Below are 56,919 nucleotides of genomic sequence, written 5' to 3'. Positions count from 1 at the left end.
GCACGCACCGAGGCGAGGCGGTGGTGCTGGTGGCGACGGCCGGCGCGATCGTGGCCACCAATCTCTTCGAGGGTGTGCTGCTCGGGCTGGCGCTGGCGGTCGGCAAGGCGGCCTGGGAGACCTCCCACGTGCACATCGACCAGGAGTGGGAGGACGGCACGCTGGCGGTGCGGGTGGCGGGCAACGCCAGCTTCCTGCGGCTGCCCAAGCTGCTGGACGCCCTCGACGCCCTGCCGGGGGACCGGCCCGTCCGGCTGGACCTCAGTGGCCTGCGGCATCTCGACCATGCCTGCCTGACCGCGCTCGACGGCTGGGAGCGGCAGCGGGCCGGCCTGGTGCCCGGTCGGGAGGGCGCCACCGAGCCCGGCTAGTCTCCCCGCCATGGAGCGGGAATTGCGACGCACGCTGGGGGTGTCCGACGCGGTCGTCGTCGGGCTGGGCGCCATGGTCGGCGCCGGGATCTTCGCCGCGCTCGCCCCGGCGGCGGGGGCGGCGGGGGCGGCGGGCAGCATGCTGCTGGGTGCCCTGGCGCTGGCGGCGGTCGTGGCCTACTGCAACGCGCATTCTTCGGCGCGGCTGGCGGCCCGGTACCCGGCTTCGGGCGGCACCTACGTCTATGGGCGCGAGCGGCTCGGGCCCTTCTGGGGATATCTGGCGGGCTGGGGCTTCGTCATCGGCAAAACGGCCTCCTGCGCGGCGATGGCCCTGACGGTCGGGGCGTACCTCTGGCCCGGCCAGGAGCATGTCGTGGCGGTCGCGGCGGTGGTGGCGCTGACCGCGGCGAACTACGGCGGCATGCAGAAGTCCGCCCGGATCGCCCGGGTGATCGTGGCGGCGGTGCTGGCGGTGCTGGCCGCCGTGGTGGTGGTGTGCCTGTCCTCGGACACGGCGGACGCCGACCGGCTGACGTCCGGTGCCGCCGACGGCGTGGGCGGGCTGCTCCAGGCGGCCGGTCTGCTGTTCTTCGCCTTCGCGGGCTACGCCCGGATCACCACCCTGGGTGAGGAGGTGCGTGATCCGCAGCGCACGATCCCGCGGGCGGTGCCGATCGCTCTGGGGATCACCCTGCTGGTGTACGCCGCGGTGGCGGTGGCGGCGCTGTCGGTGCTGGGTGCGCAGGGGCTGGCCGCGTCGACGGCTCCGCTGGACGACGCGGTACGGGCGGCGGGGGCGCCCGGGCTCTCCCCCGCGGTACGGGTGGGCGCCGCGCTGGCGGCGCTGGGCGCGCTGCTGTCGCTGGTGCTCGGGGTGTCCCGGACGGTGCTCGCGATGGCCCGGGACGGCCATCTGCCGCGCGCGCTGGCCGCCGTGCACCCCCGCTTCCAGGTGCCGCACCACGCGGAACTCGCGGTGGGTGCGGTGGTGGCGGTGCTGGCCGCCACGGTCGACGTGCGGGGCGCGATCGGTTTCTCCTCCTTCGGAGTGCTGGCCTACTACGCGATCGCGAACGCCTCCGCGTGGACGCTCGATTCAGGTGTCAAGGGCCGGGCCGTGGCAGCGGTCGGGCTGTCCGGCTGTGTCCTGCTGGCCTGCACGCTGCCGGCCGCGTCGGCGGTTACGGGCGCGGCGGTGCTGGCGGTGGGCGCGTGTGTCTACGGCGTGCGGCGGCGGTTCAGGGCCGGGATCTGAGGCCGTCCCAGGGCGTCAGCTCCAGGTCTTCCTCCTCCTCGTCGAAGTCCTCGCAGTGCCAGGCGGTGCCGTCGAGCCAGCCGCGCAGCCAGTCGGCGAGGCCGCGTGCGTCGATGAACCAGGCGAGGTCGGGATCGCCCAGGTTCGGTTCGAACAGCAGGACTTGGGCGGTCTCGGAGTGGCAGTCCACGCACGCGTACATCCCGCAGCCGTAGTGGGCTATCGGCAGCACGCCGGCCGGCCAGCGCCAGCCCGACGCGCGCATCTCCTCGTACTCCTTCAGGGCTTCGCGCAGGGGCAGCAGCCCGTATCCCGGTCCGAAGCCGCCGTCCGCGACGCGGGTGTGGAGGCCGGTGAGCAGCGGCGGCAGGGCGGCGCCGAGTATGGCTTCGGCGCGGGGCAGTTCCGCGCTGTCCAGGACGGGCGGCAGGGGATGTCCCTGCTCCGGAGGGGAGTTGCGCACGTGCCCGGCGACTTGCTCCAGCAACTGCTCGGTCTCGTTCATGGCTTCATGGTGGACCACCCCACCGACAGCCCGCCCGGCTTGTGGACAACTCGGTCGAGGACGACCTCAGAACCGCGCTCCGCCTGTCGGCAGAGCGCCCACAGCCGTCACCGGGAGGCGAACGGTGCGTCCGTCGGGACGATCTCGCGGCCCAGCGGGAGCAGGGAGATGGGGATCATCTTGAAGTTGGCGATGCCGAACGGGATGCCGATGATCGTCACGCACAGGGCGAGGCCGGTGACGACGTGGCCGATGGCGAGCCACCAGCCCGCCAGGATCAGCCACAGGACGTTGCCCACGCAGGACGGGGCACCGGCGTCGTGACGTTCGACGGTGGTGTAGCCGAAGGGCCACAGCGCGTAGAGGGCGATGCGGAAGGCGGCTACACCGAACGGGATTCCGATGATCGTGATGCAGAGGATCAGGCCCGCCAGGCAGTAGCCCAGGAACAGCCAGAACCCGCTGAGCACGAGCCAAATGACATTGAGGATGGTCTTCACTGACTACGTCCTGCCATCTGTTCGAGCCGGGCGATCCGCTCGGCCATCGGTGGGTGGGTCGAGAACATCTTGGTCAGCCCCGCACCGGGACGGAAGGGGTTCGCGATCATCATGTGGCTCGCGGTCTCCAGTCGCGGTTCGGGCGGCAGCGGCAGTTGCTTGGTGCCGGCGTCCAGCTTGCGCAGGGCGCTGGCCAGGGCGAGCGGGTCGCCGGTGAGCTGGGCCCCGGAGGCGTCCGCCTCGTACTCGCGGGAGCGGCTGATGGCCAGCTGGATCACCGAGGCGGCCAGCGGGCCCAGGATCATGATGAGCAGCATCCCGAGCAGGCCGGGGCCCTCGTCGTCGTCGGACCGGCCGATCGGGATCAGCCAGGCGAAATTCACCAGGAACATGATCACGGAGGCCAGCGCTCCGGCAACCGACGAGATGAGGATGTCGCGGTTGTAGACGTGGCTGAGCTCGTGCCCGATGACGCCGCGCAGCTCGCGTTCTTCGAGGATGCGCAGGATGCCTTCGGTGCAGCACACGGCCGCGTTGCGCGGGTTGCGGCCGGTCGCGAAGGCGTTCGGCGCCTCGGTCGGCGAGATGTAGAGGCGGGGCATCGGCTGGCGTGCGGACGTGGAGAGCTCGCGCACCATCCGGTACAGCTCGGGTGCCTCGAACTCGCTGACCGGGCGGGCGCGCATCGCGCGTAGAGCCAGCTTGTCGCTGTTCCAGTACGCGTACGCGTTGGTGCCGAGAGCGACCAGGACGGCGATGATCAGACCGCCACGTCCGAAGAAGCTCCCGATGACGATGATGAGTGCGGACATCCCGCCGAGGAGTACGGCGGTCTTCAGCCCGTTGTGCCGGCGGTGCACGGTACGCCCTCCAAGTGGTGCGGCAGGGGCCCCGCCGTGGGTCCGCGGGGCCTACGGTCCAGTGGACCCTCCCTTCCTGGTCAACGCCAGGCGAGGGTGCCGGGTTCCCGGGCGCGGCCGGGAGGGGCGGGCGCGGGGAGCCGGGAGAGCGTTACGCCGTACGGGTAAGGGTCACTGCGGGAACAGGCTGGTCGCGGCGAAGCGCAGCACCGTCTGCGGAGCCCCGGACACGACGACGGCGATGACGGCCGTCAGCGCGATGGCGACCGTGACCGGGAACGGCACCTTCACGGCCGGACCCGGCGAACCGACGCCCTTGCCCTCACCCGCACCGTCTCCCGCAACCGCAGCCGCAGGCGCAGCCGCGGGCACCGGCGCGCGGAAGAGGAGCGCCGTCCACTGGAGGTAGTAGTACAGGGCCACGACGACGTTGACGGCCATGAGCACGGCCAGCCAGCCCAGCCCCGCGTCGACCGCCGACTGGAAGACGACGACCTTGGCGAAGAGGCCGATGATGCCCGGCGGCAGGCCGGCCAGGCAGAGCAGGAAGAAGGCCAGGGACAGCGCGGTCAGCGGGCGCTCGGCGTACAGGCCGCGGTAGTCGCTGATGCGGTGCAGCGGCTTGGTACGGGCGACCAGGGCGGCGACGGAGAAGGCACCGAGGTTCACGACGGCGTACATGAGCGCGTACGCGACGGTCGCGCCGATCTCGTCCCGCTCGGAGTACGCGGCCGCGGCGATCGGGACCAGCAGGTAGCCGGCCTGCCCGACCGAGGACCAGGCGAGCAGCCGTACGGCGCTGTGGGGGCGGTCCGGGGACTGGCGCAGCGCGGCGGCGTTGCCGAGGGTCATGGTCAGCGCGGCGAGGACGGCCAGGGCCGGGCCCCAGATGTCGGAGTACGCCGGGAAGGCGATCACCGTGACGAGGATCAGGCCGGTGAAGCCGACGGCCTTGCCGATGACGGACAGGTAGCCGGCGATGGGCAGCGGCGCGCCGACGTAGGTGTCCGGGACCCAGAAGTGGAAGGGGACGGCCGCGGTCTTGAAGGCGAAGCCGACGAGGGTGAGCGCGACGCCCGCCATGGCGAGGGTGTCGAGCTGCGCCGGGACGCTCTCCAGGCGGTCGGCGACCTCGGTGAGGTGCAGGGTGCCGGTGGCGGCGTAGACGAAGCTGACGCCGAGCAGGGAGACGGCGGTCGCGGTGACCGAGGAGAGGAAGAACTTGAGGGCGGCCTCGGAGGAGAGCCGGTCGCCGCGGCGCAGGCCGACGAGGGCGAAGGCGGGCAGCGAGGCGACTTCGAGGGCGACGATCAGGGTCGCGAGGTCGCGGGAGGCGGGCAGCAGGGCGGCGCCGGCGGCGGAGGAGAGCAGCAGGAACCAGTACTCGCCGGCGGGCAGCCGGCCCTCGCGCACGGCGGTGAGCGACAGCAGGGCGGTGACCAGGGCGCCGCCCAGGACCAGGAACTGGACGACGAGCGTGAAGTGGTCGGCGGTGTAGCTGCAGACCGTGGGCGCGTCGGTGAGGCAGAAGGTGCTGCGGTCGCCGGCGCGCAGGGGCAGCAGGAGCGCGGTCGAGACGGCCAGGCCCGCGACCGAGATCCAGCCCAGGACCGGCTTCCTGCCCTCGGGTACGAACAGGTCGGCGACCAGGACGAGGAGGGCGACGGCGGCGGGCAGGGCCGCGGGCGCGATGGCGAGCCAGTCGACGGTCTGGACCAGGGCGGCGCCCGTGTCGGCGGCGGCGGTCATGAGCTGCGCCGTCATGCGTTGCCTCCTGCGAGGAGCTTCTGGACGGCCGGGTCGGTGAGGCCGAGGAGGACCGCGGGCCACAGGCCCGCGAGGACGGTGAGGGCGACGAGCGGGGTCCAGGCGGCGAACTCGTAGCCGCGTACGTCCGCGAGGACGGCGGGCGCGGCCTCGGGCCGGGCCTGCGGATCGCCCATGCACACCCTGCGTACGACGATCAGAAGATATGCGGCCGTCAGCAGGGTGCCGAAGGCGCCGATCGCCATGAAGGTGAGGAAGGCGGGCCGGGACAGGCCCTCGGCCGGGTCGAACGCGCCGAACAGGGCCAGCATCTCGCCCCAGAATCCGGCGAGGCCCGGCAGGCCGAGGGAGGCGACGGCGGCGAACGCGAGGAGGGCGCCGAAGCGGGGGGCGCGGCCGTAGAGGGCGGCGCCGGTGGCCCCGGCGAGGGTGTCGAGGTCGCTGCTGCCGTAGCGGTCCTTGAGCGCGCCGACCAGGAAGAAGAGCAGGCCGGTGATCAGGCCGTGGCCGATGTTGGCGAACAGCGCGCCGTTGACGCCGGTGGGGGTCATGGTCGCGATGCCCAGCAGGACGAAGCCCATGTGGCCGACGGAGGAGTACGCGATGAGCCGCTTGAGGTCGCCCTTGGCGCCCTTCCTGGCCAGTGCCAGGCAGGCCAGCGATCCGTAGATGATGCCGACGACGGCGAAGGCGGCCAGGTAGGGCGCGACGGTGAGCATGCCGTCGGGGGTGATCGGCAGCAGGATGCGGACGAACCCGTAGGTGCCCATCTTCAGCAGGACGCCCGCCAGCAGCACCGATCCCACGGTGGGCGCGGCGGTGTGGGCGTCCGGGAGCCAGCTGTGCAGCGGCCACATCGGGGTCTTCACCGCGAGGCCGAGGCCGATGGCGAGGACCGCCAGGAGCTGGGTGGTGCGGGTGAGTTCGCGGCCGTTGTCAGTGGCGAGTGCCACCATGTCGAATGTGCCGGCGCTGATGCCGATCAGCAGCAGGCCGAGCAGCATGACCACGGATCCGAGCAGCGTGAAGAGGATGAACTTCCAGGCGGCCGACTGCCGCTGGTCACCGCCCCAGCGGGCGATGAGGAAGTACATGGGGATGAGCACCATCTCGAACGCGAGGAAGAACAGCAGCAGGTCGAGGACCGCGAAGGTCGCGAGGGTGCCGGATTCCAGGACGAGGAGCAGCGCGACGAAGGCCTTCGGGGAGGGGCCCGCGGGGAGCTTGAAGTAGCTGTACAGCGCGCACAGGAAGAACAGCAGCGCCGTCATCAGGAGGAGGGGGAGCGAGATGCCGTCGATGCCGAGGTGGATCCGGACGTCCAGCGCCGGGATCCAGCTGATGTCCGTCGTCGCCTGGAAGCGGGACGGGGTGTCGTGGTCGAAGCCCAGGGTGAGGGCGATCGCCGCGGCGAGGATGACACCGGTCATGGTCACGCCGTGGCGCAGCACGGCCTGTTCGGGGCCACGGCCCTTGAGTCCGGGCGGGGCCGGCAGGAGGGCCGCGAGCGCACCGAGGAGCGGTGCGGCCACGATGAACGCCAGAAGGAACTGCATCACGGACGGGCTGATATCAATCACGGCTGAATCACGGCTCACGATCCGGCGTTGACGTTGGCGAGGACGGCGGTGGCGATCGCCAGGACCACGGCACCGGCGAGCAGGGCGCTCAGGTAGCTCTGCACGTTGCCCGTCTGGGCGCGGCGGACGAGGGCGCCGAGCAGCCGGGGTGCGCCGCCCGCACCGCGGACGTACGTGTCGACGACCTCGCGGTCCAGGAAGCGGACCAGGCTCGCGGCGGCCCGGACGGGGCGTACGAACAGCGCGGTGTAGACGGCGTCCAGGTGGAACCCGACGGCGGCGTGCCGGTACAGCGGGCCGAGCAGTGCGCGACCGGGGTCGGCGGCGGGGGCGGCCGGGACGGCGGGGTGGTCGTGGGTGACCTCGGCGACCTCGGGGGTCTCGGCGGCGGATTCGGCCGCGGCGACCGAGGCGGGCACGCCGGTGGCTGCGCCGGCCCGGGCCGTGACGGCGCCGGCGCGCTGCCAGAGGGCGTAGGTGAGGACGACACCGATGACCGCGGCGCCCGTGCCGAGGACGGAGGTGACAACGGTCGGGGTCAGCCCGCGGCCGTCGAACCAGTCGGGGAGCACGCCGGCGGCGAGGCCGAAGGCGACCGAGGGGATGGCCAGCAGCCACAGCACGCCGGTCATGGCGAGCGGCTCCCTGCCGTGGTCGGGGGCGGCGGCGCCCCGGCCGCGGAAGGCCATCAGCCACAGCCGGGTGGCGTAGGCGGCGGTGAGCAGTGCGGTCAGCAGGCCGGAGACCAGCACGAGCCAGCCGGCGGCGCTGGGCGCGAAGTCGGACTCGCCGACGGCGGTGTGCTCGGCGGCGACGAGGACGGCTTCCTTGGAGAAGAAGCCGGCGAAGGGCGGGATCGCGGCGAGCGCGAGGAGCGCGATCGTCATCGTCCAGAAGGCGTCGGGGATGCGCTTGGCCAGGCCGTCCATACGGGACATGGCGGCCAGGGAGTTCGTCCCGGCGGCGTGGATGATCACGCCCGCGCCGAGGAAGAGCAGCGCCTTGAAGGCACCGTGCGACAGGAGGTGGAAGACGGCGGCCCCGCGGTCGCCGACGGCGAGGGCGCCGGTCATGTAGCCGAGCTGGCCGATGGTGGAGTAGGCGAGGACGCGCTTGATGTCGTCCTGGGCGAGGGCGGCCAGCGCGGAGCCGGTCATCGTCACCGCGGCCATGGCGGCCATCACGATGAGCGCGGCCTGCGAGGCCGCGAAGACCGGGAGGAGGCGGGCGATGAAGTAGACACCGGCGGCGACCATCGTCGCGGCGTGGATCAGCGCGGAGACCGGGGTGGGGCCCGCCATGGCGTCGGGGAGCCAGGTGTGCAGCGGGAACTGCGCGGACTTGCCCGCGACGCCCGCCAGCAGGAGCAGCGCGATCAGCGTCGGGTGGTCGAGCCCGCCCGCGGCGACGGTGCCGAGGATCTTGGTGATCTGGAAGGACCCGGCGTCGGTGGCGAGCGCGAACAGGCCGATGAGGAAGGGGACGTCGCCGAGCTTGGTGACGAGGAAGGCCTTGAGGGAGGCGGACCGGGCGGCCTCGGTCTCCCAGTAGTGGCCGACCAGGAAGTACGAGCAGATGCCCATGATCTCCCAGCCGACCAGCAGCACCATCAGGTCGCCGGAGTAGACGACGAGCAGCATGGCGGAGGTGAACAGTGAGACCAGAGCGGCGTACGACGGGTAGCGCGGGTCCTCGCGCAGGTAGGCCGTCGAGTAGATCTGGACGCAGGTGGCGACCACACCGACGAGGCCGGCTACCAGGGCGGCGAAGCCGTCCACGTACAGGGCCAGCTCGATGGGGACCGAGCCGGTCGGGGTCAGTTCGGTGGCGGCGTCGATCGCCGGGCCGCCGCCCTGCCGTACGGCGACCAGGACGGCCAGGACCGCGGCGGCCAGGGTGGGCAGCAGGGCCAGCGGCCGGACGAATCCGGGGGCCGTGCGGCCGAGCAGCAGTCCGCCGACCGCGCCGAGGAACGGCAGCAGCGGGACGAGGACGGCGAGGGTCGTGGTGCTCACGCGGCGACCTCCGGCCGGGTGGTGCGCTGGTCGTCGGGCCGGGGCGCGGGCTCGTGGCCCTCGGCGGTGTCGCGCAGCTTGTCGACGTCCGAGGTGCCCCGGTTGCGGTACACCATCAGCACGATGGCCAGGCCGATGCCGATCTCGGCGGCGGCGATGGCGATGGTGAAGAGGGTGAGGGCCTGGCCGGCGTGCAGGGTGTCGCGCAGCCAGACGTCGAAGGCCACCAGGTTGAGGTTGACGGCGTTGAGCATCAGCTCGACGGACATCAGGACCAGGATGGCGTTGCGTCGGGCGAGCACCCCGTACAGGCCGATGCAGAAGAGCAGCGCCGCGAGGACGGCGGGGTAGGCGAGGTGCATCAGCGCTTGCCCTTCCCGGGGGTGTTGCCGGTGCGACCGTTGTTCGTGTCGCCGTTCTTGCGGGACAGCACGATGGCTCCGATCAGGGCGGCCAGCAGCAGCACGGAGAGCGCTTCGAAGGGCAGTACCCAGTGCCGGAAGAGGAACTCCCCGGACACCCGTGTGGAGCCCTGGACCGGCCCGTCGAGGTCGATCCACGTGGTCCGGAAGGCGTCGACGACGACCCAGACGAGGGTGGCGGCGGCCACCACGGCGACGGCGAGGGCGACCCAGCGGTTGCCGGAGTCGGCGTCCGGGGAGCGGCCGATGGGCGCCTTGGTCAGCATCAGTCCGAAGAGGAGGAGGACGACCACGGAACCGAGGTAGATCAGGACCTGCACCCACGCCAGGAACTCGGCGGTGAGCAGGAGGTACTCGATGGCGATGCCGCCGAGCGTCATGACCAGCCAGAGGGCGGCGTGCACCAGCTGCTTGGTCGTGACGGTCACGACGGCCGCGCCGAGGGTGACGAGGCCGACGAGGAGGAACGCGATCTCGACACCGGTGGGCGAGAGGAAGCCGGGGCCTTGGGCGGCGGCGGCCAGGGGGGTGCTGAGCATCAGGCGGTTCCTCCCGCCGGCGTCTCCGGGGTGCCGGGGCCGGGTCCGGGGTCAGGTCCGGGGTCGGCGGGCGTCGTGTCGGCCGCTGCCGCGGCGGCGGCCGCGGCAGCGGCGGCCTCCGCCTTCTCGACGGCCTTGCGGGCGGCGGCGATCTCCTTGGGTTCCTCGGCGGCCGGGTCGAGGGCGGGCGGAGCGGGCACGGTCCACATCCACTCGCGCAGCTTGTCGCGCTCGTGGGTGAGTTCGAGGATGTCCGTCTCCGCGTACTCGAACTCCGGCGACCAGAAGAGGGCGTCGAAGGGGCACACCTCGATGCAGATACCGCAGTACATGCAGAGGGAGAAGTCGATGGCGAACCGGTCGAGGACGTTGCGGCTGCGCTCACGGCCGCCGGGAGCGGCGGCGGGGATCGTCTCCTTGTGGGAGTCGATGTAGATGCACCAGTCGGGGCACTCGCGCGCGCAGAGCATGCAGACCGTGCAGTTCTCCTCGAACAGGCCGATGACCCCGCGGGTGCGGGGCGGGAGCTCGGGCTGGACGTCGGGGTACTGGGCGGTGTGCGAACGCTTCGTCATCGTGCGCAGCGTGACGGCGAGGCCCTTGGCCAGGCCGGAACCGGGGATGGGCATTACTGGATCGCCACCTTCACGATGCCGGTGAGCGCGATCTGGGCGAGCGCGAGCGGGATGAGCGTGGTCCAGGCGAGCTTCTGGAGCTGGTCCTCGCGCAGGCGCGGGTAGCTCACGCGCAGCCAGATGACCACGAAGGCGAGGAGCGCGGTCTTGAGGAGGGTCCAGGCCCAGCCGTCCTCGAAGGGGCCGTGCCAGCCGCCGAGGAAGAGGACGGTGGTGAGGGCGCACAGGACGACGATGCCGGCGTACTCGGCGAGGAGGAACAAGGCGAAGCGCAGGCCGGTGTACTCGGTGTAGGCGCCGAAGATGATCTCGGAGTCGGCGACGGGCATGTCGAAGGGGGGCCGCTGGAGTTCGGCGAGGCCGGCGATGAAGAAGACGAGGGCGCCGACGATCTGCCAGGGCAGCCACCACCACTCGAAGGCGTCGAGGATGCCGGGCAGGGACACGGTCCCGGCGGCCATCGCGACGGAGGCGGCGGCGAGCAGCATGGGCAGCTCGTAGGCGAGCAGCTGGGCGGCGGTACGCAGGCCGCCGAGCAGGGAGAACTTGTTGGCGGAGGCCCAGCCGGCCATCAGGCTGCCGAGGACTCCGACGCCCATGACGGCGAGCACGAAGAACACGCCGGCGTCGATGACCTCGCCGACCGCGCCCGCACCGGGGCCGATGGGGATGGCGACGAGGACGAGGAGGTACGGCAGCAGGGCGACGGCGGGCGCGAGCTGGAAGATGCGGCGGTCGGCGTTGGCCGGGACGACGTCTTCCTTCTGGGCGAACTTGACGCCGTCGGCGACGAGCTGGGCCCAGCCGTGGAAGCCGCCGGCGTACATGGGGCCGAGCCGGCCCTGCATGTGCGCCATCACCTTGTGCTCCGTCTGGCCGACGACGAGCGGCAGCACGAGGAAGACGGCGAAGACGACGATCAGTCGCAGGGCGACGTCGAGGACGTCGTTCACGCGTCGCCTCCGGGGTCGGGATCGGGGTGGGTGTCGGGGTGAGTCTCAGGGGTGGTCTCGGAACCGGCCTCGGAACCGGTCTCGGAACCGGCTTCGCCGCCGGTCTCCGGTTTCGCCGCCGTGGGCCCGGCCTCCCGGGGCGCCTCGGCGCCCGGCGCCGGCCGCGCGGGCTCGCCGGGGACGGGCTCGGGGGCCGGGGGCGCCGTGGCCGGGGTGGGCTCGGCGAAGGCGGGCTTCGGGTTGTGCCATGGCGCGTCCGCGCTGCGGGGCGCCGGGCGGCCGGCCGGCTGCTCCGGCGGGGTGGCCTGGCTCGCCGAGCCCTCCGCGGCCGAGCGGGAACGGCGCGGCGGACGGGACGCCGGAGCGGCGGACGACGCGGCGTCCGCCGTCCCCGCGGAGTCGGCCGCGGCCAGCGCGGTGTCCGCGTTCGGCGCGGCCGGAGGGGTGGCCTGGCTCGCCGAGCCCTCCGCGGCCGAGCGGGTACGGCGCGGCGGACGGGACGCCGGAGCGGCGGACGACGCGGCGTCCGCCGTCCCCGCGGAGTCGGCCGCGGCCGGCGCGGTGTCCGCGTTCGGCGCGGCCGGAGGGGTGGCCTGGCTCGCGGAGCCTTCCGTCACCGAACGGGTGCGGCGCACCGGGGCGCCCTCGCGCGGGGCGCGGGCCGGGGCGCCCTCGCGGGGGGTACGGGCGCCCGCGGCGCCGGCGGCGCGCGGGGTGCGCGCCGGGCGGGCCGGAGCGGGCGGGAGCTGGCCCTTGAGGGGACCCCAGTCGTTGGGGTCCGGGACGCCCGGAGGCAGCATGGTGCGGCGCTTCGGGCCGCCGGCCTCGGCGCCCTCACCCGGCTCCTTGGCGCCCGGCCACGCCTTGGCGACCCGCGCGGCCAGCACGAAGTCCTTGCGCAGCGGGTGGCCCTCGAAGTTCTCGGGCAACAGCAGCGGGACGAGGTTCGGGTGGTCGGTGAAGGTCACGCCGAACATCTCGTACGTCTCGCGCTCGTGCCACGCCGCGCCCGCGTACACCGCGATGGCGGACGGCAGGGACGGCGCGCTGTGCGGAACCGTCGTACGCAGCAGCAGGCGGCGGACCCGGTGGCCCTCCAGGGCCACCACGTGCGCGCTCACCCGGAAGCCGGTGCCCGGCTCGTCGACGGCGCTCAGCCAGTCGAAGTAGGTGCAGCCCAGCTTGTCGCGGGCGATCTCCAGCGACGGGATCCACGAGCCGACGGGAACGTCGACGGTGAGGACGTCGTAGGAGAGTTCGGCGACGGCCTCCACGCCGAAGATCTGCGCGGCGCCGTCCGGCAGGGTGTCGTACAGGTTGCCGCTCATGCCGTACCGCCCGTGTGCCGAGGGCTTTCAGGGGCCTGCACCAGGCCGCTCGTCAGCTGGGAAACGGTGGGCGAGGCGGGTGCGGCGTGCCCGTAGCGTTCCGCCAGCGACTCGCGAGCGATCTTCTCCTGGAGCTTGAGGATGCCCTGCAGCAGCGCCTCCGGGCGCGGCGGGCAGCCCGGCACGTACACGTCGACCGGAATGATCTGGTCCACACCCTTGGTCACCGAGTACGAGTCCCAGTACGGACCGCCGCAGTTGGAGCAGGCGCCGAAGGAGATGACGTACTTCGGCTCCGGCATCTGCTCGTAGAGGCGCTTGACGGCCGGGGCCATCTTGTCCGTCACGGTGCCGGAGACGATCATCAGGTCGGCCTGGCGCGGGCCCGGCGCGAAGGGAATCACGCCGAGCCGGATGAAGTCGTGCCGGGCCATCGACGCCGCGATGAACTCGATCGCGCAGCAGGCGAGGCCGAAGTTGAACACCCACAGGCTGTAGCGGCGGCCCCAGTTCAGGACCACCTTCATCGGCTCCGGGGCCAGCCGGGAGAGCACGCCCAGCCGCTTGGGCTCCGGGAGCAGCTGCGGGTCCGGCAGGGGCTGCGGTTCCGGGCCCGGGCCCGGTGTCGTCACGTCCATTCGAGGACGCCCTTCTTGTACGCGTAGAGCAGGCCGACGGCCAGGAAGCCCAGGAAGATGAACATCTCGACCAGGGTCGTGGCGCCGTAGCCGGCTGCGGCGAAGACCGTCGCCCACGGGAAGAGGAAGATCGAGTCGACGGCGAAGATGACGTAGAGGAACGCGTAGACGTAGTAGCGGACCTGGGTGTGCGCCCAGCCCTCGCCCACCGGGTCGACGCCGCATTCGTACGTCAGGAGCTTCTCGGGGGTCGGCACGACGGGGCGGAGCAGGCGGCCCGCGCCGAACGCCACGGCCACGAAGAGCACACCGAGGACCGCGAGCAGACCGACGACCGAATAGCTCCGGAAGTAGTCCGCCGCCAGCACGGTTGCGGTCGATACCGTCGGGTCGGGCACGTCCGTTCCTCGCTCCTTGGCAGCTGTCGGCGATCTGTTACGGACGGGAGTCTAGGCCCTGCGTTACGCAGGGTGGGGTTATCCCCCGTTCACTGAGACAAGGGCACCCCATGGCATGACGGGGCCGGGGTTGGCAGGCTGTCGCCCATGACCGCGATCAAGCCAGCCCCCGACGACGACCGGCTTCCGCCGGTGCGCGCGCCCTTCGGCGCGGCGACGTGGAAGGAGATCACGCATCTCCTGACCAACCTTCCCGAATCGATCATCGGATTTGTTTACACAGTTGTCATGGTCTCGCTCGGCGCCGGTCTGTCCGTGACCGTCGTCGGACTGCCGCTGCTCGCGTGCGGGCTGTGGGGGGCGCGGCAGCTGGGGCGGTGGGAGCGGTGGCGGGCGCGCGTGCTGCTGGGGGTACGGATCGAGGAGCCGACTCCGATACCCGGGCCGAAGCGCTCGGGCGGTTTCTTCCCGTGGCTGTGGACGTCGCTCAAGGACCCGGTGGCGTGGCGTACCGCGCTGTACGGCCTGGTGCGGTTGCCGTGGGGCGTACTGACTTTCACCGTAACGCTGACGGGGCTGATCGTGCTGTGGCCGGTGCTGCCGTGGGTGGTGCGTGCGCTGGCGAACGTGGACCGGGCGATGGTGCGCGGGCTGCTCGTCCCCTCGGACGAGCTGGAGCGGCGGATCGCGGAGCTGGAGTCGGACCGCGGGGTCGTGGTCGACACGGCGGCGGCGGATCTGCGGCGGATCGAGCGGGACCTGCACGACGGTGCGCAGGCGCGGCTGGTCGCGCTGGCGATGGGGCTGGGCCTGGCGAAGGAGAAGCTGCTGGAGGACCCGGACGCGGCGGCGCTGATGGTCGACGAGGCGCACGGCGAGGTCAAGCTGGCCCTGCAGGAACTGCGGGACCTGGCGCGCGGCATCCATCCGGCCGTCCTGACGGACCGGGGGCTGGACGCGGCGCTGTCGTCGGTGGCGTCGCGGTGCGTGGTGCCGGTGCGGGTGGAGGTGGACCTGCCGGCGCGGCCGGCGGAGGCGATCGAGGGGATCGCGTACTTCACGGTCTCGGAGCTGCTGCAGAACATCAGCAAGCACGCGGCGGCGCGGAGCGCGGCGGTCGAGGTGTGGCGGTCGGGGGAGCGGCTGCTGATCCGGGTGTCGGACGACGGGCGGGGCGGGGCGCGGATGGACCGCGGGACGGGGATGGCGGGGCTGGCGGAACGGCTGGGGGCGGTGGACGGGGTGTTCGTCGTGGATTCACCGGACGGCGCCGGCACGACGGTGACGGCGGAACTCCCCTGGCGCGACCGCCCGCTCCCCCGCTGACGGTCCCCCCGGCTCGCGGCCGCCGCCGCGCGGACCTTCAGCCTCTGCGTCGACGGTACGCCGACCGGTAATCGATCCGCGCCGCCCGGCCCACCGACGGCGGCGCACCCGCCCAGCACACCCGGGGCCGGCAGGCCGGCCGACGCCGGTGGGCAGTACGCCGCCCAGCCCGCCCGGGGCCGCTACGTCGGCCGACGCCGGTGGGCAAGCCAGCCGACGTGCCCGTGGCCGTACGCCCGCCGAGCCCGCCCGGGCCGGTACGCCGCCCGGACCCGGTGGGCAGTACACCCGCCCGGCACGTCGGTGGCCGTACGGCCGGCCGCTCGCCCGGACCCGATACGCCGGCCGACGCCGGTGGGCAGTACGCCGCCCAACGCGCCCGTGGCCGTACGCCCGCCCGGCACGCCCGTGGCCGTACGCCCGCCGAGCCCGCCCGGGGCTACTACGTCAGCCGGCGCGTCGGCGACCGCAAACTGCGGGCTGGGCGCCCGCCGAGCACCAAGTGCCACCGGGGCGGCCGTGTGGGGCCGGGTGCGCGGGACGTGGCCGACACGCCCCGCCCGGGGCCCATACCGGCCGGCGCCGGTGGGCAGTACGCCGCCCAACGCGCCCGTGGCCGTACGTCCGCCGAGCCCGCCTGGGGCCACTACGTCGGCCGGTCCGTCGCCGACCGCAGCCTGCGGGCCTGTGCGCCTGCGGCGCGCCGAGCAGCGAGTGCCGCCAGGGCGGCCGTGTGGGGCCGGGTGCGCGGGACGTGGCCGACACCGGTCACCGGATCCGGCCGTTCCGGGACCCGGGGCCGAGGGCCGGCCCTGTCGTCCAGGTAGCGCCGGTAGGGCCCGCGGCGCCTGGCGCTGGTATCGCAAGGCGGAGGACGTACATGGGTGCTCCGACAGCGCGGCGAGGTGCGGTGCCTGGGGGTACCTCCCAGTGGTAGCTGGGGGAGCGTCGCGGGCCAGGCGGGACTTTGACGGCAGGGCCTGGTGACCCGGGCGCTCGGAGGCCGTGGCTACCGGTGCCCGGATGCGCCGCGGGCGTCGGCCGGGACTCGGGGGTGGCCCGCACCGGGCCATGGGTGCAGTGATCGACCGTGGCTGACCTGCGGAGCCGGGGCCGGATCCCTGGGCGACCAGGGCGGCGGGCCCCCTACCTCCCGCGATCAGGGGCGTGAGGCACACCGCCGGGTACGGATGGGCCGGTCGGGACCATCGCCGCATCGCCGGGCCCGGCCGCGCACGAGCCGGCCCCGCCCGCCCGGAGCCGGAGGCCACCTCGGCCTGGGGCGCCACCCGACCCGCCCCCAGGAGCCCCGCGCGGTGCTCAGCCACACGCACCGGTTGGGCCCGCCCGCCGAAGGGCCCGCCCCCTCGGACCGCAGGGCCCAGAGGCACCGGCACCCCCGCAGACCCCGGGCGCCCGGGCAAGCCCGCGCCCGTACCCCGGGCCCCGCCCCCCGGGTGACGCCGGGCCCCGTCCCGGGTCACGCCCGGCCCCGCCCCCTGTGACGCAGGGCCCCGCCCCCGCGCCGCCCCGGGCAACCGGGCCAGCCCGCGCCCATACCCGGACACCCGCCCCCGCGTGGCCCCGAGCGACCGGGCAAGCCCGCGCCCATGCCCCGGGCCCTGGCCCCCCGGTTACGCCGGACCCCCGCCCCCTGGTTACGCCGGACCCCCGTCCCTCGGTGACGCCGGGCCCCACTCCCCCGGTTCTGCCGGGCCCCCGTCCCTCGCTTACCCCGGGCACCCGCCCTGGCGCGGCCCCGGGCGACCGGGCGAGCCCACGCCCGCAAGCCGGGCCCCGCCCCCGCGCGACCCCGGACCTGCCCGGTTACCCCGGGCCCCCGCCCCCCGTAGACCCCGGGCAACCGGGCCAGCCCGTGCCCGTACGCCGGCCCCGCCCCCGCGCCGCCTCCGGGCAACCGGGCCAGCCCGCACCCGTACCCCGGACACCCGCCCCCGCGCCACCCCGAGCGACACGGCTAGCCCGTGCCCGTACGCCAGGCCCCCCGCGCGACCCAGCCAGCCCGCGCCCGTACCCGGGCGTCGCCCCGGCGCAGCCGGGCGACCGGGCGAGCCCGCACCCGTACGCCGGACCCTCGCCCCCGGTGACGCCGGCCCCCGTCCCCGCGCGACCACAGACACCCGCCCCGCGCCGCCCCGAGCAACCCGGCCAGCCCCCGCGCGTACCCGGGCACCCGCCCCCGCGCAACTCCGGGCAACCGAACCAGCCCGTGCCCGTACGCCAGGCCCCACCCCGCGCGACCTCGGACAACCGGCCTACCTCACGCCCGCACCCCAGGCCCCGCCCCGCGCGACCCCGGGCAACCGGGCCAGCCCCCGCCCGTACGCCGGACCACCGCCCCCCGGTGACGCCGGGCCCCGCCCCCGCGCGACCCCGGACGACCGGCCCAGCCCGCACCCCGGGCACCCCCCGTTTACGCCCGGCCCCGCCCCCCGGTAGGGATAACCCCCCGTCGCGGACGCCGACCCGCTGCATGGTGGGTGGGGGGTGGGGGCGGGGAGGGTGGGGGCATGGTTGGTCGTGGAGAGGATGGGGTGGGGAACATGGTGCGCGTGTTGCAGGGGCCCGTGTCGCGGCGGACGTGGCGGGCGTTCGGGTATCTGTTGCTCGGGCTGCCGTTGAGCACCGTCTTCTTCGCGCTCACGATCACCGGCCTGAGCCTCGGCGCCGGTCTGCTGGTGACCTTCCTCGGGGTGCCGCTGCTCGCCGGGGTGCTCGCCATGTGCCGGGGTTTCGGCCACGTGGAGCGGGCGCGGGCCCGGGCGCTGCTGGGCCTGGAGATCGCCGACCCCGCGCCCGTCCGCCCGTCCAAGCCCGGAGCCATGGGCCTGATCGGGGCCACGCTCAAGAACGGCAGCGCCTGGCGGCACGTGCTGTACGGCGTGATCCACTTCCCGTGGTCCGTGTTCGCGTTCGTCGTCTCGCTCTCCCTGTGGGCGTACGGCTGGGGCTTCCTGCTGTACCCCGCCTGGTTCTGGGTCTTCCCGGCCTTCACCGACCAGCCCGGCCTGCAGCTCTTCCAGAACGACGACTACGCCCTCTACCTCGACTCGCCCGCCGACATCGCCCTGACCTCCCTCATCGGGCTGGCCCTGACCCTGGTCACCCCGGCCGTCATCCGCGGGCTCACCGCCGTCGACAAGGCGCTGGTGACCGGGCTGCTCGGGCCCTCGCGGCTGGCCAGCCGCGTCACCGAGCTGGAGTCCGACCGCGGGGTGGTCGTGGACACGGCGGCCGCCGATCTGCGGCGCATCGAGCGGGACCTGCACGACGGGGCGCAGGCCCGGCTCGTCGCGCTCGCCATGGATCTGGGGCTGGCCAAGGAGAAGCTCGCCCATGACCCGCAGGCCGCCGCCCGCATGGTCGACGAGGCGCACGGCGAGGTGAAGGTCGCCCTGCAGGAGCTGCGTGACCTGGCCCGCGGGATCCACCCGGCGGTCCTGACCGACCGCGGCCTGGACGCCGCGCTGTCGTCGGTGGCCTCGCGGTGCGCGGTACCCGTACGGGTGCGGGTCGACCTCCCCGCGCGGCCCGCCGCAGCGATCGAGGGCATCGCCTACTTCACCGTCTCCGAGCTGCTGCAGAACGTCAGCAAGCACGCGCGGGCCCGCTCCGCCTCCGTCGACGTGTGGAAGTCGGGCGACCGGTTGCTCATCGAGGTCGTCGACGACGGGCTCGGGGGCGCGAGCAGCGGCACGGGCCACGGCCCCGGTACCGGGATCGCCGGGCTCGCCGAGCGGATCGGGGCCGTCGACGGGGTGCTCGTGGTGGAGTCGCCGGCCGGCGGCGGCACCACGGTCACCGCCGAGCTGCCCTGGCGGGAGTAGGCGGGAGCAGGCGGGAGTAGGTGGGAGCAGGCCCGGCTGCCGCTCCCGGAGCCACCGGACACGTCATGCCCCCGGATCCACGACGAAATCCGGGCGATCCCTGGGATGCTTGCGGCATCACAGTGATCGTCACCGTGATGGCGAGTGGATACGGGGGCTTGTGAGTCGTGGACGACAGGGTGCGGGTGGTCATCGCCGAGGATTCAGTGCTGCTCCGTGAGGGCCTGACCCGGCTCCTGACCGACCGGGGGCATGACGTCGTGGCCGGCGTCGGGGACGCGGAAGCCCTGCTGAAGACGGTGTCGGACCTGGCGGGCGAGGGTGCGCTGCCGGACGTGGTGGTGGCCGACGTACGGATGCCGCCGACCCACACGGACGAGGGGGTCCGGGCGGCGGTGCGGCTGCGCAAGGACTATCCGGGCATAGGCGTGCTGGTCCTGTCGCAGTACGTGGAGGAGCGGTACGCCACCGAACTGCTGGCCGGTTCCAGCACCGGCGTGGGCTACCTGCTCAAGGACCGGGTGGCCGAGGTGCGCGAGTTCCTCGACGCCGTCGTACGGGTGGCCCGGGGCGGTACGGCCCTGGATCCCGAGGTCGTGGCGCAGTTGCTGGGCCGCAGCCGCAAGCAGGACGTGCTGGCGGGGCTGACGCCGCGCGAGCGCGAGGTGATGGGCCTGATGGCGGAGGGCCGGACGAATTCGGCGATCGCGAAGCAGCTGGTGGTCAGTGACGGGGCGGTCGAGAAGCACGTCAGCAATATCTTCATGAAGCTGGGGCTGTCCCCCAGTGATGGGGATCACCGGCGCGTCCTGGCGGTGCTCACCTATCTGAATTCATGAATAGCTGACACTCTGTCAGACAGCCGGTTTTGACCAGGCCGTCTCAAAAGACAGTCCACTATGTGAGCGGTCCGGGGAAGGCCACCCCTACCGACGTAGGGTTGGTTTTGGGAACGTGACGCCTCGAAGGAGGTCCAGTTCAGTGACCAGCCAGGTCAGTACCCCAGCCGAGCAGGCCGACGGGGCGGGAGGGGCTGTTGTCGGTGAACAACGCTCGCCCGAGGGCTCGGGGGGCAAGGAAATCCGCCGTCTCGACCGTGTGATCATCCGGTTCGCGGGTGACTCCGGTGACGGTATGCAGCTCACCGGTGACCGGTTCACATCGGAGACGGCTTCCTTCGGGAACGACCTCTCCACGCTGCCGAACTTCCCGGCCGAGATCCGGGCGCCCGCCGGCACCCTGCCGGGCGTGTCCTCGTTCCAGCTGCACTTCGCCGACCACGACATCCTCACTCCGGGTGACGCCCCGAACGTCCTGGTGGCCATGAACCCGGCCGCGCTGAAGGCGAACATCGCCGACGTACCGCGCGGCGCGGAGATCATCGTCAACACGGACGAGTTCACCAAGCGGCCGATGGCCAAGGTCGGCTACACGACGTCCCCGCTGGAGGACGGTTCGCTGGAGGCGTACAGCGTCCACCCGGTGCCGCTGACCACGCTCACCGTGGAGGCGCTGAAGGATTTCGGGTTGTCGCGGAAGGAGGCCGAGCGGAGCAAGAACATGTTCGCGCTGGGCCTGCTGTCGTGGATGTACCACCGGCCGACGGAGGGCACGGAGAGTTTCCTGCGGCGGAAGTTCGCGAAGAAGCCCGACATCGCGGAGGCGAACGTGGCCGCGTTCCGGGCGGGCTGGAACTTCGGCGAGACCACCGAGGACTTCGCGGTCTCCTACGAGGTCGCCCCCGCCACGCAGGCCTTCCCCACCGGCACCTACCGCAACATCTCCGGCAACCTGGCCCTGTCCTACGGCCTGATCGCCGCGAGCCGCCAGGCCGACCTGCCCCTCTACCTGGGCTCCTACCCCATCACCCCGGCCTCCGACATCCTGCACGAGCTGAGCCGGCACAAGAACTTCGGCGTACGCACCTTCCAGGCCGAGGACGAGATCGCCGGGATCGGTGCCGCGCTCGGCGCGGCCTTCGGCGGGTCCCTTGCCGTGACCACCACCTCCGGGCCGGGCGTGGCGCTGAAGTCGGAGACGATCGGGCTGGCGGTCTCGCTGGAGCTGCCACTGCTGGTCGTGGACATCCAGCGCGGCGGCCCCTCGACGGGGCTGCCGACCAAGACCGAGCAGGCCGACCTGCTCCAGGCGATGTACGGGCGCAACGGTGAGGCGCCGGTGCCGGTGGTGGCCCCGCGCACCCCGGCGGACTGTTTCGAGGCGGCGCTGGAGGCGGCGCGGATCGCGCTGGTCTACCGCACGCCGGTGTTCCTGCTCTCCGACGGCTACCTCGCCAACGGTTCCGAGCCCTGGCGGATCCCCGATCCCGAGGAGCTGCCCGACCTGCGGGTGCCCTTCGCCGACGGCCCCAACCACACCCTCGCGGACGGCACGGAGGTGTTCTGGCCGTACAAGCGTGATCCGCGGACCCTGGCACGGCCGTGGGCGGTACCGGGGACGGCGGGTCTGGAACACCGGATCGGCGGGATCGAGAAGCAGGACGGCACGGGCAACATCTCCTACGACCCGGCCAACCACGACTTCATGGTCCGCACCCGGCAGGCCAAGATCGACGGGATCGAGGTCCCCGACCTCGACGTCGACGACCCCGACCACGCCACCACCCTCGTCCTGGGCTGGGGCTCCACCTACGGCCCCATCACCGCCGCGGTACGGCGGCTGCGGGCCGCCGGGCTCCCGATCGCGCAGGCCCACCTGCGCCACCTCAACCCCTTCCCGCGGAACCTGGGCGACGTGCTCGGCCACTACGGGAAGGTCGTGGTGCCGGAGATGAACCTCGGGCAGCTGGCCACCCTGATCCGGGCGAAGTACCTGGTCGACGCCCAGTCGTACAACCAGGTCAACGGAATGCCGTTCAAGGCGGAGCAGCTCGCGACGGTCCTCAAGGAGGCCATCAATGACTGACACGACGGCAACCGAGAAGACGGCAACCGAGCAGGCGGCGGGCGGAAAGGCTGCGGCCGGAAAGGCGGCGGCCGGCACGACGGCGCACCTGGGCGGCTCGCGCTCGCTGCTCTCGCTGGTGCCGAAGACGGCGGCCAGGCAGTCGATGAAGGACTTCAAGTCGGACCAGGAGGTCCGCTGGTGCCCCGGCTGCGGCGACTACGCCGTCCTGGCCGCCGTCCAGGGCTTCATGCCCGAACTCGGCCTCGCCCGCGAGAACATCGTCTTCGTCTCCGGCATCGGCTGCTCCTCCCGCTTCCCGTACTACATGAACACCTACGGGATGCACTCCATCCACGGCCGCGCCCCCGCCATCGCCACCGGCCTCGCCACCTCCCGCCGCGACCTCTCCGTCTGGGTCATCACAGGCGACGGCGACGCCCTCTCCATCGGCGGCAACCACCTCATCCACGCCCTCCGCCGCAACGTCAACCTCAAGATCCTCCTCTTCAACAACCGGATCTACGGCCTCACCAAGGGCCAGTACTCCCCCACCTCCGAAATCGGCAAGATCACCAAATCCACCCCCATGGGCTCCCTCGACGCCCCCTTCAACCCCGTCTCCCTCGCCCTGGGCGCCGAAGCCTCCTTCGTCGCCCGCACCATCGACTCCGACCGCAAACACCTCACCGAGGTCCTGCGCGCCGCCGCAGACCACAACGGCACCGCCCTCGTCGAGATCTACCAGAACTGCAACATCTTCAACGACGGCGCCTTCGAGGCCCTCAAGGACCAGAACCAGGCCCAGGAAGCCGTCATCCGCCTCGAACACGGCCAACCGATCCGCTTCGGCGCCGACGGACACCAGGGCGTCGTCCGCGACCACACCACCGGAGACCTCCAGGTCGTCGACGTCACCCCCGACAACGAAGACCGGATCCTGGTCCACGACGCCCACGCCACCTCCCCGACCACCGCCTTCGCCCTCTCCCGCCTCGCCGACCCCGACACCCTCCACCGCACCCCCATCGGCGTCTTCCGCAGCACCGAGCGGCCCGTCTACGACACGCAGATGGCCGAACAGCTGGAGACGGCGGTCGAGCAGAAGGGCAAGGGCGACCTGGCGGCGCTGCTCGCCGGCAACGACACCTGGACCGTCGTCGGCTGATCCGCCGGCCCTCCCGTGCCGGAACAGGCCAAGGCCCGCGGCTCCTCAGAGCCGCGGGCCTTGTGCCGTTCCTCGGCCGTCTTCCCGCAGGTCACAGCACTGTCATGACTGTCACCTGTAAACGGACATGACATCCGTCCCGTACGGCGCTACCTTCGTGAGGTTGGCTTGAAGTAATCCAGGAGGGCCCGTGAAGGCAGAGTCGGAGCAGCGCGCGGGTCTGCTCTACGGAATCGGCGCGTACGCGATGTGGGGGCTGGTGCCCCTGTTCTGGCCGCTCCTGAAGCCCTCCGGAGCCATCGAGATCCTCGCCCACCGCATGGTGTGGTCGCTGGCCGTCGTCGGTGTCGCCCTGCTCGCGCTGCGCCGCTGGGGCTGGATACGCGACCTGCTGCGCGCACCGCGCAAGCTCGGCCTGACCGCGCTCGCCGCCTCCGTGATCACGGTGAACTGGGGCGTGTACATCTGGGCCGTCAACAACGACGCGGTGGTCGAGGCGAGCCTGGGCTACTTCATCAACCCGCTGGTCACGATCGCCATCGGGGTGCTCGTCCTCGGCGAGCGGCTGCGCCGCGCGCAGTGGGCGGCGGTCGGTATCGGCGCCCTCGCCGTGCTGGTTCTGGCCATCGGGTACGGCCGGCCGCCGTGGATCTCCCTGGTACTGGCCTTCTCCTTCGCCGCGTACGGACTGATCAAGAAGAAGATCAACATGGGCGGCCTGGAATCGCTGGCGGCCGAGACCGCCGTCCAGTTCCTGCCGGCCCTGGCCTACCTGCTCCTGCTGGGTGCGCGCGGCGAGTCCACGTTCGCCGCCGAGGGCGCCGGGCACGCGGCCCTGCTGGCCGCGACCGGCCTGGTCACCGCGATCCCGCTGGTCTGTTTCGGGGCGGCCGCGATCCGCGTCCCGCTCTCCACGCTCGGCCTGCTGCAGTACCTGGCGCCGGTGTTCCAGTTCATGCTCGGCGTCGTCTACTTCCACGAGGCCATGCCGCCGGAGCGCTGGGCGGGCTTCTCGCTGGTCTGGGCCGCGCTGGCGCTGCTCACGTGGGACGCGCTGCGGGCCGCCCGCCGCTCCCGCGTTCCGCTTCCGGTTGCGGCGCCGGACGCCGGCGCGGCGGCCCCGGCGCGCGAACCCGCGTAGGCGCGGACCCCGGCGCGCGAACCCGCGCAGGCGCGGGCGCGGCCTTCTCCCCTACCCCTCGGCCCCCGGTACGGAACATCCGTACCGGGGGTCGTCCGTTATACGAACTCCCCTGACCGAATTGTGGTCTTGACGCACAGTCATATCATCACTGACCATCGGGCTCGCACTGACGCTCCAACCTCGCACGTTCCGTTCCCATCCCCGTTCGGAATCACGGAGCCCCCACATGAGCCTCTCCGTTCCCCGGCGTCTTGCTGCCGTCACCGCGCTCGCGGTCGCCGGCCTCTTCGCCTCCGCCGCCCCGGGTGCGTCCGCCGCGCCGGCCGCGGTCGCCGCGGCGCCCACGCCGCCGGACATCCCGGTCGCCAACGTCAAGGCGCACCTGTCCCAGCTCCAGACGATCGCCACGAACAACGGCGGCAACCGCGCCCACGGCCGGGCCGGCTACAAGGCCTCGATCGACTACGTGAAGGCCAAGCTGGACGCCGCAGGGTTCACCACCACGGTGCAGACCTTCACCTCCGGCGGTGCCACCGGCTACAACCTGATCGCCGACTGGCCGGGCGGCGACCCCAACTCGGTCCTGATGGCCGGCTCGCACCTGGACTCGGTGAGCTCCGGTCCCGGCATGAACGACAACGGCTCCGGCTCGGCGGCGGTCCTGGAGACCGCGCTCGCCGTCTCCCGGGCCGGCCTGCAGCCCACCAAGCACCTGCGGTTCGGCTGGTGGGGCGCGGAGGAGCTGGGCCTGATCGGCTCGAAGTACTACGTCAACCAGCTGCCGGCCGCCGAGCGCTCGAAGATCTCCGGCTACCTGAACTTCGACATGATCGGCTCGCCGAACCCGGGCTACTTCGTCTACGACGACGACCCCACGATCGAGCAGACCTTCAAGACGTACTTCGCGGGCATCGGCGTCCCGACGGAGATCGAGACCGAGGGCGACGGCCGCTCCGACCACGCCTCCTTCAAGAACGTGGGCATCCCGGTCGGCGGCCTGTTCACGGGCGCCAGCAACACCAAGTCCTCGGCCCAGGCGCAGAAGTGGGGCGGCACCGCGGGCCAGTCCTTCGACCGCTGCTACCACTCCTCGTGCGACACCACGGCGAACATCAACGACACGGCCCTGGACCGCAACAGCGACGCCATCGCCTACGCGGTCTGGAACCTGGGCGCGTCCACCCCGGTCCCGCCGGGCCCGTCCTTCGAGAACACCGCGGACGTGAACATCCCCGACTCCCCCGGTGCCGCGGTGAACTCGCCGATCACCGTCTCGGGTGTCGCGGGCAACGCCCCGGCCACCACCAAGGTGGACGTGAACATCGTCCACACCTACCGCGGTGACCTGGTGGTCGACCTGGTCGCCCCCGACGGGAGCGTCTACAACCTGCACAACCGCTCGGGCGGCAGTGCGGACAACCTGGTCCAGTCCTACACGGTCAACGCCTCCAGCGAGGTCGCGAACGGCGTCTGGAAGCTCCAGGTGCGGGACACGGCCGCACAGGACATCGGCTACATCAACTCCTGGAAGATCACCTTCTAGGAGGCCGCTCCACCGGCAGGACCCGCGCTAGGAGGGCCTTCGCTGAAGGTCCTCCTCCAGCGGATCCGGTTCCCTTATCTGCGCCCGCAGTTCCTCGGCGACCGCCGCGACATCCGCGCGGCCCAGCTTCGCGGCCTCCACCAGGTCGCCGAGGACCTCGGGCGACGGCAGCTGCTTGGCCCCCGCCACCCGCAGGTACGAGCGGGTGGCGGCGGCCGCGTAGAACTCGTTCATCGGCGATTCCAGCGCCGGGCACACCGCGAGCGTGTGCAGGAACGCCGCCGCCCGCCACGCGGTGTCCGGGGCGGGCTGTTCGGGCACCATCACCAGGTCGTTCTGGTGCCGGGCCACGGCGGCGACCACTCCGGAGGGGTCCCACACGGCGGGATCGGACGGGAGATGGTGGGCCAGAGCGGTCCAGGCCCACTCCATGGTGATCTTCAATTGCCGAACCGCTCCTGGAAGTAGCCCCAGTGGTCGGCGAACTCCTCGATGCCGGAGAGGAACGTCTTGCGGTCCTCGTCCAGTTCGCGTTCGGTGACCTCGGTGATCAGCGCGGTGACCGTCGTGCCCAGCGCCGCCGCGCGCGCCTTGAGGCGTTCATGGAACTCTTCGTCCAGGCGGATGGTGACGTGTCTCGACATGCCCTTCACGGTACGGCACGCGAGGCGGGCCGGGACATGGTCCCGGCCCGCCTCGGCGTTCGTGAGACAGCCGGCCCGGCCGGGCCGGCCGCCGGCTACTTGTTGGCGTCGGCCGTCTTCACCAGCGCGTCCTTGGTGACGGCGCCGACGTAGACCTTGCCGTCGTCGGTGATCAGGGCGTTGACCAGCCGGGTCGAGAAGACGCGGCCCTCGCCGAACTTCCCGGAGACCTTGTCCCCGAGGGAGTTCAGGAACTGCTTGGCCTCCTTCGGCGCGTTCTTGTCGTTCTCGATGTCCTTCAGGCCCTTGCCGGTGCCCGAGTCGATCCGCGCGACCGTGGCCCAGCCCTCGCCGAGGACCTTCACCTCGCCCTTGCCGTCCATGCCGGCGCCGCCGGTCAGGCCGCCCAGGCCCGGCAGCGACTCCAGGCCCTTGAGAGCGCCCTTGCCGTCCATGCCGTCCTTGCCGTGGAAGCCCTTGCCGTCCTTGCCGAGGTGCTCCGGGCCGCCGCCCTCGTTCACCTTGGCGCCCTTGGGCGGGGTGAAGTCGAAGGTCTTCGCGGCCGGGGCGGCGAACTCCACCTTGGTGAAGCCCGCGTCCACGATCGGCTTGCCGCCCTGGCTGGAGAGCAGCTGGAAGCGCAGCGGCACGCCGTTCTTGGCGTCGACCGCGATCTGGATCGAGCCGACCGTCGAACCGGCCTGCTTGGGCTTGAGGACCAGCTGGTACGCGTCCCGGCCGGCCACCTGCGCGGTGTCGCCGACGCTGACGTCGGTGGTGGTGCCCGCAGCCTTCAGGGCCTCCTCGGCGAGCTCCTTGGGCGTGGCGGGCAGCCGGTCGGCCGTCTTGCGCTCCTTGCCCTTGCCCTCGCCCTGCGGCGCGCCGTGGCCCTTCTCGTGGAAGACCTCGTTGGACTTGCTGTCGTAGCCCCACAGGTCGTCGCCGTTGTGGATGAGGCTGTACTCGTCCTTGCCGTCGAGGAAGGTCAGCTTCTGCTTGTCCGGGCCGTCGGCGGCGACCTGGAAGGTGTGCGTGCCGCTGGCGAGCTGGGTGATCTTCTCCTCCGGGCTGGCGGAGCCGCCGGTGACCCCGCCGCCGCCCAGCAGCCCGGAGGCCAGCGACGGCAGGCCCAGGTCGGTGCTGATCTTCGCGGTGCCGGACAGCTGCTGCACCTCCGAGCCGGCGATCTTCTCGATGAGCTGCTGCGCCGTGACCTTCGGCAGGTCCGGGCCGCCGGCGTTGGCGAAGGCCGGGACCATCGCCACCGTCGCCGCGGCCACGCCGGCCACCGCGACCGGCACGGCGTACCGAGCGGCCTTGCGAGACGTCTTCGTGTTCCCTGCCATGTCAGTGACCTGCCCTCTGTGTCTACGGCGGCGATCCCCGTGTCGCCACGCTCACCCGATCCGGTGGGTGGCGTACATCCATATGACCAAAGGGAGGGCCTTCGCGGCGTCAGCCCCCGGAGCCAACTGCGCGTACGACCGTGGGATGACACGGAACGGGCCGCCCGCCCCCATCCCGTAGGGGTCGGACGGCCCGTGCCGAACCGGAAGGGGGCCCCGGCGAGGGGTCCCGGGAAGGCGTCAGCCCGCGCGGTGGACCACCGCGTCGCACAGCTCCTCCAGTGCCGCCTTGGCGAAGCACTCGGGCAGCGGCGCCAGCGTGGCGCGCGCGTCCTGCGCGTAGCGGATGGTGTCGCGGCGGGCCTGCTCCAGCGCCGGGTGGACCCGCAGCCTGGCCAGGACCTCGGCGTGCCGGCCGTCGTCGGTGAGGTCGCCGTCCAGGAGGCGGACGAGGTCCAGGTCCTCCGCCAGGCCCTCGCGGGCGGCCTTCTCGCGCAGCAGCAGCACCGGCAGCGTGGGGATGCCCTCGCGCAGGTCGGTGCCGGGGGTCTTGCCGGACTCGTGGCTGTCGGAGGCGATGTCCAGGACGTCGTCCGCCAGCTGGAAGGCGGTGCCCAGGCGCTCGCCGTACTGCGTGAGGATGTCGACGGTCGCCTCGTCCGCGCCGGACATCAGCGCGCCGAAGCGGCCGGAGACGGCGATCAGCGAGCCGGTCTTGCCGGCGATGACGTCGAGGTAGTGGGCGACGGGGTCGCGGCCGTCGCGCGGGCCGGCCGTCTCCAGGATCTGGCCGGTGACCAGCCGTTCGAAGGCCTCGGCCTGGATGCGTACGGCCTCCGGGCCGAGGTCGGCCAGGATGTGCGAGGCGCGGGCGAAGAGGAAGTCACCCGTCAGGACGGCGACGGAGTTGCCCCAGCGGGTGTTGGCGCTGGCCACCCCGCGCCGGACGTTCGCCTCGTCCATGACGTCGTCGTGGTAGAGGGTGGCGAGGTGGGTCAGCTCCACGACCACGGCGGAGGGGACGATCCCGGGCGCGTACGGGTCCCCGAACCGCGAGGCGAGCATGACCAGCAGCGGCCGGAACCGCTTGCCGCCCGCCCGCACCAGGTGCTGCGCGGCCTCGGTGATGAAGGGGACTTCGCTCTTGGTGGCCTCCAGCAGACCCGCCTCGACGGCGGCAAGTCCCGCCTGGACATCGGTCTCGAGAGCCTGGTCCCGCACGCTCAGTCCGAACGGCCCGACGACGGTCACGAGGGGTACTCCTGTCTGCTGACGATCACGCTGACGATCACCTGGATTGTCGATGTGTCGCTGCCATCACTCAAGCCAGCGTATCCCGTCCGTTTTCGATCACCGAGAGCGCCTGTCCGGTCTCCGCACGCGCACCGCCCGAAGGGCCCCGGTATGTTCGAGTGGAGCCGATAACGACCGGAGATTGTGTTTTGTCCAAAACTGTTCCTGACCGAGACGAGCCGGTGGACCCGGAGTTCGACACTCCGCCGGCCCGCGACGACCATGCCTTCCTCGGCCACCCCCGGGGGCTGGCCACCCTGTCCGGGCTGGAGGTCTGGGAGCGTTTCTCGTTCCTGGGCATGCAGGCGATCCTCGTCCTCTACTTCGCGGACTCCGTGGCCGACGGCGGCCTGGGGATGAGCCCGGCGACCGCCGCCTCCGTCTCGGCGGCGTACGCAACCATGGTCTACCTCGTCTCCGTCGCCGGCGGATGGCTCGCCGACCGGATCCTCGGTTCCTACCGGGCCGTTCTGTGGGGCGGCGTCCTCATCGCCTGCGGCCACTACCTGATGGCCGTCCCGGCCACCGCGGCGACCTGGGGCGGCCTCGGCCTGATCAGCGCGGGCACCGGCCTGCTCAAGCCCAACGTCGCCAGCATGGTCGGCAAGCTCTACCGCACGGACGACGACCGCCGCGACGCCGGCTTCGCCCTCTACTACATGGGCATCAACATCGGCGCGTTCGCCGGCCCGCTGGTCACCGGCTGGCTGGGCGAGCACCGGGGCTGGCACTGGGGGTTCTCGGCCGCCGCGATCGGCATGACCGCCGGCCTCGTCCAGTACGTGCTCGGCCGCCGCCACCTGGCCGGGCGCAAGCACTCCGCCGAGTTCCCCCTCGCACCGGACGCCATGCGGCGCGCCGTACGGCTGATCGTGACCGGACTGGTCGCCCTGGCCGCGCTCTGCGTGCTGCTGGCCGCCGCCGGATGGCTGACCATGGCCCGGTTCGTCGACGTCCTCACCCTCGTCTCGGTGATCGCCCCGGTCGTCTACTTCACGGTGATGTTCCGCAGCCCACGGGTGACACCCGCCGAGCGCGGCCGGCTGCGCCCGTACGGGGTGCTCTTCCTGGCCTCGGTCGCCTTCAACTTCATCCTCTTCCAGGCGTACTCGACGATGATGCTGCTCGCGTCGACCAACGCCCGCACCACCCTCCTCGGCTTCGACTTCCCGGCCGGCTGGTACGCCTCGGCGCTCGGCGCGTTCGAGGTGGCGCTGGCGCCGGTGGTGGCGGCCCTGTGGGCCCGGATGGGGCACCGGCAGCCGCACGCCTCCAACAAGATCGCGATCGGCGTGATCCTGGGCGGCCTGTCGTTCCTGCTGATGGTCGTGCCCACCTCCGGCCACGCCGACGACACGTACACGATCGCCGCCTGGTGGATCGTCGGCTCGTACCTGCTGCTCGGCCTCGGCGACGTCCTGCTGGAGACCTCCGGGATGTCCGCGACCAGCAAGCTCGCGCCCAAGGCGTTCGGCAGCCAGACGATGGCCCTGTGGTTCCTGTCGCTGGCGCTCGCCAACGGCATCCAGGCCCAGGTCGTCAAGATCTACGGGACGGTCCCCGACCCCGTGTACTTCGGCCTGAACGGCGCCGTCGCGGTGGCCGCCGGCCTGGCCGTGATCGCGCTCGCGCCGTGGCTGCGGCGCACGATGCACCCCGTCCACTGAGGCCGATCGGACTGCCGATGAACATCGTCAAGGAGTTCCCCCACGCGACGGCCCACGAGGACGTCCGCATCCCGCTGCGCGACGGGACCCGGCTCTACGCCCGGATCTGGCGGCCGGTCACGGACGAGCCGGTTCCGGCGCTGCTGGAGTACCTGCCCTACCGGCTCACCGACTGGACCGCGCCGCGCGACGCCCAGCGCCACCCCTGGTACGCCGGCCACGGCTACGCCTCGGTCCGGGTGGACGTGCGCGGGCACGGCAACAGCGGCGGCCGGGTGGGCGACGAGTACGACGCCCGTGAACTCGCCGACGGGGTCGAGGTCGTGGAGTGGCTGGCCGCGCAGCCGTGGTGCACCGGGTCGGTCGGCATGTTCGGGATCTCGTGGGGCGGCTTCAACTCCCTCCAGATCGCCGCGCTCGCGCCCGGACCGCTGAAGGCGGTCGTCACGGTGTGCTCCTCGGACGACCGCTACGACAACGACGTGCACTACATGGGCGGCTCGGTGCTGGCCGTGGACATGCACGCGTGGGCGGCGACCATGCTGGCCTTCGCCTCCCGCCCGCCCGACCCGGAGTTCGTGGGCGAGGGCTGGCGGGACGCGTGGCTGGCGCGGCTGGAGTCGGTGGAGCCGCCGGTCCACACCTGGCTCGCGCACCAGACCCGCGACGACTACTGGCGCCACGGCAGCGTCTGCGAGGACTACGGGGCGGTGCGCGCGGCCGTCCTGGCGGTCGGCGGCTGGCACGACCCGTACCGGGACACGGTGCTGCGGCTGGTCGAGCACCTGCCCGAGGGGCGGGTGCGCGGGCTGATCGGGCCGTGGTCGCACCAGTACCCGGACCGCGGGCTGCCGCCGGGCCCGGCGATCGGCTTCCTCCAGGAGACGCTGCGGTGGTGGGACCACTGGCTCAAGGGGGTGGACAACGGCGTCATGGACGAGCCGCTGCTGCGGTCGTGGATCTCGCGGTCGCACCGCCCGGCGACGACGTACGCCGAGCTGCCGGGGCGCTGGGTCGCGGACCCCGCCTGGCCCTCCCCCGCGGTGACTCCCGTGACGTACGCCCTCCAGGGCGCCCCCGTGCAGGTCGCCTCCCCGCAGCACACGGGCCTGGACGCGGGGCGGTTCTTCCCCTTCGGCAACGACGCCGACCTGCCGCCGGACCAGCGCGAGGAGGACGCGAAGTCGGCGTGCTTCGAGTTCCCCGTCCCGGCCGCGGGGCCGGTGGAGATCCTGGGCCGCCCGCGCGTGGCCCTGCGGCTGCGCCTGGACGTGCCCTACGGGCAGGTGATCGCCCGGCTGTGCGACGTGGCCCCGGACGGCTCCTCCACCCTGGTCACGCGGGGCGCCCTCAACCTCTCCGCCCGGCACGGCCGGGACCGGGCCGAGCCGTGGCCGGCGGGCGCGTACGAGGACGTGGCCCTGGAGCTGAACGGCATCGGGCACGCCTTCCCGCCGGGCCACCGGATCCGGCTGGCGCTGTCCTCGGCGTACTGGCCGTGGATCTGGCCGCGGGCCGGCTCGGAGGCGGGCTGGACGCTGGACCCGGCCTCCAGCGCGCTGACCCTGCCGGTGCGCGAGCCGCGGGAGGCGGACGCCGCGGTCGCCTTCGAGGCCCCCGAGCAGGCCGAACCGCTGGGCGTGGTGGTCCCGGAGACCCTGGACGAGCCGCGCCCGGAACGGCTGGTGGTGCGGGACGTGGCGCGCGGCACCTGGCGGCTGGAGGTGGACCCGCGCTACGGCGGCACGCGGGTCTACCCGGACGGGCTGGAGTTCACCGAGGACGCGCTGGAGGTGTACGAGATCCAGGAGGACGACGCGCTGTCGGCCCGGACCCGCTCGGACTGGCGGATCCGGCTGCACCGGCCGGAGCGGGGCTGGGACGCGCGGATCGAGACCCGCTCGGAGATCACGTGCGATGCGGGGGGCTTCCTGACGTCGAACGAGGTGGTGTGCCGGGACGGGGACGAGGTGGTCTTCCACCGCACGTGGGAACGCCGGCTGCCGCGGGCCGCGGGCTGACGCTCGCCCCGGCGGCGCCGAACGGTGCCCGGTGGGCCACGTTTCGGGGGCTCCGCCCCCGTGCCCCCGCGCCTCAAACGCCGGCGGGGCTGGGTTGGTGCCCGGCGGCGCTGGAAGGCTGCCCCACGTCGGCTGGATGGGGCCCGGCGTCAGCCGTAGAGGCGTTCCAGGACCACCGCGATGCCGTCCTCCTCGTTGGACAGGGTCACCTCGTCCGCCACCGCCCGCAGTTCGCGGTGCGCGTTCGCCATCGCCACCCCGTGCGCCGACCACGCGAACATCGGGATGTCGTTGGGCATGTCGCCGAACGCGATCGTCCCCGACGCCGAGACGCCGAGGACCTCCGCCGCCCGCGCCAGACCGCTCGCCTTGTCGATGCCGGGCGGCTGGAGCTCGACCGTGTGCTCCCCGGCCATCGTCACGTTCACCAGGTGCCCGACCACCGACCGCGCCACCCGCGTCAACTCGTCGTCGTCCAGCTCGGGATGCTGGAGCAGCACCTTGTTGATCGGCGCCGCCCACAGGTCCGTGCGCTGCCGCACCCGCACCGTCGCCAGGTGCGGACGCGGCATCCGGTACCCCGGTCCCATGAGCATCTCCACGTCCACCCCCTCCCGGTTCACGGCCACGTACACCTCGCCGATCTCGGCCTCGATCTTGCCGAGCGCCACCTCCGCCAGCTCCCGGTCCAGGGGGACGGAGTGCAGCACACGGCCGCGCGCCGCGTCGTACACCTGCGCGCCCTGCCCGCACACCACGAGCCCCCGGTACCCCAGCCCGTAGAGCACGTGCCGCACCTGCGGAACGGGGCGTCCGGTCACGATGATGTGCTGGGCGCCGGCGGCGCGCGCCGTCGCGAGAGCCGCGTACGAGCGGGGCGAGACCGTGTCACCGGCGCGCAGCAGAGTCCCGTCCAGGTCGGTGGCGATCAAGGTGTAGGGGAGGGCGGAAGTCACCCGGCCAAGGATACGGACCCCGTTGGACAAGTCCTACAAATAGCGCCCCAATCCGGCCTCCCGCACGCCCCACCCGCCACGTAACGTGTCGTCCCACACTGTGACACCGTTGACCAAGCCGCCGGGCCATCCCCGGACCACGTCGGAAGCGAGGCAGTACCCCATGCCCCAGCAGAGCCCCCTCGATGTCCCCGAGGGCGACCCGTTCGGGCCGCACAACCTCCCCTACGGCGTCTTCAGCACCGCGGACGAGCCGCGGCGCCGCATCGGCGTGCGCATCGGCGGGCACGTGCTCGACGCCGGGGCCGTCGCCGTCTCGCTCGGCTCCCCCTACGCCGGCGTGCTGCTGCACCCCAGCCTCAACCCGCTCCTGGCCGCCGGCCGCACCACCTGGCACGACGTACGCCGCGCGCTGACCGCGTGGGTCACCGACCCCGGTCACCGCGAGACGGTCGAGGCGCACCTGCTGCCGCTGGACGAGGTCACCCTGCACCTGCCGTACGAGGTCGCCGACTACGTCGACTTCTACGCCAGCGAGCACCACGCCACCAACGTGGGCCGGATGTTCCGGCCCGACGGCGACCCGCTGACCCCCAACTGGAAGCACCTGCCCATCGGTTACCACGGCCGCTCGGGCACGATCGTGGTCTCCGGGACCGATGTCGTACGGCCCTCCGGCCAGCGCAAGGCCCCCGCCGACGCCGCCCCCGTCTTCGGGCCGTCCGTCAAGCTCGACATCGAGGCCGAGGTCGGCTTCGTCGTCGGCGCCCCCTCCGAGCAGGGCCGGCCCGTCTCCCTGGGCGAGTACCGCGACCACGTCTTCGGGCTGTTCCTGCTCAACGACTGGTCGGCGCGCGACATCCAGGCCTGGGAGTACGTGCCGCTCGGCCCGTTCCTCGGCAAGTCCTTCGCCACCTCCGTCTCGGCCTGGGTGACGCCGCTGGAGGCCCTCGACGCGGCCCGCGTCGCGACCCCGGCCCGCGACTTCCCGCTGCTGCCCTACCTCGACGACTCCGGCGCCGAGGAGCCCGGCGGCTACGACCTGCACATCACGGTGTCGATCAACGGGCAGGAGGTGGCCCGGCCGCCGTTCTCCACCATGTACTGGAGCGCCGCCCAGCAGCTGGCCCACATGACCGTCAACGGCGCCTCGCTGCGCACCGGCGACGTCTTCGGCTCCGGCACGGTCAGCGGCCCGGAGGTCGGCCAGCGCGGCTCGCTGCTGGAGCTGACCTGGAACGGCCGCGACGCCATCGAACTCGCCGACGGCAAGCGCACCTTCCTGGAGGACGGCGACGAGGTCACCCTCACCGCCTGGGCCCCCGGCCCCGACGGCGTCCGCGTGGGCCTCGGCGAGGTCACCGGCCGCATCGTGGGCGCCCCGTAGGACACCCGGCGGGCGGCGGGGCGGCGGACGACACCGCCGCCCCGCCCCCGTTCGGCGGCGTACCGCGTGCGCCCCGCCGGGCCGGGCCGGGATGGTGGACGGACGAATGGACAGCGGGAACCCGTACCCCGTACCCCCATCGCGAGGAGCCGCCACCATGCCCGTACGCCGTCCGAAGACCGTCAGGACCGCCCTGGCCTGCGCGGCCGCCGTCTCACTCGGCCTGCCCACCGTGGCCCCGGCCGCCGCGGTCGAGGGGCCCGCGCCCGACCCGCGCAACGCCAAGGCCATGCGGGACATGGCGACGGCGATCCGGGCCACGGCCAAGTACGCGGACGAACGGCTGGCGATCAAGGACGGGTACGTTCCGCACGGCCAGGCCTGCATGAACAACCCGTTCGGGGCGGGCGCCATGGGCTACCACTACGTCAAGCAGGCCAACTGGGGCTCCACGGACCCCAGCAGGCCCACCGCGCTCCTCTACAGCTACGAAAAGGACAGCCGGGGCCGCCGCAAGCTCCAGACCGTGGAGTGGATGGCCACCGACCGGGACCAGGACCTGAAGACCGCCGACGACCGCCCGAGCATGTTCGGGCTCCCCTTCGACGGGCCCATGCCGGGCCACTGGAAGGGCATGCCCAGGCACTACGACCTGCACATGTGGGCGTACAAGGAGAACCCGGCGGGCCGCTTCCACAACTGGAACACGGGGATGACCTGCCCCCTGAAGGCCCCCACCCCACCGGCCCCGGGGCACGCCCATTAGTCCGGGCCCGCCGGTGCAGTCAAGTGTCATGCGCATATGACTCACCCATAAGGACGGTGTTCCGCGGATCCCCGGCGCTACGCTGGACACACTCGTGAGAATCCGCCGTATGGGAGCACTACCGATGAGCGTCGATCCCGAGATCCCCGAGCAGGAGCTCGAGCTCCGCTGGCCGATTCCCCCCGAGGGCGGCTGGACCGCTGACGACCTGGACCGGCTTCCGAACCTGCCTCCGCACACGGAGCTGATCGACGGGAGCCTGGTCTTCGTGAGTCCGCAGAGCATCTTTCACGAGCGCACGATCGACTTCCTGAAATGGCAGTTGTTGTCGCTGGCGCCGGCCGACCTGGAGGTGTTCCGCGAGTTCACCATCGACATCGATGACGGCAACCGGCCAGAACCGGACATCGTCGTCGTCTCGGTGGAGGCGGTGGAAACCGGCGACCAGACACGGTTTCCTGCGGCCTCGGTGCGGCTTGCGATCGAGGTCGTATCACCCGATTCGGTCGGCCGCGACCGAGAGACCAAGCCCCTCAAGTACGCCCGCGCCGGGATTCCCCACTTCTGGCGTGTGGAGAACAAGGGCGAGTGCGATCCCGTCGTCTATGTCTACGAAGTCGACCCTGCTACGGAGCAGTACGTCGCCACCGGGATCTTCCACGACCGCCTGAAGGTGTCCGTGCCCTTCCCCATCGATCTCGACCTCACCAAGGTCACCCCGCGCCGCCGCACCGCCGAGTAGACCCGCACACGGCCAAGGGCCCGGCTCCCCCGAGGGAGCCGGGCCCTTGGCCGTACCGGGACCGAGTCAGCGGACGAAGACGCTCGCCTGGCCCGCCAGGTCCAGGAAGTACTGCGGGAACAGGCCCAGCACCACCGTCACCGCCACGCCCACCGCGATCGTCGTCATCGTCAGCGGGGAGGGGACCGCCACCGTCGGGCCGTCGGCCTTCGGCTCGCTGAAGAACATCAGCACGATCACGCGGATGTAGAAGAACGCCGCGATCGCCGACGAGATGACACCGACCACGACCAGCACGCCCGCCCCGCCCGCGGCCGCCGCCGAGAACACCGCGAACTTGCCGGAGAAGCCCGACGTCAGCGGGATGCCGGCGAAGGCCAGCAGGAACACCGCGAACACCGCCGCCGTCAGCGGCGAGCGCCGGCCCAGGCCCGCCCACTTGGACAGGTGCGTGGCCTCGCCGCCCGCGTCGCGCACCAGCGTGACCACGGCGAACGCTCCGATCGTCACGAACGAGTACGCCACCAGGTAGAACAGCACCGAGGAGACGCCCTCCTCCGACGTCGCGATCACACCGGCCAGGATGAAGCCCGCGTGCGCGATCGAGGAGTACGCCAGCAGCCGCTTCACATCGGTCTGGGTGACCGCGATGACCGCGCCCGCCAGCATCGTGACGATCGCGACGCCCCACATCACCGGCCGCCAGTCCCAGCGCAGGCCCGGCAGGACCACGTACAGCAGCCGCAGCAGCGCGCCGAACGCGGCCACCTTCGTCGCCGCCGCCATGAAGCCGGTGACGGGCGTGGGGGCGCCCTGGTAGACGTCCGGGGTCCACATGTGGAAGGGGACCGCGCCCACCTTGAACAGCAGGCCCGTCAGGATCAGCGCGCCGCCGATCAGCAGCAGCGCGTCGTTGCCCATGGTCGCGGCCAGCGCCGGGTCGATCTGGGTGACGGTGCCGTCCACCACGTCGGCGATCGCGGCGTACGAGACGGAGCCCGCGTAGCCGTAGACGAGCGCGATGCCGAAGAGCAGGAACGCCGACGAGAACGCGCCGAGCAGGAAGTACTTCACCGCGGCCTCCTGCGACATCAGCCGCTGGCGGCGGGCGACGGCGCAGAGCAGGTACAGCGGCAGCGAGAAGACCTCCAGGGCCACGAACAGCGTCAGCAGGTCGTTGGCCGCCGGGAAGATCAGCATGCCGGCGACCGCGAACAGCGCCAGCGGGAAGACCTCGGTGGTGGTGAAGCCCGCCCGGACGGCGGCCTTCTCGCTGTCGCTGCCCGGTACGGACGCCGCCTGCGCGGCGAACGAGTCGACCCGGTTGCCGTGCGCCTTCGGGTCCAGGCGCCGTTCGGCGAAGGTGAAGACCGCGACGACCGAGGCCAGCAGGATCGTGCCCTGGAGGAACAGCGCCGGCCCGTCCACCGCGATCGCGCCCATCGCCGCGACGTGCGCCTTGCCCGAGCCGTAGCCGGCCCCGGCGAGGGCCACCACCGCCGCGAAGGCCGAGGCCAGTGCGGCGAAGGCCAGGAAGACCTGGACGTAGTAGCGGGACCTGCGCGGGACGAACGCCTCGACGAGGATGCCGACGATCGCCGCGCCCACCACGATCAGCGTGGGCGCGAGCTGGGCGTACTCGATGTGCGGGGCAGGGATCTTGTCGATCGGGTCGGCGGCGGCCAGGCTCCACAGCCCTGCCGCGCCCTGGACTGCTGTCGTGCTCACTTGGCCGCCTCCACCTCAGGAGCAGGGTCCTTCTGCTTCACGTCCGACAGGGTGTACTGCACCGCCGGGTTCACGATGTCCGTCAGCGGCTTGGGGTACACGCCCAGCCCGATCAGCAGCACGATCAGCGGTGTGACCACGAGCATCTCCCGCAGGCGCAGGTCCTTCATGGGGCGGACCTCCTCCGTCACGGGGCCGGTCATCGTGCGCTGGTAGAGCACCAGCGTGTACAGCGCGGCCAGCACGATGCCGAAGGTGGCGATGATGCCGACGACCGGGTACCGGGCGAACGTGCCGACCAGGACCAGGAATTCGCTGACGAAGGGCGCCAGGCCCGGCAGCGACAGGGTGGCCAGGCCACCGATCAGGAAGGTGCCGGCCAGCACCGGGGCCACCTTCTGCACACCGCCGTAGTCGGCGATGAGCCGCGAGCCGCGCCGCGAGATCAGGAAGCCGGCGACCAGCATCAGGGCCGCCGTCGACAGACCGTGGTTGACCATGTAGAGCGTCGCGCCGGACTGCCCCTGGGAGGTCATCGCGAAGATGCCGAGGATGATGAAGCCGAAGTGCGAGATCGAGGCGTACGCGACCAGCCGCTTGATGTCCCGCTGCCCGACCGCGACCAGCGCGCCGTAGACGATGCTGATCAGGGCCAGGACGAGGATGACCGGCGTCGCCCACTGGCTGGCGTCGGGGAACAGCCCGAGGCAGAAGCGGAGCATCGCGAAGGTGCCGACCTTGTCGACCACCGCGGTGATCAGGACGGCGACCGGGGCGGTGGCCTCCCCCATCGCGTTGGGCAGCCAGGTGTGCAGCGGCCACAGCGGGGCCTTGACGGCGAAGGCGAAGAAGAACCCGAGGAAGAGCAGCCGCTCGGTGTTGGTGGCCATGTCGAGCTTGCCGGCCGCGCGCGCGTCGGTGATCTCGACGAGCGAGAAGTTCCCGGCGACCACGTACAGGCCGATGACCGCGGCCAGCATGATCAGGCCGCCGACCAGGTTGTAGAGGAGGAACTTCACGGCCGCGTAGCTGCGCTGCGCGGCGGCGTTCTCGTCGGACCCCTGGTGGGCGCGGTCCCCGAAGCCACCGATGAGGAAGTACATCGGGATGAGCATGGCTTCGAAGAAGATGTAGAAGAGGAAGACGTCGGTCGCGGCGAAGGACATGACGACCATCGCCTCGACCATCAGGATCAGGGCGAAGAAGCCCTGCGTCGGCCGCCACCGCTTGGACGAGGTTTCCAGAGGATCGGCGTCGTGCCAGCCGGCCCCGATCACGAACGGGATCAGCAGCGCGGTCAGCGCGATCAGCGCCACCCCGATGCCGTCGACGCCCAGTTCGTAGCGGACCCCGAAGGCCGGGATCCACGCGTGCGACTCGGTGAGCTGGTAGCGGGCACCGCCCGGTTCGAAGCGGACCGCGACGAGCACGGCCAGGGCCAGCGTCGCCAGCGAGAAGAGCAGCGCGAGCCACTTGGCGGCGGTCCGGCGGGCGGCCGGGACGGCCGCCGTGAGGATCGCGCCGACCGCGGGCAGCGCGGCCGTGGCCGTCAGAAGCGGGAAGTTCATGTCACACCGCCCTCATCAGCAGGGTCGCGGCGATGAGGATCGCCGTGCCCCCGAACATCGAGACCGCGTACGAGCGGGCGTAGCCGTTCTGCAGCTTGCGCAGCCGGCCCGAGAGTCCGCCGACGCCGGCGGCCGTCCCGTTGACCGCGCCGTCGACGAGGCTGTGGTCGACGTAGACCAGGGAGCGGGTCAGGTGCTCGCCGCCGCGCACCAGCACGACGTGGTTGAAGTCGTCCTGGAGCAGGTCGCGCCGGGCGGCGCGGGTCAGCAGCGAGCCGCGCGGGGCGAGGACGGGGACGGGCCTGCGGCCGTACATCGCCCAGGCGATGGCGACGCCGATCACCAGGGTCACCATGGTGGCGCCGGTGACGACGGCCGCGCTGACCGGCGGGTGGCCGTGCTCGTAGCCGGTGACGGGCTCCAGCCAGTTCAGGAACCGGTCGCCGATCGCGAAGAACCCGCCGGCGAAGACCGACCCGAAGGCCAGCACGATCATCGGGAGGGTCATGGACTTCGGGGACTCGTGCGGGTGCGGGTCGTGGCCGTTCTCGTCCGGCTGCCAGCGCTTCTCGCCGAAGAACGTCATCAGCATCACGCGGGTCATGTAGAACGCGGTGATCGCCGCGCCCAGCAGGGCCACACCGCCCAGGATCCAGCCCTCGGTGCCGCCCTTCGCGAAGGCCGCCTCGATGATCTTGTCCTTGGAGAAGAAGCCCGACAGGCCCGGGAAGCCGATGATCGCCAGGTAGCCGAGGCCGAACGTGACGAAGGTGATCGGCATGTACCTGCGCAGGCCGCCGTACCTGCGCATGTCCACCTCGTCGTTCATCCCGTGCATCACGGAACCCGCGCCGAGGAAGAGGCCGGCCTTGAAGAAGCCGTGCGTGACCAGGTGCATGATCGCGAAGACGTAGCCGATCGGACCCAGGCCCGCGGCCAGGATCATGTAGCCGATCTGCGACATCGTCGAGCCGGCGAGCGCCTTCTTGATGTCGTCCTTCGCACAACCGACGATCGCACCGAAGAGCAGCGTCACCGCGCCCACGATGGTCACCACCAGCTGCGCGTCCGGAGCGGCGTTGAAGATCGCGCCCGAGCGCACGATCAGGTACACGCCCGCGGTCACCATGGTGGCCGCGTGGATCAGGGCCGAGACCGGGGTCGGGCCCTCCATCGCGTCACCGAGCCAGGACTGCAGCGGCACCTGGGCGGACTTTCCGCAAGCCGCCAGCAGCAGCATCAGGCCGATCGCGGTCAGCGTGCCCTCGCCCGTCTCACCGACCGAGGAGAGCACGGGGCCGAAGGCGAAGGTCCCGAACGTCGTGAACATCACCATGATCGCGATCGACAGGCCCATGTCGCCGACCCGGTTGACCAGGAAGGCCTTCTTCGCGGCGGTCGCCGCGCTGGGCTTGTGCTGCCAGAAGCCGATGAGCAGGTACGAGGCGAGGCCCACGCCCTCCCAGCCGACGTACAGCAGCAGGTAGTTGTCGGCGAGGACCAGCAGCAGCATCGCCGCGAGGAAGAGGTTCAGATAACCGAAGAAGCGGCGCCGGCGCTCGTCGTGCTCCATGTACCCGATCGAGTACACGTGGATCAGCGAGCCCACGCCCGAGATCAGCAGGACGAAGGTCATCGACAGCTGGTCGAGCTGGAAGGCGACGTCCGCCTGGAAGCCCTCGACGGGGATCCAGGTGTACAGGCTCTGCGTCAGGGTCCGGTCGTCGGCACTGCGGCCCAGCATGTCCGCGAAGAGCACCGCACCGATCACGAAGGAGACGGCGGCCAGCACGGTGCCGATCCAGTGGCCGGTGCGGTCCAGGCGGCGGCCGCCGCACAGCAGCACCACCGCTCCCAGCAGGGGCGCCGCCACCAGCAGCGCAATCAAGTTCTCCACTGTGTACGCCCCTTACAGCTTCATCAGGCTGGCGTCGTCGACCGAGGCCGAGTGGCGGGTACGGAACAGCGACACGATGATCGCCAGGCCCACCACGACCTCCGCGGCGGCGACGACCATCGTGAAGAAGGCGATGATCTGCCCGTCGAGGTTGCCGTGCATCCGGGAGAAGGTGACGAACGCGAGGTTGCAGGCATTGAGCATCAGCTCGATGCACATGAACAGCACGATCGCGTTCCGCCGGATCAGCACGCCGGCCGCGCCGATGGTGAACAGCAGGGCCGACAGGTACAGGTAGTTGACCGGATTCACTGCGAGGCCTCCTCACGCGCGTCCCGGCCCAGGCGCTCGGCCGAGGCCTGCTCCAGGGCCTTCAGGTCGTCCAGCGCCTTGCCGGAGACGTCGCGGATCTGGCCGCGGTCGCGCAGGGTCTTGTTGACGGTCAGCTCGGACGGGGTGCCGTCGGGGAGCAGACCGGGCACGTCCACCGCGTTGTGCCGGGCGTACACGCCGGGCGCGGGCAGCGGCGGGAGCTGGACGCCCTCGCGCACGCGCCGCTCGGCCAGCTCGCGCTGGGTGGCGGCCCGCTCGGTGCGCTCGCGGTGGGTGAGCACCATCGCGCCGACGGCGGCCGTGATCAGCAGCGCGCCGGTGATCTCGAAGGCGAAGACGTACTTGGTGAAGATCAGTGCGGCCAGGCCCTCCACGTGCCCGGCGGAGTTGATCCGGCCGAGTCCGTTGAACTGGGTGAGCCCGGCCTGGGCGAGACCGGCGATCAGCAGGACGCCGAAGCCGAGCGCGCACAGCAGGGCGAGCCAGCGCTGCCCCTTGAGGGTCTCCTTGAGGGAGTCGGCGGCCGTGACACCGACGAGCATGACCACGAAGAGGAAGAGCATCATGATCGCGCCGGTGTAGACGATGATCTGGACGACGCCCAGGAAGTAGGCGCCGTTGGCGAGGTAGAACACCGCCAGGATGATCATCGTTCCGGCCAGGCACAGGGCGCTGTGGACGGCCTTCTTCATCAGGATCGTGCACAGCGCGCCGATGACGGCGATCGTGCCGAGCACCCAGAACTGCACGGCCTCGCCGGTCGAGGCGGCAGCGGCGAGCACGCCGTTCACGCGCCCACCTCCCCGTTGCCCGACCCGGCCCGTACGGCGTCGTTCTGCGCGGCATCGCTCTGCGCGGCGTCGCTCTGCGCGGCGTCGCTCTGCGCGGCGTCGCTCTGCGCGGCGTCGCTCTGCGCGGCGTCGGCCTGCTCGCCCTTGGAGACGGCCACCTGCCGGGTCGTCCCCGGCGCCGCGCCCGTGACCAGACCCCGGTAGTAGTCCTGGTCGTCCGTCCCCGGGTACATCGCGTGCGGGGCCTCGACCATGCCCTCCGTCAGCCCGGCGAGCAGCTGCTCCTTGGTGTAGATGAGCGACTCGCGGCTGGCGTCGGCCAGTTCGAACTGGTTCGTCATGGTCAGCGCCCGGGTGGGGCACGCCTCGACGCACAGCCCGCACAGGATGCAGCGGGCGTAGTTGATCTGGTAGACGCGGCCGTAGCGCTCGCCCGGGGAGTAGCGCTCCTCCTCGGTGTTGTCCGCGCCCTCCACGTAGATCGCGTCGGCGGGACAGGCCCAGGCGCACAGCTCGCACCCGATGCACTTCTCCAGACCGTCCGGATGACGGTTGAGCTGGTGCCGTCCGTGGAAGCGCGGAGCGGTGGTCTTGTGCTCCTCCGGGTACTGCTCGGTGAGCCGCTTCTTGAACATGGCCTTGAAGGTCACGCCGAAGCCGGCCACCGGGTTCTGCCACTTCTCGTCAGCGTCAGACATGTCCAGCACCCTCCTCTCGGTCACTGTCGGAATTCGTCCCGCCGGCGACCAGCTCCCGCTCGGAGCGGGGCCGTCGGCGCGGTACGGGAGCCAGGTGCTGGCCGGGCTTGGGCGGGACCGGGAAGCCGCCCGCCATCGGGTCGAAGGGCTCGGCCTCGGCGGCCTTGCCGGCCCGGTCCGCGGCCGCCTTCTCCTTGCGGTCGCGGAAGAGGTCCACGACCAGGGAGAGCAGGAGGACGGCGACCACACCGCCGCCGACGTACAGGACGATCTCGCTGAAGTCGTAGCTCTCGTTGCGCAGCGCCCGGACGGTCGCCACCAGCATCAGCCAGACCACCGAGACCGGGATCAGCACCTTCCAGCCGAGCTTCATCAGCTGGTCGTAGCGGACGCGCGGCAGCGTGCCGCGCAGCCAGATGAAGAAGAACAGCAGCAGCTGGACCTTGATGACGAACCAGAGCAGCGGCCACCAGCCGTGGTTGGCGCCCTCCCAGAAGGCACTGATCGGGTACGGGGCCCGCCAGCCGCCGAGGAAGAGGGTGACCGAGACCGCCGAGACGGTGACCATGTTGACGTACTCGGCCAGCATGAACATCGCGAACTTGATCGAGGAGTACTCGGTGTTGAAGCCGCCGACGAGGTCGCCCTCGGACTCCGGCATGTCGAAGGGGGCGCGGTTGGTCTCACCGACCATCGTGACGACGTAGATGATGAAGGAGACCGGCAGCAGCACGATGAACCAGCGGTCGGCCTGTGCCTCGACGATCGCGGAGGTGGACATCGAGCCGGAGTAGAGGAACACCGACGCGAAGGCCGCGCCCATCGCGATCTCGTAGCTGATCATCTGCGCGCAGGAGCGGAGCCCGCCGAGCAGCGGGTACGTCGATCCGGACGACCAGCCGGCGAGCACGATGCCGTAGACGCCGACCGAGGCCACCGCGAGGATGTAGAGCATCGCGATCGGCAGGTCGGTCAGCTGCATGGTGGTGCGCTGCCCGAAGATCGACACCTCGTCGCCGGGCGGCCCGAAGGGGATCACGGCGATCGCCATGAAGGCCGGGATCGCGGCGACGATCGGGGCCAGGACGTAGACCACCTTGTCGGCCCGCTTGACGACGATGTCTTCCTTCAGCATCAGCTTGACGCCGTCGGCGAGGGACTGCAGGAAGCCCCAGGGGCCGTGCCGGTTGGGCCCGATGCGCAGCTGCATCCAGGCGACCACCTTGCGCTCCCACACGATGGAGAAGAGCACGGTGACCATCAGGAACGCGAAGCAGAAGACGGCCTTGACGACCACGAGCCACCAGGGGTCACGGCCGAACAGCGACAGGTCCTCGGCCGCGAGGACGTGCGGCTGCGCCGCGAACTGGGCGAGGTGGATCACGCTCGCACCTCCCGTGCGGGGGCCGGGACGGTGCCCGGCCGAAGGACGTGGGTACGGGGCCGCGGGCCTGCGGCCGCCGTGGGCGCGGCGGCGGTCACGACGCCACCTCCGCGTCCGCGCCGGCCGGGCCCTCGGGGCCGGCGGGGCCGATCCGGACCAGCGTTCCGACGTGGGCGCCGGTGTCGGCGCGCACGCCGTGGCCCCGGGAGTTCAGGGGGAGCCAGACGACGCGGTCGGGCATCTCGGTGATCTGGAGCGGGAGGACGACCGTGCCCGAGGGGCCGGTGACGGCGAGCGAGTCGCCGTCCTTGACACCGGTCTCGGCGGCCGTGGCGGCCGACAGGCGGGCGGTGGCCGCGTGCCGGGTGCCGGCCAGCGCGTCGTCGCCCTCCTGGAGCCGGCCGAGGTCCAGCAGCAGCCGGTGGCCGGCCAGCACCGCCTCGCCGGCGGCCGGGCGCGGCAGCGGCCGGGTCTGCGCGGCGGCCTCGGTGGCGCGGTCGCCGGTCCACGGGCCGAGCCGGTCGAGCTCGCGGCGCACCGCGTGCACGTCGGGCAGCGCGAGCGGGTGGTCGGCGGCGTCGGCCAGCATGTGCAGCACCCGCAGGTCGGACGGGGCCAGCCGGCGGGTCATCATGTCGGGCTTGAGGGCGGCCTCGAAGGGGCGCACCCGGCCTTCCCAGTTGATGAACGCGCCCGGCTTCTCGGCGACGGCCGCGACCGGCAGGACCACGTCCGCGTGGGCCGTGACCTCGCTCGGGCGCAGTTCCAGGCAGACCACGAAGGCCTCCTTGAGCGCCTGCCGGGCCCGCTCCGGGTCGGGCAGGTCCGTGACCTCGACACCGCCGACCAGCAGTGCGCCGAGTTCGCCGGTGGCCGCGGCCTCGACGATCTGGCCGGTGTCGCGGCCGTAGCGGTGCGGCAGGCCCGGCAGGCCCCACACGGCCGCCACCTCGTCGCGGGCCCGCGGGTCGGTCGCGGGCCGGGCACCGGGCAGCAGGGAGGGCAGCGCGCCCGCCTCGACCGCCGCCCGTTCGCCGGCCCGGCGCGGGATCCACACCAGAGCGGCGCCGGTCGCGGCGGCCGCCCCGACGGCGGCGGTCAGCCCGCCGGGCACGCCCGCCAGCCGCTCGCCGACGACGATGACAGCGCCGGGGGCGCGCAGCGCCTCGGCCGCCTCGGCCCCGCCCTGCTCCAGGCCGGTGCGCGAGGCCAGCGCGGCCAGCCACTCCGGCTCGGTGCCGGGGGCGGCGGCCAGCAGCCGGCCGCCCGCCTTCTCCAGGCCGCGGGTCGCGAACGGCGCCAGCGCGTACGTCTGCTGCCTGTGCTTGCGGTGGGCCTTGCGCAGCCGCAGGAAGACCCCGGGGGCCTCCTCCTCCGCCTCGATGCCGACGAGCAGGACGGCCGGGGCCGCCTCCAGCTCCGTGTACGTGACGCCCCCGCCGCCGAGGTCCACGCCGCGGCCGGCGACAGTCGCGGCCAGGAAGTCGGCCTCCTCGGCGCTGTGCACGCGCGCCCGGAAGTCGATGTCGTTGGTGTCGAGCACGACGCGCGCGAACTTGGCGTACGCGTAGGCGTCCTCGACGGTGAGCCGGCCGCCGGTGAGCACGCCCGCCCGGCCGCGCGCGCCGGTCAGGCCCGCCGCGGCCGCGGCCAGGGCGTCCGGCCAGCTCGCCTCCTTCAGCACCCCGTCCGCGTCCCGCACCAGCGGGGTCGTCAGCCGGTCCGGGCGCTGCGCGTAGCGGAACGCGAAGCGGCCCTTGTCGCAGATCCACTCCTCGTTGACCTCGGGGTCCTCCGCGGCCAGGCGGCGCAGCACCTTGCCCCGGCGGTGGTCGGTGCGGGTGGCGCAGCCGCCGGCGCACTGCTCGCACACGCTCGGGGAGGAGACGAGGTCGAAGGGGCGGGAGCGGAACCGGTAGGCGGCCGAGGTGAGCGCGCCGACCGGGCAGATCTGGATGGTGTTGCCGGAGAAGTACGACTCGAACGGGTCGCCCTCGCCGGTGCCGACCTGCTGGAGCGCGCCGCGCTCCAGGAGCTCGATCATCGGGTCGCCGGCGACCTGGTTGGAGAAGCGGGTGCAGCGCGCGCACAGCACGCACCGCTCGCGGTCCAGGAGCACCTGGGTGGAGATCGGCACGGGCTTCTCGTACGTGCGCTTGCGGCCCTCGAAGCGGGAGTCGGCGTTGCCGTGCGACATCGCCTGGTTCTGCAGCGGGCACTCGCCGCCCTTGTCGCAGACCGGGCAGTCCAGCGGGTGGTTGATGAGCAGCAGCTCCATCACGCCGCGCTGGGCCTTGTCGGCGACCGGGGAGGTCGCCTGCGTCTTGACCACCATGCCGTCGGTGCAGGTGATGGTGCACGACGCCATCGGCTTGCGCTGGCCCTCCACCTCGACGATGCACTGCCGGCAGGCGCCGACCGGGTCGAGGAGCGGGTGGTCGCAGAACCGGGGGATCTCCACGCCGATCTGCTCGGCGGCCCGGATGACCAGCGTGCCCTTGGGCACGGACAGCTCGACGCCGTCGATCGTCAGGGAGACCTGGTCCTCTGCCGGGGCGGTCATGCGGTCACCTCCGTGGCCGTGTCGGCCCAGAGGGTCGACTTCCTGGGGTCGAAGGGGCAGCCCTTGCCCGTGATGTGCTGCTCGTACTCGTCGCGGAAGTACTTCAGCGAGGAGAAGATCGGGCTGGCCGCGCCGTCGCCGAGCGCGCAGAAGGACTTGCCGTTGATGTTGTCGGCGATGTCGTTCAGCTTGTCGAGGTCGGCAAGGGTGCCGGCCCCGCTTTCGATGGCACGCAGCAACTGGACCAGCCAGTACGTGCCTTCGCGGCACGGCGTGCACTTGCCGCAGGACTCGTGGGCGTAGAACTCCGTCCAGCGGGTGACGGCCCGCACCACGCAGGTCGTCTCGTCGAAGCACTGGAGCGCCTTGGTGCCCAGCATCGAGCCGGCCGCGCCGACGCCCTCGTAGTCCAGCGGCACGTCGAGGTGCTCGTCGGTGAACATCGGCGTGGAGGAGCCGCCCGGGGTCCAGAACTTCAGCCGGTGCCCGGGCCGCATCCCGCCGCTCATGTCGAGCAGCTGGCGCAGGGTGATGCCGAGCGGGGCCTCGTACTGGCCGGGGCCGGCGACGTGGCCCGAGAGCGAGTAGAGCGTGAAGCCCGGGGACTTCTCCGTCCCCATCGCCTTGAACCACTCCTTGCCCTTGTGGAGGATCGCGGGAACCGAGGCGATCGACTCGACGTTGTTGACGACAGTGGGGCAGGCGTAGAGGCCTTCCACCGCGGGGAAGGGGGGGCGCAGCCGGGGCTGTCCGCGCCGGCCTTCGAGCGAGTCGAGGAGAGCGGTCTCCTCACCGCAGATGTACGCGCCCGCGCCCGCGTGCACCGTCAGTTCGAGATCGAGACCGCTGCCCAGGATGTCGCGGCCGAGGTAGCCGGCTTCGTACGCCTCGCGCACCGCCTCGTGCAGGCGTCGCAGCACCGGCACGACCTCGCCGCGCAGGTAGATGAAGGCGTGCTGCGAGCGGATCGCGTAGCAGGCGATGACGATGCCCTCGATGAGGGAGTGCGGATTGGCGAAGAGGAGGGGGATGTCCTTGCAGGTTCCCGGCTCGGATTCGTCGGCGTTGACGACGAGGTAGTGCGGCTTGCCGTCGCCCTGCGGAATGAACTGCCATTTCATTCCGGTGGGGAAGCCCGCGCCGCCGCGTCCGCGCAGACCCGAGTCCTTCACGTACGCGATCAGGTCGTCCGGCGACATCGCGAGCGCCTTGCGCAGGCCCTCGTAGCCCTCGTGGCGCCGGTAGGTCTCCAGCGTCCACGAACGGGGGTCGTCCCAGAAGGCCGACAGCACGGGGGCGAGCAGCTTGTCCGGGCTGCTGCCTCCCCCCGCCTCCGGCTGGGAGGTGCCCCCCTGACTTTCCTTGGCCGACACCGACATCACTCCCCTCCTTCTGCCGCGGTCTCACCACGCGGGTGGACGATCTTGTGTTGCTCCGGGGACTCGCCGCGCGCGATGCGCAGACCGATCAGGGAGGCGGGGCCGGCGCCGCCGGAGGCCTCGACCGCGCCCTCGCGCTGGTCGGGGAACCCGGCCAGGATCCGGGCGGTCTCCTTGTACGTGCACAGCGGCGCGCCGCGCGTCGGCGCGACCTCGCGGCCGGCGATCAGGTCGTCGACCAGGGCCTTGGCGGACTCGGGGGTCTGGTTGTCGAAGAACTCCCAGTTGACCATCACCACGGGGGCGAAGTCGCAGGCCGCGTTGCACTCGATGTGCTCCAGCGTGACCTTGCCGTCGGCGGTGGTCTCGTTGTTGCCGACGCCGAGGTGCGCCTTGAGCTCGTCGAAGATGGCGTCGCCGCCCATCACCGCGCACAGGGTGTTCGTACAGACGCCCACCTGGTAGTCGCCCGACGGCTTGCGCCGGTACATCGTGTAGAAGGTCGCCACCGCCGTGACCTCGGCGGTGGTCAGGCCCAGCACCTCGGCGCAGAAGCGGATGCCGGTGCGCGAGACGTAGCCCTCGTGCGACTGCGTCAGGTGCAGCAGCGGCAGCAGCGCGGAGCGGCTGTCGGGGTAGCGGGCGATGATGTCCGCCGCGTCGGATTCGAGCCGCGCGCGGACGTCCGCCGGGAAGTCGGGGGCGGGCAGCTGGGGCATGCCCAGCGCGACCCCTTTGTTCGAAGGACTGGCGGTCATCGGTCGACGCCTCCCATCACGGGGTCGATGGAGGCGACGGCGACGATGACGTCGGCGACCTGGCCGCCCTCGCACATCGCGGCCATGGCCTGCAGGTTGGTGAAGGACGGGTCGCGGAAGTGGACCCGGTAGGGGCGGGTGCCGCCGTCGGAGACGACGTGGACGCCGAGCTCGCCCTTGGGGGACTCGACGGCCGCGTACACCTGGCCGGGCGGGACCCGGAAGCCCTCGGTCACCAGCTTGAAGTGGTGGATGAGGGCCTCCATGGAGGTGCCCATGATGTTCTTGATGTGGTCGAGCGAGTTGCCGAGCCCGTCGGGGCCCATGGCCAGCTGCGCCGGCCAGGCGATCTTCTTGTCGGCGACCATGACCGGGCCCGGCTCCAGCCGGTCCAGGCACTGCTCCACGATGCGCAGCGACTGGCGCATCTCCTCCAGGCGGATCAGGAACCGTCCGTAGGAGTCGCAGGTCTCGGTGGTCGGGACGTCGAAGTCGTAGGTCTCGTAGCCGCAGTACGGGTCGGTCTTGCGCAGGTCGTGCGGCAGGCCGGCGGAGCGCAGGATCGGCCCGGTGGCGCCGAGCGCGAGGCAGCCGGTCAGGTCGAGGTGGCCGACGTCCTGCATACGGGCCTTGAAGATCGGGTTGCCGGTGGCGAGCTTGTCGTACTCCGGCAGGTTCTTCTTCATGGTCTTCACGAAGTCGCGGAGCTGGTCGACGGCGCCCGGGGGCAGGTCCTGGGCGAGTCCGCCGGGGCGGATGAACGCGTGGTTCATGCGCAGGCCGGTGATCAGCTCGTAGATGTCGAGAATGAGTTCACGATCACGGAACCCGTAGATCATGATCGTGGTGGCGCCCAGCTCCATGCCGCCGGTGGCGATGCACACCAGGTGCGAGGAGAGCCGGTTGAGCTCCATCAGCAGCACGCGGATGACGGTGGCGCGGTCGGGGATCTGGTCGGTGATGCCGAGCAGCTTCTCGACGCCCAGGCAGTACGCGGCCTCGTTGAAGAACGGGGTCAGGTAGTCCATGCGCGTCACGAAGGTGGTGCCCTGCGTCCAGTTGCGGAATTCGAGGTTCTTCTCGATTCCGGTGTGCAGGTAGCCGATGCCGCAGCGGGCCTCGGTGACCGTCTCGCCGTCGATCTCCAGGATCAGGCGGAGCACTCCGTGGGTGGACGGGTGCTGGGGACCCATGTTGACGACGATCCGCTCGTCGTCGGCCTTGGCGGCGGACTGGACGATCTCGTCCCAGTCGCCGCCGGTGACGGTGTAGACGGTGCCCTCGGTGGTCTCGCGGGAGGACGCGTGGTGCGATGCGTTCCGGGTGTTCATCAGCTGTACGACCTCCGCTGGTCGGGAGCCGGGATCTGGGCGCCCTTGTACTCGACGGGAATGCCGCCGAGCGGGTAGTCCTTGCGCTGCGGGAAGCCCTGCCAGTCGTCCGGCATCATGATCCGGGTGAGGGCCGGGTGCCCGTCGAAGATCAGGCCGAAGAAGTCGTACGCCTCGCGCTCGTGCCAGTCGTTGGTCGGGTAGACGGGGACGAGCGACGGGATGTGCGGGTCGGCGTCGGGGGCCGTGACCTCCAGCCGGATCAGCCGGCCGTGGGTGAGCGAGCGCAGGTGGTAGACCGCGTGCAGTTCCCGCCCCTTGTCCCCGGGGAAGTGCACGCCGGAGACGCCGGTGCACAGCTCGAAGCGCAGCGCCGGGTCGTCACGCAGGGTGCGTGCCACCTGTACGAGGTGTTCGCGGGCGATGTGGAAGGTGATCTCGCCGCGGTCGACGACCGTCTTGTCGATGGCGTTCTCGGGGACGAGGCCCTGTTCCTCCAGGGCGCCCTCCAGCTCGTCGGCGACCTCGTCGAAATAGGAGCCGTAGGGGCGCGGGGAGGCGCCGGGCAGGGTGACCGCTTGGACCAGGCCGCCGTAGCCGCTGGTGTCGCCGCCCCGGGTGGCGCCGAACATGCCGGTGCGGACGGCGATGACCTCGGGCCCGTCCTGGGCGCGCGGGGCCGGAACGCCGTTCCCGTTCCCGTTCCCGTTGCCGTTCCCGTCGCCGCTGCCGTTCCCGTTCCGCGGCTCGTGGGTCTCGCTCATCGGAGCAGCCCCTTCATTTCGATGGTGGGGAGTGCCTTCAGGGCCGCCTCCTCCGCCTCGCGGGCCGCTTCCTCCTGGTTCACACCGAGCTTGGAGCTCTGGATCTTCTGGTGGAGCTTGAGGATGGCGTCCAGCAGCATCTCGGGGCGCGGCGGGCAGCCGGGGAGGTAGATGTCGACCGGGACGATGTGGTCGACGCCCTGGACGATCGCGTAGTTGTTGAACATGCCGCCCGAGGAGGCGCACACGCCCATCGAGATGACCCACTTGGGAGCGGGCATCTGGTCGTAGACCTGACGCAGCACCGGCGCCATCTTCTGGCTGACCCGCCCCGCCACGATCATCAGATCGGCCTGGCGGGGCGAGCCGCGGAAGACCTCCATGCCGAAGCGGGCCAGGTCGTAGCGGCCCGCACCCGTCGTCATCATCTCGATGGCGCAGCAGGCCAGGCCGAAGGTGGCGGGGAAGACGGATGCCTTGCGCACCCAGCCCGCGGCCTGTTCGACGGTGGTCAGCAGAAAGCCGCTCGGCAGCTTCTCTTCCAGTCCCATGGAAAATTCAGCCCCTCAGTCCCATTCCAGACCGCCGCGCCGCCAGACGTACGCGTAGGCGACGAAGACGGTGAGCACGAAGAGCAGCATCTCGACGAGCCCGAAGATCCCCAGGGCGTCGAAGGTGACGGCCCAGGGGTAGAGGAAGACGATCTCGATGTCGAAGACGATGAAGAGCATCGCCGTCAGGTAGTACTTGATGGGGAAGCGGCCGCCGCCGGCCGGCACCGGGGTCGGCTCGATGCCGCACTCGTATGCCTCAAGCTTCGCTCGGTTGTAGCGTTTCGGGCCGATCAGCGTGGCCATGACCACGGAGAAGATCGCAAACCCTGCCCCGAGGGCGCCGAGCACGAGGATGGGCGCGTAGGCATTCACGCTCCTCGCTCCTTCCAGTCGTCCTTGACCGATGGACCGCTGTGGGCCGGCCAGGGAGCCCCGCCCCGAAGATCGCCCTCCATGGTGCGAGGTCGCATGTGAGGCAGTTCACAAGCCGGACTGCTGCGCATCCTATGCCTGTCGGTCTGTGATCTGCGACACGGGTAACAACAACGAGTTTGTGATCTCCACCACCAGACGAAGGATCATGAAGCCCGAACAGTGGTGATCTTCATACGCGAAGCATCCATGTGATCACCAAAGGTGACATCCGCAGTCGTTACCGCAGGTAGAGCGGGTCCCGCACTATCAAATGATGGTCCGTGCAGGCAAATTGGCAGAGCGGTCGCCCAACTGGTATAGGAATCCGCCTCACCCGGCCGGATGAGGGCCCGCGCCCGGGAGTGGACGCGTGCATCCGTTCACGAGCCCGCGACAGATAGCTCACAGACGGATCACGGGTCGGCCACAGCCACCTCACGGCGAGACATTCCTGTGACCTGCATCACACCACAGAAGGCCCTCCGAAAGGGGGCTTGGCCAACTGTTGCGATGGGTGCTAGACGGCGGTCAAAACGGACTAAATATGGAAAGCCCATGATCACGGGCTTGCGGAGGGGTGTCCGAATCGTCCGTTACGGCGTCAATAAGGAATGCAGGGCGCCCGGTTCGCGCCATCGGCGCGCAACTGTGGTGCAGACCACGTTTCTTGATGGGACCCCCACACCCCTGATACCGGTTGTTCTCATGTCCCACACCGCTCACATACCCAGCCACCGGAAGCCCCGTCGCAGCGCCTCGAAGCTCGCGGTTCGCGCCGGAGTTGCCGGTGGCGTTCTCAGCACCCTGGCGATGGCCGGCACGGCGAGCGCGTCCCCCGCCGCCGAGCCCGTCACCGAGACGCTCGAGATGCCGGTCCTCAACATGGACCTGAGCACCGAGGTCTCCACCGCCGTTGCCAAGGCCGCGGACAACACGCGTGCGGCGGCCCTCCAGGGCGAGCTGAGCTCGCTCGAGGAGAGCGCCCGCACCGGTGCCGCCGCCGAGGCCAAGCAGGCCAAGGAGCAGGCGCAGAAGAAGGCCGAGCAGAAGGCGAAGGAGGAGGCCGAGCGCAAGGCCGCCGCCGAGCGCGCCACGCGCGGCACCGACCGCACGGACCTCTCCACCAAGTCCGCCTCCACGGGCTCCGGCTCGGGTTCCTCGGTCTCCACCCCGAGCGCCCCGGCGACCGGCAACGCCGCCACCATCGTGAACTTCGCCCGCGCGCAGGTCGGCAAGGCGTACGTCATGGGCGCCACCGGCTCCTCCGCGTACGACTGCTCGGGCCTGGTGCAGGCCGCCTACCGCGCGGCGGGCATCAAGCTGGACCGCACCTCCCAGGACCAGTCCCTGGCCGGCCGCTCCGTCTCGCTGAGCGCGCTGCAGCCGGGCGACATCCTCTACTGGGGCGGCAAGGGCAGCGCCTACCACGTCGCCATCTACGTCGGCGGCGGCAAGTTCGTCGGCGCGCAGAACCCCAGCACGGGCATCGTCGAGCGCTCCCTGAGCTACGACAAGCCGTCGGGCGCCGTCCGCGTCCTCTGACAGCGACCACGCCACACACCAAGGCCGGTACTCCCCCGCTCGGGGGCGGAGTACCGGCCTTCGTGCGCCGCGGCACCTGCCTCTACCATCCCTTCGGAAGGGGTGGTCGCATGAACACACCGCGGGACGTGAACACACCGCGGGCTCCGCGCGTCCCGGACCCCGACGGCCGGCCCGGCCTCCTCGCCGCCTTCGGCCTCGGACTGTTCGCCCTGGGCGGCTGGCTGATCAACACCACCCGTCCGTGGAACCGCGCCGTCGACCTCACCCTGCTCCTGACGGGCTGGGGCCTGTCCCTGGCCGCCCTCGCCTCCGGCCTGGTCCTCACCCTGGCCTGCGTCCGCGCCGTCCACCGCACCCCGGACCCCACGGACCCCGCGGACCCCACGCAGCCCACGCAGCCCACGCACCCCCGGTAGGCCGTCTCTTCCGGCACGCCGCCGTGACGAACGCCCCGCCGGGCGGGACCATGCCGCAGGTGAGCACCCGCGCCGGCACGACGCCGCAGCACCGCCGTTCCCCCGAGCCGGGACGGCGTACGTTCCTGACCGCCCTGGGGGCGGCGGCGACCTTCGCCACCGGGGTCCCCGCCCACGCCACCCCCGCCGCCCGGGACGCCGCCGGCGCCGACGAGTACGTCGACGTCCAGCTGCTGAGCATCAGCGACCTGCACGGCTACCTCCAGGGCGCCCCCGGCGGACACTCCGTCATCACCGGCAACGGCGGCCTCACCTACACCGTCGGGGGCGTGGCCGCCATGGCCACCCATCTGGCGCGGCTGCGCGACGGCCGCCGCAACTCGCTCTTCTTCACGCCCGGCGACGCCTTCTGCGGCTGGGAGTTCGACGCGGCCGCCTTCGCCGACGAACCGACGATCGAGGCCCTGAACCGCATGGGGCTCGACTTCGCCACCGCCGGCAACCACGAGTTCGACAAATCGCCCGCCATGCTGCAAAGGCATATGGAACAGGGCATCCCGTTCCCGGTGGCGGGCCGGGACACCGCCTTCACCGACTCCTCCGGCCTGCCCTTCCACGGCGCCGACTTCTCCTACTACAGCGCCAACGTCGTCCGCACCACCGACGGCCTGCCGGTGCTGCCGCCGTACCACGTCGAGTACGTCACCGCCCCCGACGGCCGGCTCCTGCCGATCGGTTTCATCCACCTCACCGCGCTGGGCACCGAACGCTTCCCCGGCTCCTTCCAGCCGGGCCTGGCGACCCTCGACGAGATCGCCACCGCCAACTCCTGCGCGGCGCTGCTCAGGGGCCGGGGCGTCAACGCGATCGTGCTGAGCATGCACGACGGCGCCGTGGCCGGGGGTGACTTCAACAGCGGCACCGACCCCTCGGGCCCCGCCCTCGACCTCGCGCTGCGCGTCTCCCCCGCCATCGACGCGATCGTCACCGGGCACTGGCACACCCGGTTCACGATGATGGTCCCCGACCCGGACGGCCGCCCCCGCCCCTTCGTCGAGGCCGGCTGCTACGGGCAGGTCGTCAACGAGATCAGCCTGCGGCTCGACCCGGTCACCGGCGCGGTGGTCCGCGAGCTGACCGTCTCCACCAACCACCCCAACACCCGCGACGTCAACCCCCACCCGGAGCTGAAGGCCGTCGTCGACTACTGGGCGGGCCAGGCCACCGCCCGCGACCGCTCCCGGATCGGCCGCCAGACCGGCGCCTTCTCCCGTACGCGGAACACGGCCGGCGAGTCCACCATGGGCGACCTCGTCGCCGACTGGGCCCTGTGGGCGGGGCAGCGGCCCACGGATCCCGAGAACGACGCCAACATCCACCCCAACGTCCCCGCCCAGCTCGCCCTGGTCGCCGTCGCCCCCCGGTTCGGGCAGGCCGTCATCGCCGGGGACCTGCCCCTCGACACGGCCTCCGGCGGCGCCGTCACCTTCGGCCGCGCCTGGCGGGCGGTCGGCTTCGGGGACCCGGTCGTCAGCGCCTGGGTGACCGGGCAGCAGCTCCACGACGCCCTGGAGCAGCAGTGGACGCGGGAGGAGGACGGGGCCTTGCGTTTCGCACCCCTGGCGGTCTCCCGGAACGTCCGCTACTCCTTCGACGCGCAGGGCCCCGCCGGGGACCGCGTGGAGCCCTCCGACGTCCTCGTGGACGGCGTACCGCTCGACCCCGCCCGCAGCTACCGGCTGGCGGCCCCCTCGTACACGTTCCTCGCCCAGGACGGCTACCCGGCGCTGGAGGGCTTCCGGGAGCCGTACCGGCACCAGCGCGACTACGAGAGCTTCATCGCCTTCGTCCGCGCGACCCAGGTCCTCTCACCGCCGGCCACGAACCGGGTCACGGCCCGCAACACCGGCCGGCCCGCCGCCGACGTGGGCACCGTCACCGAACCCCCGGTACCGCTGCGGCCGGACGGGTCCCCCCTGCCCCGCCCGGAGGCCGCGATCGTCACGGCGGGCGGCCCGCGCACCCCCGACGAGGGCTACCGCCCGCCCTGCTGACCGAACGAACCCTAGGCCTTGGGAGCCACCTTGCTGAGGCCGTTGATGATGCGGTCCATGGCGTCGCCGCCCGTCGGGTCCGTCAGGTTGGCCAGCATCTTCAGCGTGAAACGCATCAGCACCGGGTGCGTCAGACCGCGCTGGGTGGCGATCTTCATGACGGCCGGGTTGCCGATCAGCTTCACGAAGGCGCGGCCCAGCGTGTAGTAGCCGCCGTA

50 protein-coding genes (2 of these 50 running past the window's edge) are annotated in these 56,919 nt (G+C 71.8%); 17 read left to right on the top strand and 33 right to left on the bottom strand.

Features of this window, described 5'->3' with window-relative positions; genetic code table 11:
- Both ACZ6KO_RS14015 and ACZ6KO_RS14010 read left to right on the top strand, forming a co-directional pair.
- Positions 1-371 carry the end of a SulP family inorganic anion transporter gene (locus tag ACZ6KO_RS14015; RefSeq protein WP_469304252.1) on the top strand. 1,069 nt of this gene lie to the left of the window's left edge, so 371 of the gene's 1,440 nt are visible here — the last part of the coding sequence; the start codon falls outside the window, past its left edge; its stop codon occupies positions 369-371.
- Positions 372-381: 10 nt separating this feature from the next.
- On the top strand, positions 382-1,629 hold the full coding sequence (locus ACZ6KO_RS14010; protein ID WP_469304251.1) for an APC family permease: 1,248 nt from the start codon (positions 382-384) through the stop codon (positions 1,627-1,629).
- Here ACZ6KO_RS14010 and ACZ6KO_RS14005 read toward each other — a convergent pair.
- The 13 genes from ACZ6KO_RS14005 to ACZ6KO_RS13945 all read right to left on the bottom strand — a co-directional run bounded on the left by ACZ6KO_RS14005 (position 1,613) and on the right by ACZ6KO_RS13945 (position 13,769).
- Positions 1,613-2,134, bottom strand: coding sequence for an SMI1/KNR4 family protein (locus tag ACZ6KO_RS14005; protein ID WP_469304250.1), 522 nt, complete (start codon positions 2,132-2,134; stop codon positions 1,613-1,615). The two genes, ACZ6KO_RS14010 and ACZ6KO_RS14005, sit on opposite strands and share 17 nt — an antisense overlap.
- 107 nt (positions 2,135-2,241) lie before the next feature.
- Positions 2,242-2,634 (bottom strand): YccF domain-containing protein, encoded by a 393-nt coding sequence (locus ACZ6KO_RS14000; protein ID WP_469304249.1) that lies wholly within the window; start codon positions 2,632-2,634, stop codon positions 2,242-2,244.
- A complete protein-coding gene (gene htpX, locus ACZ6KO_RS13995; protein ID WP_469304248.1) occupies positions 2,631-3,494 on the bottom strand; it encodes a zinc metalloprotease HtpX in 864 nt (287 codons plus the stop codon). The genes ACZ6KO_RS14000 and htpX overlap by 4 nt, the downstream gene beginning before the upstream one ends.
- A 171-nt stretch (positions 3,495-3,665) precedes the next feature.
- Complete coding sequence (locus tag ACZ6KO_RS13990) at positions 3,666-5,258, bottom strand: NADH-quinone oxidoreductase subunit N (RefSeq protein ID WP_469304247.1); 1,593 nt, start codon at positions 5,256-5,258, stop codon at positions 3,666-3,668.
- A complete protein-coding gene (locus ACZ6KO_RS13985) occupies positions 5,255-6,817 on the bottom strand; it encodes an NADH-quinone oxidoreductase subunit M (RefSeq protein ID WP_469304969.1) in 1,563 nt (520 codons plus the stop codon). The genes ACZ6KO_RS13990 and ACZ6KO_RS13985 overlap by 4 nt, the downstream gene beginning before the upstream one ends.
- Positions 6,818-6,855: 38 nt before the next feature.
- On the bottom strand, positions 6,856-8,856 hold the full coding sequence (locus ACZ6KO_RS13980; protein WP_469304246.1) for an NADH-quinone oxidoreductase subunit 5 family protein: 2,001 nt from the start codon (positions 8,854-8,856) through the stop codon (positions 6,856-6,858).
- Entirely contained in the window at positions 8,853-9,218 is a 366-nt protein-coding gene (gene nuoK / locus ACZ6KO_RS13975; RefSeq protein WP_469304245.1) for an NADH-quinone oxidoreductase subunit NuoK, read from the bottom strand. The genes ACZ6KO_RS13980 and nuoK (ACZ6KO_RS13975) overlap by 4 nt, the downstream gene beginning before the upstream one ends.
- Positions 9,218-9,817 (bottom strand): NADH-quinone oxidoreductase subunit J family protein, encoded by a 600-nt coding sequence (locus ACZ6KO_RS13970; protein WP_469304244.1) that lies wholly within the window; start codon positions 9,815-9,817, stop codon positions 9,218-9,220. Before ACZ6KO_RS13970 ends, nuoK (ACZ6KO_RS13975) begins: the two co-directional genes overlap by 1 nt.
- A complete protein-coding gene (locus ACZ6KO_RS13965) occupies positions 9,817-10,446 on the bottom strand; it encodes a NuoI/complex I 23 kDa subunit family protein (protein ID WP_469304243.1) in 630 nt (209 codons plus the stop codon). Before ACZ6KO_RS13965 ends, ACZ6KO_RS13970 begins: the two co-directional genes overlap by 1 nt.
- Entirely contained in the window at positions 10,446-11,405 is a 960-nt protein-coding gene (locus ACZ6KO_RS13960; RefSeq protein ID WP_469304242.1) for a complex I subunit 1/NuoH family protein, read from the bottom strand. Before ACZ6KO_RS13960 ends, ACZ6KO_RS13965 begins: the two co-directional genes overlap by 1 nt.
- Positions 11,402-12,733, bottom strand: a complete 1,332-nt coding sequence (locus ACZ6KO_RS13955; protein ID WP_469304241.1) for an NADH-quinone oxidoreductase subunit C — start codon at positions 12,731-12,733, stop codon at positions 11,402-11,404. The genes ACZ6KO_RS13960 and ACZ6KO_RS13955 overlap by 4 nt, the downstream gene beginning before the upstream one ends.
- Positions 12,730-13,371 carry an NADH-quinone oxidoreductase subunit B gene (locus ACZ6KO_RS13950; RefSeq protein WP_469304240.1) on the bottom strand — a complete coding sequence of 214 codons (642 nt, stop codon included), beginning with the start codon at positions 13,369-13,371 and terminating at the stop codon, positions 12,730-12,732. The genes ACZ6KO_RS13955 and ACZ6KO_RS13950 overlap by 4 nt, the downstream gene beginning before the upstream one ends.
- Positions 13,362-13,769 (bottom strand): NADH-quinone oxidoreductase subunit A, encoded by a 408-nt coding sequence (locus ACZ6KO_RS13945; RefSeq protein WP_401452257.1) that lies wholly within the window; start codon positions 13,767-13,769, stop codon positions 13,362-13,364. The genes ACZ6KO_RS13950 and ACZ6KO_RS13945 overlap by 10 nt, the downstream gene beginning before the upstream one ends.
- A gap of 147 nt (positions 13,770-13,916) precedes the next feature.
- On the opposite strand from ACZ6KO_RS13945, the gene ACZ6KO_RS13940 reads away from it, so the two are divergent.
- The 7 genes from ACZ6KO_RS13940 to ACZ6KO_RS13910 all read left to right on the top strand — a co-directional run bounded on the left by ACZ6KO_RS13940 (position 13,917) and on the right by ACZ6KO_RS13910 (position 25,702).
- Complete coding sequence (locus ACZ6KO_RS13940; RefSeq protein ID WP_469304239.1) at positions 13,917-15,095, top strand: sensor histidine kinase; 1,179 nt, start codon at positions 13,917-13,919, stop codon at positions 15,093-15,095.
- Between the two features lie 2,564 nt (positions 15,096-17,659).
- Positions 17,660-18,943, top strand: a complete 1,284-nt coding sequence (locus ACZ6KO_RS13935) for a sensor histidine kinase (RefSeq protein WP_469304238.1) — start codon at positions 17,660-17,662, stop codon at positions 18,941-18,943.
- A 179-nt stretch (positions 18,944-19,122) separates the two neighbouring features.
- Entirely contained in the window at positions 19,123-19,782 is a 660-nt protein-coding gene (locus ACZ6KO_RS13930; RefSeq protein WP_401452505.1) for a response regulator transcription factor, read from the top strand.
- Positions 19,783-19,924: 142 nt separating this feature from the next.
- On the top strand, positions 19,925-21,868 hold the full coding sequence (locus ACZ6KO_RS13925) for a 2-oxoacid:acceptor oxidoreductase subunit alpha (RefSeq protein WP_469304237.1): 1,944 nt from the start codon (positions 19,925-19,927) through the stop codon (positions 21,866-21,868).
- Between the two features lie 145 nt (positions 21,869-22,013).
- Entirely contained in the window at positions 22,014-23,015 is a 1,002-nt protein-coding gene (locus ACZ6KO_RS13920; RefSeq protein ID WP_469304968.1) for a 2-oxoacid:ferredoxin oxidoreductase subunit beta, read from the top strand.
- A 190-nt stretch (positions 23,016-23,205) separates the two neighbouring features.
- Positions 23,206-24,156: an EamA family transporter RarD gene (gene rarD, locus ACZ6KO_RS13915; RefSeq protein WP_469304236.1), complete on the top strand. Its 951-nt coding sequence runs from the start codon at positions 23,206-23,208 to the stop codon at positions 24,154-24,156.
- A 229-nt stretch (positions 24,157-24,385) separates the two neighbouring features.
- Positions 24,386-25,702: a M28 family metallopeptidase gene (locus ACZ6KO_RS13910; protein WP_469304235.1), complete on the top strand. Its 1,317-nt coding sequence runs from the start codon at positions 24,386-24,388 to the stop codon at positions 25,700-25,702.
- A gap of 27 nt (positions 25,703-25,729) precedes the next feature.
- Here the strand turns inward: ACZ6KO_RS13910 and ACZ6KO_RS13905 are convergent, their stop codons facing one another.
- From ACZ6KO_RS13905 to ACZ6KO_RS13890, 4 genes are all read right to left on the bottom strand, one after another.
- Positions 25,730-26,146, bottom strand: coding sequence for a hypothetical protein (locus ACZ6KO_RS13905; protein ID WP_469304234.1), 417 nt, complete (start codon positions 26,144-26,146; stop codon positions 25,730-25,732).
- Complete coding sequence (locus tag ACZ6KO_RS13900; protein ID WP_234333790.1) at positions 26,143-26,346, bottom strand: hypothetical protein; 204 nt, start codon at positions 26,344-26,346, stop codon at positions 26,143-26,145. Before ACZ6KO_RS13900 ends, ACZ6KO_RS13905 begins: the two co-directional genes overlap by 4 nt.
- Before the next feature lie 95 nt (positions 26,347-26,441).
- Positions 26,442-27,692 (bottom strand): LolA family protein, encoded by a 1,251-nt coding sequence (locus tag ACZ6KO_RS13895; protein WP_469304233.1) that lies wholly within the window; start codon positions 27,690-27,692, stop codon positions 26,442-26,444.
- A 240-nt stretch (positions 27,693-27,932) separates the two neighbouring features.
- A complete protein-coding gene (locus ACZ6KO_RS13890; RefSeq protein ID WP_469304232.1) occupies positions 27,933-28,943 on the bottom strand; it encodes a polyprenyl synthetase family protein in 1,011 nt (336 codons plus the stop codon).
- A gap of 224 nt (positions 28,944-29,167) precedes the next feature.
- Here ACZ6KO_RS13890 and ACZ6KO_RS13885 point away from each other — a divergent pair, with 224 nt between their 5' ends.
- Together ACZ6KO_RS13885 and ACZ6KO_RS13880 are read left to right on the top strand one after the other, a co-directional pair.
- Entirely contained in the window at positions 29,168-30,652 is a 1,485-nt protein-coding gene (locus ACZ6KO_RS13885; RefSeq protein ID WP_469304231.1) for a peptide MFS transporter, read from the top strand.
- Between the two features lie 17 nt (positions 30,653-30,669).
- Entirely contained in the window at positions 30,670-32,673 is a 2,004-nt protein-coding gene (locus tag ACZ6KO_RS13880) for a CocE/NonD family hydrolase (protein ID WP_469304230.1), read from the top strand.
- A gap of 149 nt (positions 32,674-32,822) precedes the next feature.
- On the opposite strand, the gene ACZ6KO_RS13875 is transcribed toward ACZ6KO_RS13880, so the two are convergent.
- A complete protein-coding gene (locus ACZ6KO_RS13875; RefSeq protein ID WP_469304229.1) occupies positions 32,823-33,629 on the bottom strand; it encodes an HAD family hydrolase in 807 nt (268 codons plus the stop codon).
- 163 nt (positions 33,630-33,792) lie between these two features.
- On the opposite strand from ACZ6KO_RS13875, the gene fahA reads away from it, so the two are divergent.
- The 3 genes from fahA to ACZ6KO_RS13860 all read left to right on the top strand — a co-directional run bounded on the left by fahA (position 33,793) and on the right by ACZ6KO_RS13860 (position 36,524).
- Entirely contained in the window at positions 33,793-35,016 is a 1,224-nt protein-coding gene (gene fahA, locus ACZ6KO_RS13870; protein ID WP_469304228.1) for a fumarylacetoacetase, read from the top strand.
- Positions 35,017-35,173: 157 nt separating this feature from the next.
- Positions 35,174-35,782, top strand: coding sequence for a hypothetical protein (locus tag ACZ6KO_RS13865; RefSeq protein ID WP_469304227.1), 609 nt, complete (start codon positions 35,174-35,176; stop codon positions 35,780-35,782).
- 124 nt (positions 35,783-35,906) lie between these two features.
- The gene (locus ACZ6KO_RS13860; protein WP_469304226.1) at positions 35,907-36,524 is read left to right on the top strand and encodes a Uma2 family endonuclease; all 618 of its coding nucleotides are present in this window, start codon (positions 35,907-35,909) and stop codon (positions 36,522-36,524) included.
- 66 nt (positions 36,525-36,590) lie between these two features.
- On the opposite strand, the gene nuoN is transcribed toward ACZ6KO_RS13860, so the two are convergent.
- The 14 genes from nuoN to ACZ6KO_RS13790 all read right to left on the bottom strand — a co-directional run bounded on the left by nuoN (position 36,591) and on the right by ACZ6KO_RS13790 (position 52,644).
- A complete protein-coding gene (gene nuoN, locus ACZ6KO_RS13855; RefSeq protein ID WP_469304967.1) occupies positions 36,591-38,219 on the bottom strand; it encodes an NADH-quinone oxidoreductase subunit NuoN in 1,629 nt (542 codons plus the stop codon).
- Positions 38,220-38,248: 29 nt separating this feature from the next.
- A complete protein-coding gene (locus ACZ6KO_RS13850; protein WP_469304225.1) occupies positions 38,249-39,820 on the bottom strand; it encodes an NADH-quinone oxidoreductase subunit M in 1,572 nt (523 codons plus the stop codon).
- Between the two features lies 1 nt (position 39,821).
- On the bottom strand, positions 39,822-41,717 hold the full coding sequence (gene nuoL / locus ACZ6KO_RS13845) for an NADH-quinone oxidoreductase subunit L (protein ID WP_469304224.1): 1,896 nt from the start codon (positions 41,715-41,717) through the stop codon (positions 39,822-39,824).
- Between the two features lie 12 nt (positions 41,718-41,729).
- Positions 41,730-42,029, bottom strand: a complete 300-nt coding sequence (gene nuoK / locus ACZ6KO_RS13840; protein ID WP_401452223.1) for an NADH-quinone oxidoreductase subunit NuoK — start codon at positions 42,027-42,029, stop codon at positions 41,730-41,732.
- Positions 42,026-42,841 (bottom strand): NADH-quinone oxidoreductase subunit J, encoded by an 816-nt coding sequence (locus ACZ6KO_RS13835; protein ID WP_469304223.1) that lies wholly within the window; start codon positions 42,839-42,841, stop codon positions 42,026-42,028. The genes nuoK (ACZ6KO_RS13840) and ACZ6KO_RS13835 overlap by 4 nt, the downstream gene beginning before the upstream one ends.
- A complete protein-coding gene (gene nuoI, locus ACZ6KO_RS13830) occupies positions 42,838-43,539 on the bottom strand; it encodes an NADH-quinone oxidoreductase subunit NuoI (RefSeq protein WP_469304222.1) in 702 nt (233 codons plus the stop codon). Before nuoI ends, ACZ6KO_RS13835 begins: the two co-directional genes overlap by 4 nt.
- Positions 43,532-44,923, bottom strand: a complete 1,392-nt coding sequence (nuoH, locus tag ACZ6KO_RS13825) for an NADH-quinone oxidoreductase subunit NuoH (protein WP_469304221.1) — start codon at positions 44,921-44,923, stop codon at positions 43,532-43,534. The genes nuoI and nuoH overlap by 8 nt, the downstream gene beginning before the upstream one ends.
- 94 nt (positions 44,924-45,017) lie before the next feature.
- A complete protein-coding gene (locus ACZ6KO_RS13820) occupies positions 45,018-47,486 on the bottom strand; it encodes an NADH-quinone oxidoreductase subunit G (RefSeq protein ID WP_469304220.1) in 2,469 nt (822 codons plus the stop codon).
- Complete coding sequence (gene nuoF / locus ACZ6KO_RS13815; protein ID WP_469304219.1) at positions 47,483-48,865, bottom strand: NADH-quinone oxidoreductase subunit NuoF; 1,383 nt, start codon at positions 48,863-48,865, stop codon at positions 47,483-47,485. The genes ACZ6KO_RS13820 and nuoF overlap by 4 nt, the downstream gene beginning before the upstream one ends.
- On the bottom strand, positions 48,865-49,623 hold the full coding sequence (gene nuoE / locus ACZ6KO_RS13810; protein WP_469304218.1) for an NADH-quinone oxidoreductase subunit NuoE: 759 nt from the start codon (positions 49,621-49,623) through the stop codon (positions 48,865-48,867). Before nuoE ends, nuoF begins: the two co-directional genes overlap by 1 nt.
- Positions 49,620-50,954 carry an NADH-quinone oxidoreductase subunit D gene (locus ACZ6KO_RS13805; protein ID WP_469304215.1) on the bottom strand — a complete coding sequence of 445 codons (1,335 nt, stop codon included), beginning with the start codon at positions 50,952-50,954 and terminating at the stop codon, positions 49,620-49,622. The genes nuoE and ACZ6KO_RS13805 overlap by 4 nt, the downstream gene beginning before the upstream one ends.
- The gene (locus ACZ6KO_RS13800; protein WP_469304213.1) at positions 50,954-51,718 is read right to left on the bottom strand and encodes an NADH-quinone oxidoreductase subunit C; all 765 of its coding nucleotides are present in this window, start codon (positions 51,716-51,718) and stop codon (positions 50,954-50,956) included. The genes ACZ6KO_RS13805 and ACZ6KO_RS13800 overlap by 1 nt, the downstream gene beginning before the upstream one ends.
- A complete protein-coding gene (locus ACZ6KO_RS13795; RefSeq protein ID WP_401452205.1) occupies positions 51,715-52,269 on the bottom strand; it encodes a NuoB/complex I 20 kDa subunit family protein in 555 nt (184 codons plus the stop codon). Before ACZ6KO_RS13795 ends, ACZ6KO_RS13800 begins: the two co-directional genes overlap by 4 nt.
- Positions 52,270-52,284: 15 nt before the next feature.
- Positions 52,285-52,644: an NADH-quinone oxidoreductase subunit A gene (locus tag ACZ6KO_RS13790; RefSeq protein WP_030201784.1), complete on the bottom strand. Its 360-nt coding sequence runs from the start codon at positions 52,642-52,644 to the stop codon at positions 52,285-52,287.
- A 747-nt stretch (positions 52,645-53,391) separates the two neighbouring features.
- On the opposite strand from ACZ6KO_RS13790, the gene ACZ6KO_RS13785 reads away from it, so the two are divergent.
- The 3 genes from ACZ6KO_RS13785 (at position 53,392) to ACZ6KO_RS13775 (ending at position 56,701) form a co-directional block, all read left to right on the top strand.
- The gene (locus ACZ6KO_RS13785) at positions 53,392-54,228 is read left to right on the top strand and encodes a C40 family peptidase (RefSeq protein ID WP_469304210.1); all 837 of its coding nucleotides are present in this window, start codon (positions 53,392-53,394) and stop codon (positions 54,226-54,228) included.
- 110 nt (positions 54,229-54,338) lie between these two features.
- Positions 54,339-54,647 (top strand): hypothetical protein, encoded by a 309-nt coding sequence (locus tag ACZ6KO_RS13780; protein ID WP_469304208.1) that lies wholly within the window; start codon positions 54,339-54,341, stop codon positions 54,645-54,647.
- Positions 54,648-54,706: 59 nt separating this feature from the next.
- Positions 54,707-56,701 (top strand): bifunctional metallophosphatase/5'-nucleotidase, encoded by a 1,995-nt coding sequence (locus tag ACZ6KO_RS13775; RefSeq protein WP_469304205.1) that lies wholly within the window; start codon positions 54,707-54,709, stop codon positions 56,699-56,701.
- An 11-nt stretch (positions 56,702-56,712) separates the two neighbouring features.
- On the opposite strand, the gene ACZ6KO_RS13770 is transcribed toward ACZ6KO_RS13775, so the two are convergent.
- On the bottom strand, positions 56,713-56,919 hold the 3' end of the coding sequence (locus ACZ6KO_RS13770; protein WP_401452197.1) for a geranylgeranyl reductase family protein. It continues 1,077 nt past the right edge of the window; 207 of the gene's 1,284 nt are visible here — the last part of the coding sequence; the start codon falls outside the window, past its right edge; the stop codon is at positions 56,713-56,715.

The organism is Streptomyces sp. NPDC042102 (assembly GCF_055582305.1).
The sequence above is the reverse complement of the archived record's forward strand: the minus strand, read 5'-3'. Positions and strand labels throughout refer to the sequence as shown.

Excerpts from the sequence above, each read along its gene's own strand:
- ACZ6KO_RS14010 (WP_469304251.1), top strand. The coding sequence starts at position 382 with ATGGAGCGGGAATTGCGACGCACGCTGGGGGTGTCCGACGCGGTCGTC.
- ACZ6KO_RS14005 (WP_469304250.1), bottom strand. The coding sequence starts at position 2,134 with ATGAACGAGACCGAGCAGTTGCTGGAGCAAGTCGCCGGGCACGTGCGC.
- ACZ6KO_RS13990 (WP_469304247.1), bottom strand. The coding sequence starts at position 5,258 with ATGACGGCGCAGCTCATGACCGCCGCCGCCGACACGGGCGCCGCCCTG.
- ACZ6KO_RS13985 (WP_469304969.1), bottom strand. The coding sequence starts at position 6,817 with ATGCAGTTCCTTCTGGCGTTCATCGTGGCCGCACCGCTCCTCGGTGCG.
- nuoK (WP_469304245.1), bottom strand. The coding sequence starts at position 9,218 with ATGCACCTCGCCTACCCCGCCGTCCTCGCGGCGCTGCTCTTCTGCATC.
- ACZ6KO_RS13970 (WP_469304244.1), bottom strand. The coding sequence starts at position 9,817 with ATGCTCAGCACCCCCCTGGCCGCCGCCGCCCAAGGCCCCGGCTTCCTC.
- ACZ6KO_RS13965 (WP_469304243.1), bottom strand. The coding sequence starts at position 10,446 with ATGCCCATCCCCGGTTCCGGCCTGGCCAAGGGCCTCGCCGTCACGCTG.
- ACZ6KO_RS13955 (WP_469304241.1), bottom strand. The coding sequence starts at position 12,733 with ATGAGCGGCAACCTGTACGACACCCTGCCGGACGGCGCCGCGCAGATC.
- ACZ6KO_RS13950 (WP_469304240.1), bottom strand. The coding sequence starts at position 13,371 with ATGGACGTGACGACACCGGGCCCGGGCCCGGAACCGCAGCCCCTGCCG.
- ACZ6KO_RS13940 (WP_469304239.1), top strand. The coding sequence starts at position 13,917 with ATGACCGCGATCAAGCCAGCCCCCGACGACGACCGGCTTCCGCCGGTG.
- ACZ6KO_RS13935 (WP_469304238.1), top strand. The coding sequence starts at position 17,660 with ATGGTGCGCGTGTTGCAGGGGCCCGTGTCGCGGCGGACGTGGCGGGCG.
- ACZ6KO_RS13920 (WP_469304968.1), top strand. The coding sequence starts at position 22,014 with ATGAAGGACTTCAAGTCGGACCAGGAGGTCCGCTGGTGCCCCGGCTGC.
- ACZ6KO_RS13910 (WP_469304235.1), top strand. The coding sequence starts at position 24,386 with ATGAGCCTCTCCGTTCCCCGGCGTCTTGCTGCCGTCACCGCGCTCGCG.
- ACZ6KO_RS13900 (WP_234333790.1), bottom strand. The coding sequence starts at position 26,346 with ATGTCGAGACACGTCACCATCCGCCTGGACGAAGAGTTCCATGAACGC.
- ACZ6KO_RS13895 (WP_469304233.1), bottom strand. The coding sequence starts at position 27,692 with ATGGCAGGGAACACGAAGACGTCTCGCAAGGCCGCTCGGTACGCCGTG.
- ACZ6KO_RS13880 (WP_469304230.1), top strand. The coding sequence starts at position 30,670 with ATGAACATCGTCAAGGAGTTCCCCCACGCGACGGCCCACGAGGACGTC.
- fahA (WP_469304228.1), top strand. The coding sequence starts at position 33,793 with ATGCCCCAGCAGAGCCCCCTCGATGTCCCCGAGGGCGACCCGTTCGGG.
- ACZ6KO_RS13865 (WP_469304227.1), top strand. The coding sequence starts at position 35,174 with ATGCCCGTACGCCGTCCGAAGACCGTCAGGACCGCCCTGGCCTGCGCG.
- ACZ6KO_RS13860 (WP_469304226.1), top strand. The coding sequence starts at position 35,907 with ATGAGCGTCGATCCCGAGATCCCCGAGCAGGAGCTCGAGCTCCGCTGG.
- ACZ6KO_RS13850 (WP_469304225.1), bottom strand. The coding sequence starts at position 39,820 with ATGAACTTCCCGCTTCTGACGGCCACGGCCGCGCTGCCCGCGGTCGGC.
- nuoI (WP_469304222.1), bottom strand. The coding sequence starts at position 43,539 with ATGTCTGACGCTGACGAGAAGTGGCAGAACCCGGTGGCCGGCTTCGGC.
- ACZ6KO_RS13820 (WP_469304220.1), bottom strand. The coding sequence starts at position 47,486 with ATGACCGCCCCGGCAGAGGACCAGGTCTCCCTGACGATCGACGGCGTC.
- nuoF (WP_469304219.1), bottom strand. The coding sequence starts at position 48,865 with ATGTCGGTGTCGGCCAAGGAAAGTCAGGGGGGCACCTCCCAGCCGGAG.
- nuoE (WP_469304218.1), bottom strand. The coding sequence starts at position 49,623 with ATGACCGCCAGTCCTTCGAACAAAGGGGTCGCGCTGGGCATGCCCCAG.
- ACZ6KO_RS13805 (WP_469304215.1), bottom strand. The coding sequence starts at position 50,954 with ATGAACACCCGGAACGCATCGCACCACGCGTCCTCCCGCGAGACCACC.
- ACZ6KO_RS13800 (WP_469304213.1), bottom strand. The coding sequence starts at position 51,718 with ATGAGCGAGACCCACGAGCCGCGGAACGGGAACGGCAGCGGCGACGGG.
- ACZ6KO_RS13795 (WP_401452205.1), bottom strand. The coding sequence starts at position 52,269 with ATGGGACTGGAAGAGAAGCTGCCGAGCGGCTTTCTGCTGACCACCGTC.
- ACZ6KO_RS13785 (WP_469304210.1), top strand. The coding sequence starts at position 53,392 with ATGTCCCACACCGCTCACATACCCAGCCACCGGAAGCCCCGTCGCAGC.
- ACZ6KO_RS13780 (WP_469304208.1), top strand. The coding sequence starts at position 54,339 with ATGAACACACCGCGGGACGTGAACACACCGCGGGCTCCGCGCGTCCCG.